The 53,191-nt window shown below is 65.2% G+C and carries 47 protein-coding genes and 1 pseudogene; 12 read left to right on the top strand and 36 right to left on the bottom strand.

The annotated features are described in order from the left end of the window. From QPK27_RS13795 to QPK27_RS13785, 3 genes are all read right to left on the bottom strand, one after another. Nucleotides 1–769 (bottom strand): porin (locus QPK27_RS13795; RefSeq protein ID WP_290418823.1); only part of this gene is annotated, 769 nt, incomplete at its 3' end. A gap of 401 nt (nucleotides 770–1,170) precedes the next feature. Further along, on the bottom strand, nucleotides 1,171–2,547 hold the full coding sequence (locus tag QPK27_RS13790) for a chemotaxis protein CheW (RefSeq protein WP_290418822.1): 1,377 nt from the start codon (nucleotides 2,545–2,547) through the stop codon (nucleotides 1,171–1,173). 3 nt (nucleotides 2,548–2,550) lie between these two features. Next, nucleotides 2,551–4,635 carry a PAS domain-containing methyl-accepting chemotaxis protein gene (locus QPK27_RS13785; RefSeq protein WP_290418821.1) on the bottom strand — a complete coding sequence of 695 codons (2,085 nt, stop codon included), beginning with the start codon at nucleotides 4,633–4,635 and terminating at the stop codon, nucleotides 2,551–2,553. Between the two features lie 341 nt (nucleotides 4,636–4,976). On the opposite strand from QPK27_RS13785, the gene QPK27_RS13780 reads away from it, so the two are divergent. Next, nucleotides 4,977–5,954, top strand: coding sequence for a bile acid:sodium symporter family protein (locus QPK27_RS13780; protein WP_290418820.1), 978 nt, complete (start codon nucleotides 4,977–4,979; stop codon nucleotides 5,952–5,954). Nucleotides 5,955–5,988: 34 nt separating this feature from the next. Here the strand turns inward: QPK27_RS13780 and QPK27_RS25490 are convergent, their stop codons facing one another. Next, on the bottom strand, nucleotides 5,989–6,189 hold the full coding sequence (locus QPK27_RS25490; RefSeq protein WP_374047067.1) for a hypothetical protein: 201 nt from the start codon (nucleotides 6,187–6,189) through the stop codon (nucleotides 5,989–5,991). A gap of 253 nt (nucleotides 6,190–6,442) precedes the next feature. Further along, a pseudogene (locus tag QPK27_RS25485) lies at nucleotides 6,443–7,534 on the bottom strand (ATP-binding protein); the annotation flags it as partial. Nucleotides 7,535–8,429: 895 nt separating this feature from the next. On the opposite strand from QPK27_RS25485, the gene QPK27_RS13770 reads away from it, so the two are divergent. Both QPK27_RS13770 and QPK27_RS13765 read left to right on the top strand, forming a co-directional pair. Further along, complete coding sequence (locus tag QPK27_RS13770) at nucleotides 8,430–8,576, top strand: hypothetical protein (RefSeq protein ID WP_290418818.1); 147 nt, start codon at nucleotides 8,430–8,432, stop codon at nucleotides 8,574–8,576. Continuing rightward, the gene (locus tag QPK27_RS13765) at nucleotides 8,539–9,489 is read left to right on the top strand and encodes a type VI immunity family protein (protein ID WP_374047065.1); all 951 of its coding nucleotides are present in this window, start codon (nucleotides 8,539–8,541) and stop codon (nucleotides 9,487–9,489) included. Before QPK27_RS13770 ends, QPK27_RS13765 begins: the two co-directional genes overlap by 38 nt. A gap of 126 nt (nucleotides 9,490–9,615) precedes the next feature. Here QPK27_RS13765 and guaA read toward each other — a convergent pair whose 3' ends face one another. Continuing rightward, on the bottom strand, nucleotides 9,616–11,226 hold the full coding sequence (gene guaA / locus QPK27_RS13760; RefSeq protein WP_290418816.1) for a glutamine-hydrolyzing GMP synthase: 1,611 nt from the start codon (nucleotides 11,224–11,226) through the stop codon (nucleotides 9,616–9,618). A 182-nt stretch (nucleotides 11,227–11,408) separates the two neighbouring features. Next, on the bottom strand, nucleotides 11,409–12,869 hold the full coding sequence (guaB, locus tag QPK27_RS13755; protein WP_290418815.1) for an IMP dehydrogenase: 1,461 nt from the start codon (nucleotides 12,867–12,869) through the stop codon (nucleotides 11,409–11,411). 151 nt (nucleotides 12,870–13,020) lie between these two features. Here guaB and QPK27_RS13750 point away from each other — a divergent pair, with 151 nt between their 5' ends. After that, entirely contained in the window at nucleotides 13,021–13,521 is a 501-nt protein-coding gene (locus QPK27_RS13750) for a DUF4124 domain-containing protein (protein ID WP_290418814.1), read from the top strand. 16 nt (nucleotides 13,522–13,537) lie between these two features. Here QPK27_RS13750 and QPK27_RS13745 read toward each other — a convergent pair whose 3' ends face one another. Together QPK27_RS13745 and QPK27_RS13740 are read right to left on the bottom strand one after the other, a co-directional pair. Then, a complete protein-coding gene (locus QPK27_RS13745; protein ID WP_290418813.1) occupies nucleotides 13,538–13,861 on the bottom strand; it encodes an RnfH family protein in 324 nt (107 codons plus the stop codon). After that, nucleotides 13,854–14,285, bottom strand: a complete 432-nt coding sequence (locus QPK27_RS13740; protein ID WP_290418812.1) for a type II toxin-antitoxin system RatA family toxin — start codon at nucleotides 14,283–14,285, stop codon at nucleotides 13,854–13,856. The genes QPK27_RS13745 and QPK27_RS13740 overlap by 8 nt, the downstream gene beginning before the upstream one ends. 96 nt (nucleotides 14,286–14,381) lie before the next feature. Between QPK27_RS13740 and smpB the strand changes: the two genes are divergently transcribed. Next, complete coding sequence (smpB, locus tag QPK27_RS13735; RefSeq protein ID WP_290418811.1) at nucleotides 14,382–14,831, top strand: SsrA-binding protein SmpB; 450 nt, start codon at nucleotides 14,382–14,384, stop codon at nucleotides 14,829–14,831. An 84-nt stretch (nucleotides 14,832–14,915) separates the two neighbouring features. Here the strand turns inward: smpB and QPK27_RS25355 are convergent, their stop codons facing one another. From QPK27_RS25355 to lepB, 3 genes are all read right to left on the bottom strand, one after another. Continuing rightward, a complete protein-coding gene (locus QPK27_RS25355) occupies nucleotides 14,916–15,410 on the bottom strand; it encodes a hypothetical protein (protein ID WP_308633488.1) in 495 nt (164 codons plus the stop codon). 21 nt (nucleotides 15,411–15,431) lie between these two features. Then, nucleotides 15,432–16,109 (bottom strand): Bcr/CflA family efflux MFS transporter, encoded by a 678-nt coding sequence (locus tag QPK27_RS25350; RefSeq protein WP_308633487.1) that lies wholly within the window; start codon nucleotides 16,107–16,109, stop codon nucleotides 15,432–15,434. A gap of 85 nt (nucleotides 16,110–16,194) precedes the next feature. After that, entirely contained in the window at nucleotides 16,195–16,878 is a 684-nt protein-coding gene (lepB, locus tag QPK27_RS13725; protein WP_290418810.1) for a signal peptidase I, read from the bottom strand. 183 nt (nucleotides 16,879–17,061) lie between these two features. On the opposite strand from lepB, the gene ppk1 reads away from it, so the two are divergent. Next, nucleotides 17,062–19,236, top strand: coding sequence for a polyphosphate kinase 1 (gene ppk1 / locus QPK27_RS13720; RefSeq protein WP_290418809.1), 2,175 nt, complete (start codon nucleotides 17,062–17,064; stop codon nucleotides 19,234–19,236). Beyond that, nucleotides 19,208–19,672, top strand: coding sequence for a histidine phosphatase family protein (locus QPK27_RS13715; RefSeq protein ID WP_290418808.1), 465 nt, complete (start codon nucleotides 19,208–19,210; stop codon nucleotides 19,670–19,672). Before ppk1 ends, QPK27_RS13715 begins: the two co-directional genes overlap by 29 nt. A gap of 191 nt (nucleotides 19,673–19,863) precedes the next feature. On the opposite strand, the gene QPK27_RS13710 is transcribed toward QPK27_RS13715, so the two are convergent. The 3 genes from QPK27_RS13710 to QPK27_RS13700 form a co-directional block, all read right to left on the bottom strand. Continuing rightward, a complete protein-coding gene (locus QPK27_RS13710) occupies nucleotides 19,864–21,312 on the bottom strand; it encodes a Ppx/GppA phosphatase family protein (RefSeq protein ID WP_290418807.1) in 1,449 nt (482 codons plus the stop codon). A gap of 140 nt (nucleotides 21,313–21,452) precedes the next feature. Beyond that, complete coding sequence (locus QPK27_RS13705) at nucleotides 21,453–21,635, bottom strand: hypothetical protein (protein WP_290418806.1); 183 nt, start codon at nucleotides 21,633–21,635, stop codon at nucleotides 21,453–21,455. Continuing rightward, the gene (locus QPK27_RS13700; RefSeq protein ID WP_290418805.1) at nucleotides 21,632–22,807 is read right to left on the bottom strand and encodes a PepSY domain-containing protein; all 1,176 of its coding nucleotides are present in this window, start codon (nucleotides 22,805–22,807) and stop codon (nucleotides 21,632–21,634) included. The genes QPK27_RS13705 and QPK27_RS13700 overlap by 4 nt, the downstream gene beginning before the upstream one ends. A gap of 119 nt (nucleotides 22,808–22,926) precedes the next feature. Here QPK27_RS13700 and QPK27_RS13695 point away from each other — a divergent pair, with 119 nt between their 5' ends. After that, nucleotides 22,927–25,116 (top strand): TonB-dependent siderophore receptor, encoded by a 2,190-nt coding sequence (locus QPK27_RS13695; RefSeq protein ID WP_290418804.1) that lies wholly within the window; start codon nucleotides 22,927–22,929, stop codon nucleotides 25,114–25,116. A 110-nt stretch (nucleotides 25,117–25,226) separates the two neighbouring features. Here the strand turns inward: QPK27_RS13695 and QPK27_RS13690 are convergent, their stop codons facing one another. The 4 genes from QPK27_RS13690 to ppsA all read right to left on the bottom strand — a co-directional run bounded on the left by QPK27_RS13690 (nucleotide 25,227) and on the right by ppsA (nucleotide 30,069). After that, complete coding sequence (locus QPK27_RS13690; protein ID WP_290418803.1) at nucleotides 25,227–26,036, bottom strand: SDR family oxidoreductase; 810 nt, start codon at nucleotides 26,034–26,036, stop codon at nucleotides 25,227–25,229. Beyond that, nucleotides 26,033–26,953, bottom strand: a complete 921-nt coding sequence (locus QPK27_RS13685; protein WP_290418802.1) for an SPFH domain-containing protein — start codon at nucleotides 26,951–26,953, stop codon at nucleotides 26,033–26,035. Before QPK27_RS13685 ends, QPK27_RS13690 begins: the two co-directional genes overlap by 4 nt. 54 nt (nucleotides 26,954–27,007) lie before the next feature. Then, nucleotides 27,008–27,430: an NfeD family protein gene (locus QPK27_RS13680; protein WP_290418801.1), complete on the bottom strand. Its 423-nt coding sequence runs from the start codon at nucleotides 27,428–27,430 to the stop codon at nucleotides 27,008–27,010. A gap of 188 nt (nucleotides 27,431–27,618) precedes the next feature. Then, a complete protein-coding gene (gene ppsA / locus QPK27_RS13675) occupies nucleotides 27,619–30,069 on the bottom strand; it encodes a phosphoenolpyruvate synthase (protein ID WP_290418800.1) in 2,451 nt (816 codons plus the stop codon). A gap of 186 nt (nucleotides 30,070–30,255) precedes the next feature. Between ppsA and QPK27_RS13670 the strand changes: the two genes are divergently transcribed. After that, nucleotides 30,256–31,116 (top strand): pyruvate, water dikinase regulatory protein, encoded by an 861-nt coding sequence (locus tag QPK27_RS13670; protein WP_290418799.1) that lies wholly within the window; start codon nucleotides 30,256–30,258, stop codon nucleotides 31,114–31,116. Between the two features lie 443 nt (nucleotides 31,117–31,559). Here the strand turns inward: QPK27_RS13670 and QPK27_RS13665 are convergent, their stop codons facing one another. From QPK27_RS13665 to rpsB, 17 genes are all read right to left on the bottom strand, one after another. Next, nucleotides 31,560–32,768, bottom strand: a complete 1,209-nt coding sequence (locus QPK27_RS13665; RefSeq protein WP_290418798.1) for an EAL domain-containing protein — start codon at nucleotides 32,766–32,768, stop codon at nucleotides 31,560–31,562. Between the two features lie 51 nt (nucleotides 32,769–32,819). Further along, nucleotides 32,820–33,605 (bottom strand): RNA methyltransferase, encoded by a 786-nt coding sequence (locus tag QPK27_RS13660; protein WP_290418797.1) that lies wholly within the window; start codon nucleotides 33,603–33,605, stop codon nucleotides 32,820–32,822. Between the two features lie 8 nt (nucleotides 33,606–33,613). After that, the gene (gene rnhB / locus QPK27_RS13655; protein ID WP_290418796.1) at nucleotides 33,614–34,309 is read right to left on the bottom strand and encodes a ribonuclease HII; all 696 of its coding nucleotides are present in this window, start codon (nucleotides 34,307–34,309) and stop codon (nucleotides 33,614–33,616) included. A 13-nt stretch (nucleotides 34,310–34,322) separates the two neighbouring features. Continuing rightward, nucleotides 34,323–35,474 (bottom strand): lipid-A-disaccharide synthase, encoded by a 1,152-nt coding sequence (gene lpxB / locus QPK27_RS13650; RefSeq protein WP_290418795.1) that lies wholly within the window; start codon nucleotides 35,472–35,474, stop codon nucleotides 34,323–34,325. A 1-nt stretch (nucleotide 35,475) separates the two neighbouring features. Beyond that, on the bottom strand, nucleotides 35,476–36,264 hold the full coding sequence (gene lpxA / locus QPK27_RS13645) for an acyl-ACP--UDP-N-acetylglucosamine O-acyltransferase (protein WP_290418794.1): 789 nt from the start codon (nucleotides 36,262–36,264) through the stop codon (nucleotides 35,476–35,478). A 9-nt stretch (nucleotides 36,265–36,273) separates the two neighbouring features. Continuing rightward, on the bottom strand, nucleotides 36,274–36,765 hold the full coding sequence (fabZ, locus tag QPK27_RS13640; RefSeq protein WP_290418793.1) for a 3-hydroxyacyl-ACP dehydratase FabZ: 492 nt from the start codon (nucleotides 36,763–36,765) through the stop codon (nucleotides 36,274–36,276). Beyond that, nucleotides 36,762–37,811: a UDP-3-O-(3-hydroxymyristoyl)glucosamine N-acyltransferase gene (lpxD, locus tag QPK27_RS13635; RefSeq protein ID WP_290418914.1), complete on the bottom strand. Its 1,050-nt coding sequence runs from the start codon at nucleotides 37,809–37,811 to the stop codon at nucleotides 36,762–36,764. Before lpxD ends, fabZ begins: the two co-directional genes overlap by 4 nt. Before the next feature lie 80 nt (nucleotides 37,812–37,891). Continuing rightward, nucleotides 37,892–38,428 (bottom strand): OmpH family outer membrane protein, encoded by a 537-nt coding sequence (locus QPK27_RS13630; RefSeq protein ID WP_290418792.1) that lies wholly within the window; start codon nucleotides 38,426–38,428, stop codon nucleotides 37,892–37,894. Between the two features lie 65 nt (nucleotides 38,429–38,493). Beyond that, nucleotides 38,494–40,830 carry an outer membrane protein assembly factor BamA gene (gene bamA / locus QPK27_RS13625; RefSeq protein ID WP_290418791.1) on the bottom strand — a complete coding sequence of 779 codons (2,337 nt, stop codon included), beginning with the start codon at nucleotides 40,828–40,830 and terminating at the stop codon, nucleotides 38,494–38,496. 95 nt (nucleotides 40,831–40,925) lie between these two features. Continuing rightward, nucleotides 40,926–42,263 carry an RIP metalloprotease RseP gene (rseP, locus tag QPK27_RS13620; protein WP_290418790.1) on the bottom strand — a complete coding sequence of 446 codons (1,338 nt, stop codon included), beginning with the start codon at nucleotides 42,261–42,263 and terminating at the stop codon, nucleotides 40,926–40,928. Between the two features lie 69 nt (nucleotides 42,264–42,332). Further along, the gene (gene ispC, locus QPK27_RS13615) at nucleotides 42,333–43,508 is read right to left on the bottom strand and encodes a 1-deoxy-D-xylulose-5-phosphate reductoisomerase (protein WP_290418789.1); all 1,176 of its coding nucleotides are present in this window, start codon (nucleotides 43,506–43,508) and stop codon (nucleotides 42,333–42,335) included. A gap of 12 nt (nucleotides 43,509–43,520) precedes the next feature. Then, nucleotides 43,521–44,351 carry a phosphatidate cytidylyltransferase gene (locus QPK27_RS13610; RefSeq protein WP_290418788.1) on the bottom strand — a complete coding sequence of 277 codons (831 nt, stop codon included), beginning with the start codon at nucleotides 44,349–44,351 and terminating at the stop codon, nucleotides 43,521–43,523. Nucleotides 44,352–44,362: 11 nt separating this feature from the next. Further along, a complete protein-coding gene (gene uppS, locus QPK27_RS13605; protein ID WP_290418787.1) occupies nucleotides 44,363–45,115 on the bottom strand; it encodes a polyprenyl diphosphate synthase in 753 nt (250 codons plus the stop codon). A 171-nt stretch (nucleotides 45,116–45,286) separates the two neighbouring features. Further along, nucleotides 45,287–45,847, bottom strand: a complete 561-nt coding sequence (gene frr, locus QPK27_RS13600; RefSeq protein ID WP_290418786.1) for a ribosome recycling factor — start codon at nucleotides 45,845–45,847, stop codon at nucleotides 45,287–45,289. 27 nt (nucleotides 45,848–45,874) lie between these two features. Next, a complete protein-coding gene (gene pyrH / locus QPK27_RS13595; RefSeq protein ID WP_290418785.1) occupies nucleotides 45,875–46,591 on the bottom strand; it encodes a UMP kinase in 717 nt (238 codons plus the stop codon). A gap of 186 nt (nucleotides 46,592–46,777) precedes the next feature. Further along, nucleotides 46,778–47,686 carry a translation elongation factor Ts gene (gene tsf, locus QPK27_RS13590; protein ID WP_290418784.1) on the bottom strand — a complete coding sequence of 303 codons (909 nt, stop codon included), beginning with the start codon at nucleotides 47,684–47,686 and terminating at the stop codon, nucleotides 46,778–46,780. A 139-nt stretch (nucleotides 47,687–47,825) separates the two neighbouring features. After that, nucleotides 47,826–48,575: a 30S ribosomal protein S2 gene (rpsB, locus tag QPK27_RS13585; protein WP_290418783.1), complete on the bottom strand. Its 750-nt coding sequence runs from the start codon at nucleotides 48,573–48,575 to the stop codon at nucleotides 47,826–47,828. 294 nt (nucleotides 48,576–48,869) lie between these two features. On the opposite strand from rpsB, the gene map reads away from it, so the two are divergent. From map to QPK27_RS13570, 3 genes are read left to right on the top strand one after another with little or no spacing between them, the layout of a single operon-like run. Then, complete coding sequence (gene map / locus QPK27_RS13580) at nucleotides 48,870–49,733, top strand: type I methionyl aminopeptidase (protein WP_290418782.1); 864 nt, start codon at nucleotides 48,870–48,872, stop codon at nucleotides 49,731–49,733. Between the two features lie 4 nt (nucleotides 49,734–49,737). Beyond that, nucleotides 49,738–52,320 carry a [protein-PII] uridylyltransferase gene (locus QPK27_RS13575; RefSeq protein WP_290418781.1) on the top strand — a complete coding sequence of 861 codons (2,583 nt, stop codon included), beginning with the start codon at nucleotides 49,738–49,740 and terminating at the stop codon, nucleotides 52,318–52,320. A 49-nt stretch (nucleotides 52,321–52,369) separates the two neighbouring features. Then, a complete protein-coding gene (locus QPK27_RS13570) occupies nucleotides 52,370–53,116 on the top strand; it encodes a pseudouridine synthase (RefSeq protein WP_290418780.1) in 747 nt (248 codons plus the stop codon). Nucleotides 53,117–53,191 lie beyond the last annotated feature (75 nt).

The raw sequence follows: 53,191 nt of genomic DNA, 5'->3' as shown, positions 1-53,191 counted from the left end.
GCCCCGCGCCGGCGCGGCGCCGGGTGTCGTCGCCGCGGCCGTTGTCGATGTCGCCTGTCAGGCCTGACACGCCGAATTCGTGCTTGCCGTCCGCTCCCAGGCGCCACACCATGCGGCCGACCACGGTGTTGCGCTCGCGGTCGGTCTGGCCGGTGCCGTAGCCCTGCTCGTCATCGTCGGCGACGATGTTGTAGGAATAGCGGTTGGAGGCATTCGCCGTGTTGCTGCCGCCGCCATAGTAGCCGCCGTCGCGCGGAAAATAAGCAAGCTGCCATTCGAACGGGCCGGGACGGCTTGCATAGGTCACGCCCAGGTCGTACTTGTCTTCCAGGCCGGCATAGAACGCGATCGACTCGTAGAAATTGTTCGACGCAAACGGCATCAGGCCGAACGGGTTCTTGTCGACGCCGACGTGCAGTTCGCTCGCATCGTCGAAACGCATACCGATCCATGCGTGCTGCAGGAAATGCTGCCAGTAGTCGCCCTGCCCTTTGGGGTAATGGTTGTAGCGGTACTGGGCCGAGCCGATCAGCTTGCCGTCGTCGTACTTGACGTCGAGCCGCGCGGTGTCCAGGCCGACGAAGCCGCTGCGGCGGTTATCGTCCCAGCTCTTGTGGCCATAATTGAAGCGGATCGCGCCGCCGACCGTGAACGGGCTTTCGGTATTTTCCGCGGCGATGGCGCCGGGAGAGGCAAGCAATGCAAGTCCGGCCAGGGTGGAAGCAAGCCCGCGGGCGGCCAGATCGTGATCGTAGAACATGGAAAACATGGTGTCTTTCAGAAAAGCGGCGCCACACCAGCACGCTGCGCGCCAAGGGCGCGGCCGGTGAGCGCAATCCGAAGCCGGCGTCGGCACGTAACGGCGTGCATGCGGGCAAGCGGCGGACGGACAGGATGTTCAGAACGGACAAGCCGCCAGCAATGTGGCGGCTCCCGAGTACGGTCTGGCGGACGGGCAGCCAGCCAACGGTGCGCGGCGCCGATGCCGGGAGCATCGGCGCTGTTCAATCCGCTATCGTCAGCGGATCACGGGCATTTTAACGCCAAATGCATATTTGCACAAATATGCATGCTGTTTTTATAACCTTTGGCGCCGCCTTCGACCACCGTTCGGCCCTTGCGCGACACCGGGTGGCGGCGCCGCGCCGGCCCCTGCCTGCCCCCGGCGGATCAGGCGGCCAGCGCCTCCAGGTCGACGATCCGGTAGCTGGCCTGCGCGCCGTCGTCGACGGTGGCGATGAACTCCCACGCGGCGCCGGGGCCGCCCATGCGGTAGATGCGTCCACTGCCGGGCGGCACCAGCAGATGCACGCGCGCGACGACATAGCCGACGTGCGCCTCACCGCGGCGCACCACCATCACGTCCCCGCCGTCGCCGCCGCCGGCGCGCAAGTCGCGCAGCCGGATCGGACGGCCCTCCCAGGCCATGGCGCCCTCGCCATCGGTGAGCGCCTCGCGCAGGCTGACGATACGCTCCACCGCCCCGATTGGCGTCGCGTACATGCCGCCGCCTTCGAACACGATGTATGGGGCGGTATTGGCCACCTGCCGTCGATCGCCGTCGGCGGCGCCGCTGCGCTCGCCGCCAGCGGCATCGCGGCTCAGCTGTGCCTCGGGAAAGCGCGCGAACAGGCGTTCCTCGTCGAGCACGCGCAGCGGCGCGCCGTCCGGCGTGAACTGCGCCGACAGCAGGTCGTCCGGCTGCGCCGGCGCGGCCGTGTCGAGCGCCTGCAGGCTCAGCACCGCATGCACCGGCAGTCCGAGCGCCAGGCCAGCCCGCTCGACCACCGCCAGCAGCGCGGGAGCGGCGTCGTCCGGCGCCGGCGCGAGGCCCAATGCGGCCTGCCCCAGCACCGGCAGATGGCGCCCGCGCCAGATGCAGCAGGCGGTGCTTGAACCGGCGCCCAGCACGTTCAGCTGCGGCATCGGCAGCACCTCGGCCAGCGCATCGGCGGCCAGCGCCAGCCGCTCCGCGCCGGCCTGCAGCACGGCATATGAACGCACCGCGCACGGCGCTGCATCCGATGCGGGGGCAGCCGCAGCGGGCGCGGCATCCTGGTGCCAGGCCGCGGACAGGCCCGCCAGCCGGTCGACGTCGAGGAGGCTCAGGATGCGGCCGCCGTGGTGATCACCACCATTGCCGCTATCGTTGCCAGGCAGGCGCGCCGCGCACTGGAAGACTTCCGCGTCGTCATCGTCATGGTGCAGGCGCGTGACGTCGTGCGCCGCGACCTGCGCCAGCGCGCCGACCCGATCGACTTTCAGCCCGACCGTGCGGCCGGCGGCGTGCAGGATCAGCACCAGCGGCGCCGGCTTTGCGCCCGCCGCGCGCGGCGCGGCGCCGACATCGACCCAGCGCGCCAGGTCGACCACCGGCACCAGCCGCCCCGCGTGTTCGACCACGCCGGCCAGCGCACCCTGGCGCCGCGGCAGCAGCGCCGGTGCGGACGGAAACGGGATCGCCTGCACCACGCTGGCGGCGGGAACCCCGATCCAGACCGCGCCGACAGCGGCCTGCGCCAGCTGCAGCAGCTTGTCCCCAAGCACTGCTCAGCGCTCCGTGGCGATCTGTTCGAGCTCGCTCAGCAGGGTCGAGGCATTGCGCGTGGCGCTGGCCTGGGCGCTGGTCGAGGCATGGATGCTGCCGATCGATTCGCTGGTGCGTTCGGCCGACTCGACGATGCGCCCGAATGCCTCCTCGACCTCGCCCGAGAGCCGCGCGCCCTCGCCGACCCGAACCACGGTCTCGTTGATCAGCTTGGCGATTTCGCGCGCCGCCAGCGCCGACTTCTCGGCCAGCTTGCGCACTTCGTTGGCGACCACCGAGAACCCCTTGCCGTGCTCGCCCGCGCGCGCCGCCTCGATCGCCGCGTTGAACGCCAGCAGATGGGTCTGGCCGGCGATGTCGCCGATGGTGTCGATAATCTCGCGCACGTCGCTGGACGCGTGCTCGACCGCCTGGATCGACTGGCGCGAGCGCGCGAGCAGCTTGCTGCCTTCGACCGCGTCCAGCTGGGTGCGCGCAGCCAGGCCGCTCGAATTCTCCGAACCCCGGGCGATCTGCGCGATCGACTGCGACAGCTCGTTCAGCACGCCGGAAATGGCGCTCACCTTGGCGCTGATCATTTCTTCGCGGTGCACCTGCTCGGTCACGTCCATGGCGAACTTGACCACCTTGTACGGCTTGCCGTCGACGTCGAAGATCGGATTGTAGGTAGCCACGATCCAGATGTCGGCATCGTGCTTGCCGCGCCGCTGGAAGCGCCCCGACTGGAACTGGCCCTGCGCCAGGTTGGCCCAGAAATGGCGGTAGGCGGCGCTCTTGACCAGCGCCGGATCGCAGAACATGCTGTGATGGACGCCGGCCACTTCGTCGGCGGTATAGCCCATGGTGCGCAGGAAGTTATCGTTGGCGCTCAGCACATTGCCGCGCAAGTCGAATTCGATCACGGCCTGGGAGCGTCCGATCGATTCCAGCTTGCCCTTGATCTCGGCATCGCGGCGTTTCTGCAGCGTGATGTCGGTGGCGAACTTGACGATCTTGAATGGCTTGCCGTCGGCGTCGAACACCGGATTGTAGGACGCCATCAGCCAGATGTCGTTGCCGGCACGGGTCACGCGGCGGTATTCGCCGGCGTTGAATTCGCCGCGTCCCAGGCGGTCCCAGAACGCCAGGTATTCGGCCGAACCGGCCAGCACCGGGTCGCAGAACAGGCGGTGATGCTGGCCCCGGATCTCGTCCAGGCTGTAGCCCATGGCGTCGAGGAAGTTGGCGTTCGCGCTCAAGACCCTGCCCTGCAGGTCGAATTCGATCACCGCCTGGACCCGGTCGATCGCCTGGCTCTTTCCTTCGTACTCGGCGTTGCGCTCGGTCTGGGCGGTAATGTCGGTGGCGTACTTGATCACCTTGCAGGGCTTGCCGTCCGCGCCGAACACCGGGTTGTACGAGGCGCTGATCCAGACGTCGCGCCCGCTCTTGTGGCGGCGCTTGAACTGGCCCGCGTGGACTTCGCCCTTGCCCAGGTGAGCCCAGAACAGCGCGTATTCGGGCGACGCGGCGTACGCAGGGTCGCAGAACAGCCGGTGGTGCTGGCCGCGCAACTCGTCGAGCGAATAGCCGAGCGTCTCCAGGAACCGTTGGTTGGCGTCGAGGATGCTCCCGTCGAGGCCGAACTCGATCACGGCCTGCACCCGGTTGATGGCATCGATCTTGGCCGCGTTCTCGGCCTGTTGCCGGCGCGACTGGGTGATGTCGGTGGCGAACTTGATCACCTTGATCGGCCGTCCCTCGCCGTCGAACACCGGATTGTAGGTCGCTTGCAGCCAGACCGGCTTGCCGTCGCGCCCCAGGCGCATGTATTCGCCCTGCCCCGGATGGCCGCTGCGCAGCGTTTCCCAGAACAGCTCGTAGGCTTGGGAGGCGACGTAGTCCGGCGCGCAGAACAGGCGGTGGTGACGGCCTACGATCTCGCTCAGCGCATAGCCCATCGCGTCGAGGAAGTTCTGGTTGGCGTGCAGGACATGGCCCTTCATGTCGAACTCGACCACGGCCTGGGTGCGCTGGATCGCGTCGAGGGCGGCGTGGGCCAGGTCGAGCCGGCTGTCGAGGGAAGCGAGAGTGGTGGTTGGCGTCATTATTACTGTGTTGGCAAGAGGCGGCGGCGCAGACTGCGACTTCCACACCGACCACTTAAATTTCCGAGGGGAACTAAGGTTACCAGTTTCGGACCATTTACCCCGTACGAATTCAATCGAAAAAACAACTGATGTCTGTTCAGTCACGGTTCGTTGCCATCGGACAACGCTTGATTTGCATATGTGGGATCTGGGCGCATGACCTTCACGCACGTTGCCGACTGGGTGCGCCGGCAGCCGGGCCGATCGACGCAGCATCTGGTTGCGGGCGCCAGCGATCGGGCTGGGTCGGCCGCTCCAGACCTGCTATCCTTTGCGCCTTTCGGATTCCGGCCCATCGCATGCAGCGTCCCCGATACTTGCCCGACAATTTCACGCTCAGCCTGCTGGCCACGGTGGCGCTGGCCAGCCTGCTGCCCTGCTCCGGTATCTGGGGCGACGTCTTCGGCGTGCTGACCAAGGTCGCGGTGGGCGCGATGTTCTTCCTGCACGGCGTCAAGCTCTCTGGAGACGCCGTCCGCCAGGGCGCCTTGCACTGGCGGCTGCATGCCTGCATCCTGGCCACCACCTTCGTCCTTTATCCGCTGCTCGGCCTGGCGCTGCAGCCGATTGCCGGTCTGATCACGACGCCCGAGCTGTACCTTGGCGTCCTGTTCCTGTGTGCGCTGCCGTCGACGATCCAGTCGTCGATCGCATTGAGCTCCCTGGCGCGCGGCAACGTGCCGGCGGCGGTGTGCAGCGCCTCGGCCTCGACGATGATCGGCATCGTCGTGACGCCGCTCATCGCCGGCATGCTGATGGCGACCCACGGCGCGCCGGCCGCCGCGCTGTCGTCGATCGGCCCGGTGGTGGCGCAGCTGTTGCTGCCCTTTATTGCCGGCCAGGTCGCGCGGCGCTGGATCGGCGCCTGGGTCGGACGTCACAAACCAATGCTGAGCCATATCGACCGCGGCACCGTCCTGCTGGTGGTGTATACCGCCTTCAGCGCGTCAGTGATCCAGGGCCTGTGGCAGCGCCTGCCACTGCCCGCCCTGGCCGGCCTGGTGGCGCTGGTCGCGTCGTTGCTGGCGCTCGCGATCATGCTTGCCCGGCTGGGCGCGCGCCGGCTTGGCATGGGCACCGGGGACGAGGCGACGATCGTGTTCTGCGGCGCGCAGAAAAGCCTTGCGAGCGGGGTGCCGATGGCCCAGGTGCTGTTCGCGGCTGATCTGGTCGGGGCGGTGGTGCTGCCAATCATGCTGTATCACCCGATGCAGCTGATGGTATGCGCGGCGATCGCGCAGCGCTATGCGCGCCGCGATGGCGAGCTCAGCCTCTGAATTGTCTGCTTCACCGAGGCCGACCGTTCCGGCGTCACACGACGTCGCGCCCCCGGCGTCCGATGGCGGAAAACGCCTCCGTCAGGTCTTGTACCTCGACAGGTTTGACGAAATAGCGCTCGAAACCCGCCGCCAGCGCCGCCTGCCGGTCGGCTTCCTGCCCGTATCCGGACATCGCCATCAACACCGCTGTCCGCGTTACCGGATCCGCGCGCAACATGCCGGCCAGCGTCAAGCCGTCGATGTCCGGCAAGCCGATGTCGAGCAGGCAGACGTCCGGCTGCAAGGCGCGCGCGCGCCATGACCTCGCGCGGCTGCGAGGTGCTCACGACGTCGTGCCCCATCGACGCCAGCAGCATTTCCAGCATCATCAAGCCGTCTTCGTTGTCGTCGACCAGCAGGATCCTCAGCCGGTGCTGGGCGGTGCGAAGATCTGTCCGGTCCAGTGCCGCCGCCGGCAGCCGATCGATGTCCAGCCTGGGCAGGCACACGGTAAAGCGCGTGCCATGCCCCACGCCGGCGCTCTCCGCGTTCACATGCCCTCCGTGCAACTGCACCAGACTGCGTACCAGCGCAAGACCGATGCCGAGGCTACCCTGGGAGCGGTCCGACGTGCGCTCGGCCTGCGAGAACAGTTCGAACGCCTGGTCGATCAGTTGCTGGCTCATGCCGATGCCATTGTCCTGGACCGCCATCCGCACATGGTGCGGGTCGATCGCCAGCTCGACCCCGATGGTACCGCCTGCGGGCGTGAACTTCGCTGCGTTGTTGAGCAGGTTGGCCAGCACCTGCACCAGCCGTTTGTGGTCGCCTTCCACGAAGGCAGGCGATGGCGGCTGGCTGACCTGCAGCGTATGCCCGCGCGATTCAAGCACCGGCCGCATTTGTTCCAGCGCCTCGGCGACGATCCGCTTCGCGTCCAGAACCGCCTTGTCCAGGGTAATCAAGCCACGCGTCACCCGCGCGACGTCGAGCAATTCGTTGACCAGGCCCGTCATGTGCTGCACCTGGCGCGTGATGACGGCGCTCGAGCGGCGGACATGATCGACATTGGCGCCGTCATGCGCCAGCAGCGATGCAGCGGCGCCGATCGGCGCCAGCGGATTGCGCAGTTCATGGGCCAGCATGGCCAGGAATTCGTCCTTGCGGCGGTCGGCCTCTTTCAGCGCATCCTCCGCGCGCACTCTCGCTTCGATATCCATCGCGACGGCCACCGCGCCGACTCTGGCGCCGCCGGCGTCGACGATCGGTGCAGCCGACACCATCAGCATGCGCTGCTCTGGCTCCACACCGAACGTCCTGACGCGCAACAGGCTTTGCTCGACCACTTCGCCAGCGCGGGCGCGCTGTAAAGACCATTCGTGCGGCTCGAGCTTGCGGCCAGCGCGCGGACCATCGATGAACCAGCCATGCCAATGGCTGAAGTCGATCTGTCTCGACGACCCCGGCAGCGTCGCGCCGAACATCGCTTCGTGCGCCGGGTTACGATGCAAGACCGATAGCGCGTTGTCGACCACCAGCACGCCCACCGGCGCGGCGCGCAGCACACCCGCCAGGTGAGCCCGTTCCGACTCGGCCATCTGCGCGTTGCGCAGCGCTTCCTCACGGCTCAGGCGCAAGGCTTGCTCGGCCAGCACCTGGGCGGTAATGTTGATCGTCGTGTGCGACACGCAGGTCAGAACGCCCTCGGCGTCGTAGACCGGCGTATTGGTGGCGCTCCAGTACATGTCTTCGAACCAGGTCTGTCCATCCTTGTGCATCTCGATCGGATAGCGCTGCACCGGCATCGACTGGGATTGCCCGGTTTCGATGGCCGTCCGGATCGACCCGCCAAGGTCGCGCACCGCAGTGACGCCGGGATCGTTCGGGTCATCGCCGAGCACCTCGAACAAGGGCATGCCCAGCAAGTCTTCGCGACGGCGCGAGACGGACCTCAGGAAAGCGTCGTTGACCGCAAGAATTTCGAGTTTCTCGGTCGGGGCCAGCAGATATTGGCCAATTGGGGAACCGTGAAAAGCCGCGTTGAAAAGGATATCGGAAACCATGATTGCTCGATCAATAAGACCATATTGTCGACTTTTCTGGATCGAGCCGGCGCACGCGTCGCCGCATGCAATCGACGCAGCGAACACGTGAGGGCGCCGTGCAGCGGGCATACTCGGGGGCCTGATGTCGTGATCGTTAATGCCCCCGCGAGACCTCCGACTCAGGGCAACATCAAGCAGGTGGTAGAAATGAAGTTTCCAGGCGCCCCATACGGATCAGGACAACGCGATGCCTGCATCCGCATTGTCCGGGATCGGTCAAAATGGTAGAGCTCGAGCTCGACGATTGTGACTGCAACCAGCGGGAGCCGGAAAAATCGATGGTTCCAGTGAAGAACTTGACCTAGCGGCGGCGCTGCTTAGTCGGCTCTACGTGGTAGCGACCAGACGTCCTCCCCCAGCCGCGTAACCCGCGTTTTAAGGATAAGAGATGACCGAGTTAACGTTTGACCCGCTTGAACTGATGCGCAATAACCCTGGTGCGATGAACATACCCGGCGGGCTGCTGACCAAAAAGGGGGCGCAACCCTATGTAGGGTGTGTGCCGGCCATTGTGGGTACGTTGTTTTTTTACTGACGCGCACCTATCCGCAGTACGTGACGCTATCGCAGCGTGCTTCGATTCCTACGAGCTTAAGGTCAAACCGGAGTTAACTTGGCTTTTTCGCGAAGATCCTCCTGAGGGTCCGAGTAAGCAGTCGGTCGCGAAAGCGAAGCGGCTTGATGCAATGCTCGCGGCCATGGACGAGGATGACGGGCTGAGCTTTCACTACACAAGCGGCCAACAGGAGCATGACGCCGGGCCGTGGGAGTTCCGAGTGACTGGCCTACCGGCTTGGCAAGCCAGTATGGGCGACTGGGGCCTATGCGGCTTGCGTTTTGCCGTACCGCTACTGTTCGTCGAGGAACAGCCTTCCACATTTGTAAACCTGTTTGTCGAATTCGCGCGACGCTTGCGCGCCGTCCACGGCTATGCCGGGCACGGCTTGGTGCTTTCGGCCTTGCGCGACATGGAGAATCAGGCATTCGAGGCGTTCCTGACGTCAAAACTACGCGGTTTCGACGCAGGAAGCTTAATTGCTGGCGCAACCAATGCACACCAAGGAATCAAGACTGTCGGATGGCTCACAGCGATCAGCCATGGCTATCTTGAGAAGATAGGTGGCGAATCGACTTTACGCTCGGAATTGCCAATGGACTGGTTCGGGCTACACGGTTATGGCGATGGCGTTGTTATCCAAGCCGGTCCACGGCCCGAGCCCGCGCCGGCAGATGCGCCACTCCCAGCATTACTCGTACTACCCAATATGCTCTTGCAGCGCATTCGCACTCCAGAGGTTGGGCTGCACTACGCGTCCGCCAACAGCGAGTCGCGGCTCATCGGCCGGGCTGCCACCGAATGGCTTCAGCGGCTCGACGTACCCGCCGAACAGATTATGGCGTTCAAGGCGAAACTGCTGGACGAACCAAGGTTGACCGCACATCGCTGATGGATACATCTTACGCCCGAGCTGCAAACCGCGCCAAGGCAGCACATGGCAGAACGCTAAAGCTTGTAAAAAAGCTCGCCGAAGCGAGCCTTTTTAAACTTCAGAAGAATAATCTCTTTATGAAACTCATTCCCACTCGATCGTCGCCGGCGGCTTACCCGATATGTCGTACACAACCCGGTTCAGGCCACGCACTTCATTGATGATCCGGTTCGACACCTTGCCCAGCAGCGAGTGCGGCAGATGCGCCCACTGCGCCGTCATGAAGTCCAGCGTCTGCACCGCGCGCAGCGCAACCACATACTCATAGGTACGGCCGTCGCCCATCACACCCACCGACTTCACCGGCAGGAACACGGCAAAGGCCTGGCTGGTCGCCTCATACCAGTTGATCGGCGCCTTGCCGGCGTCGATGCCCGGCACGTGCGGCACTTCGAACGGGGTGTTGCGCAGTTCTTCGATGAAGATGGCATCCGCTTCGCGCAGCAGGTCGGCATATTCCTTCTTCACTTCGCCCAGGATGCGCACGCCCAGGCCCGGGCCCGGGAACGGGTGACGGTAGACCATATCGTGCGGCAGCCCCAGCGCCACGCCGAGCTTGCGCACTTCGTCCTTGAACAGTTCGCGCAGCGGCTCGAGCAGTTTCAGGTTCAGGGTTTCCGGCAAGCCGCCCACGTTGTGGTGGCTCTTGATGGTCTGGCCCTTTTTACCTTTGCCGGCCGATTCGATCACGTCCGGATAGATGGTGCCCTGCGCCAGCCACTTGGCATTGGTCAGCTTGCCCGCTTCGACCTGGAACACTTCGACGAATTCACGGCCGATGATCTTGCGCTTCTGTTCCGGATCGGTGACACCGGCCAGATGGCCCATGAACTGCGCCTCGGCATCGATACGCACGACCTTGACGCCCAGGTTCTTCTCGAACATGTTCATCACCATCTTGCCCTCGTCCTTGCGCAGCAGGCCGTGGTCGACGAACACGCAGGTCAGCTGGTCGCCGATGGCGCGGTGGATCAGGGCCGCGGCCACGCTCGAGTCGACGCCGCCGGACAGGCCCAGGATGACTTCGTCGGTGCCAACCTGTTCGCGGATCTTGGCGACGGCTTCGCCGATGTAGTCAGGCATGTTCCAGTCCGACTTGCAGCCGCAGATCTCGTGCACGAAGCGGCCGATGATGGCTTCGCCCTGCGAGGTGTGGGTCACTTCCGGATGGAACTGCAGCGCGTAGAAACGGCGCTCTTCGTCGGCCATGGCGGCGATCGGGCAGCTGTCGGTCGAGCCCATCAGCTTGAAGCCTTCCGGCATCTCCAGCACCTTGTCGCCGTGGCTCATCCAGACCTTGAGCATGCCGTGGCCTTCGCCCGTGACGAAGTCGTTGATGCCGTTCAGCAGCGCCGTATGGCCGCGGGCGCGCACTTCAGCGTAGCCGAATTCACGCTTCAGGCCGTTCTCGACTTTGCCGCCCAGCTGGGCCGCCATGGTCTGCATGCCGTAGCAGATGCCCAGCACCGGGACGCCAGCTTCGAACACGGCTTGCGGCGCGCGCGGCGAGTCGCCTTCGAGCGTCGAGTTGTGGCTGCCCGAGAGGATGATGCCCGAGGCGCCGTATTCGCGGACGAACTCGTCGCTGACGTCGTAGGGGAAGACTTCGGAGAACACGCCGGCGTCGCGCACGCGGCGGGCGATCAGCTGGGTGACCTGGGAGCCGAAATCGAGGATAAGGATTTTGGAATGCATAGCGAATGTAGTGGTGTGCGTAGGGTGGACGGTTGTGCCGTCCACGCGTTCAACCGGTGCATGCGTTGATTGGACGCGTGGACGGGGAACCCGTCCACCCTACAAATTCTGGGCCAACGTGATGCCGGCGTTACGCGTCGGCGGCAGAGCCGCCAACCCTACCCGGCGTCGTCATGTGAAGCTTATTCCGAACGGTAGTTCGGCGCTTCCTTGGTGATCTGCACATCGTGCACGTGCGATTCGCGCATGCCGGCCGAGGTGATCTCGACGAACTCCGCCTTCTCGCGCAGCTCTTCGATGGTGGCGCAGCCGCAGTAGCCCATCGACTGGCGCACGCCGCCGATCAGCTGGAAGATGATCGCCAGCACGCTGCCCTTGTAGGCGACGCGGCCTTCGATGCCTTCCGGGACGAACTTGTCGGCCTTGGCCGAGGCTTCCTGGAAGTAGCGGTCGGCCGAACCGTCGGCCATCGCGCCCAGGCTACCCATGCCGCGGTAGGACTTGTAGGTGCGGCCCTGGTACAGGATGGTTTCGCCCGGCGCTTCATCGGTGCCGGCGAACATGCTGCCCATCATGACGGTGTGCGCACCGGCTGCCAGTGCTTTCGAGATGTCGCCCGAGAAGCGGATGCCGCCGTCGGCGATGCACGGCACGCCGGTGCCCGCCAAGGCCTCGGACACGTTCGAGATCGCGGTGATCTGCGGCACGCCGACGCCGGCCACGATGCGGGTGGTGCAGATCGAGCCAGGGCCGATGCCGACCTTGACTGCATCGGCGCCGGCTTCGACCAGCGCCAGCGCGGCGGCCGCGGTGGCGATGTTGCCGCCGATGACGTCCACGTGCGGGAAGCGCTCCTTGATCCATTTCACGCGGTCCAGGATGCCTTGCGAGTGGCCGTGGGCGGTGTCGACCACCAGCACGTCCACGCCGGCAGCGACCAGCAGCTCGATGCGCTCTTCGTCGCGCGGGCCGACGCCGGTGGCGGCGCCGACCAGCAGCTTGCCTTGCGAATCCTTCGAGGCCAGCGGGTGCTCGTGTGACTTCTGGATGTCCTTCACGGTGATCAGCCCGCGCAGTTCGAAATCGTCGTTGACCACCAGCACGCGCTCCAGGCGGTGCTTGTTCATCAGGCGCTTGGCTTCAGCCGTGTCCGCGTCCTCCTTCACGGTCACCAGCTTCTCGCGCGGCGTCATCTTGGCGCGCGCTTCCGCGTCCAGGTCTTCCTCGAAACGCAGGTCGCGGTTGGTGATGATGCCCACCACCTGCGTGCCCTCGACCACCGGGAAGCCGCTGATGCCGTGCTGTTGCGACAGCGCCAGCACTTCGCGGATCTTCATGGTCGGCGGGATCGTGATCGGATCGCGCAGCACGCCTGCCTCGAAACGCTTGACGCGCGCCACTTCGCGCGCCTGGTCGGCCGGGCGCAGGTTCTTGTGGATGATGCCGATGCCGCCTTCCTGCGCCATCGCGATCGCCAGACGCGATTCGGTGACGGTGTCCATCGCTGCCGACAGCAGCGGAATGTTCAGCGTGATGTTACGCGTGAGCTTGGTGCGAAGGGAGGTTTGGGCCGGAAGAACGTTGGAGTAGGCCGGGACGAGCAGCACGTCATCGAAGGTGAGTGCTTTTTGGAGGAGACGCATAGTATTTCCTATAGGCGCAAAAGCAAATTATACAGAAAGTCTCCATGGCCGTCTCCGGGGTGGCCAAAATTATTATTGCTGGGCTGCACTTTGCGGTTGACTTCAGGCCGTGCGCATGGCGAAATCGGGCGCTCGACCAGGATTGCCGATCATGCCCCTTCACCGCCCTCGCGTGGCCGCCGCCACCTTCCTCCTTTCTCTGCTCGCCGCCGCCGGCGCCCAGGCCCAGTACGTCTGGATCGAGCCGAACGGCACGCGCCAGTATTCCGACCGCCCGCCGCCGCCCGGCACGCCGGCCAGCCGCATCCTGAAGGCGCCCGGCCGCGCCGTGCTTCCGTCTGCGCCTGCCGAGGAAACCGGGTCCAACGCAAGCCCCGCCGCCAAGCCCGCGCCGACGCTGGCCGAACGCGACGCCGCCTACCGCGAACGGGTCAAGGCGCGCAGCGAGCAGGAACGCAAGGACGAGGAAGCAGCGCGCAAGGGGCGCGCACTGGCCGAGCGCTGCGAGACGGCGCGCCAGAACCAGGCGACGCTGGCGTCGGGCACGCGCATCGCGCAATACGGGGCGGACGGCGAACGCCGCTATCTGTCGGACGAAGAGCGCGCCGAGCGCATGGCGCGCGCCAGCCGCGCCCTGCAGGAGTGCCGCTGAGCCAGGCCGCTGGAAGTCAGGCGCCCTGTGCCGCTTCCTTCTTGGCCGCGCGCTTGCGGCGCGAGTCCTTGGGATCGGCCACCAGCGGCCGATAGATCTCGACGCGGTCGCGTGCGCGCAGCACGGTGTCGAGCGTCTTTTTCTTGGCGTAGATGCCGACCGGCTGGGTGCTCAGGTTAATGTCCGGAAAAGCTTGCAGCACGCCGCTCTGCTCGATCGCTTCGCCGATCGTGGTGCCGGCCGCCACCTCGAGCGCACGCAGCCACTCCTGGCGTGCGGTGGCGTAGCAGACCATCACGCCGATGCGCCCGGCCACCGGTTGAATCTCTACATCAGCCATACACCGCCTCGGCCCGCTTGCAGAACGAATCGACCATGCTGTTGGCGATCATGCCGAACACCGGCCCCACGATCTGCGCCAGGATGATGCTGGAGAATTCGTACTGCAGGTCGAAATCGATCTTGCAGGCGTCTTCACGCAGCGACTTGAAAGACCACACCCCCTCCATCATCTTGAACGGACCGTCGACCAGGTGCATCTTCATCTGGGTCGGACGCTGGTTGTGGTTGGAGGTGGTAAAGCTCTGCTTCACGCCGTGGAAGTTGATCTGCAGGGAAGCGACCAGCTTGTCATCGGTGCGTTCGATGACATTCACGCCGCCGCACCAGGGCAGGAACTTCGGATAATCTTCAACCTTGGCCACCAGATCGAACATCTGTTCTGCGCTATAGCCGAGGAAAACTGATTTGTGCACTACTGCCATTGGTCAACCGTTTGTTATGATGTTGGTCAAGTTGCATGTCACGCCACCCCGGCGCGACAGCCGTAGTTTAACCGACACGCGAATTTTCGCCTTTTCATGAGTATCGCTGACAATAAAAAAGCATTTTTCGACTACTTCATCGAGGACCGCTACGAAGCCGGCCTGGTGCTGGAGGGTTGGGAAGTCAAAGCCATCCGCGAAGGGCGGGTGCAGATCAAGGAAGCTTACGTGCTCGTCCGCAATGGCGAGCTGTACCTGTTCGGTGCACACGTGAGCGCGCTCACCACCACCTCCACCTTCAGCCATCCAGAAGCACTGCGCTCAAGGAAACTCTTGCTGCACCGCGCCGAGATCGACAAGCTGATCGGCAAGGTGGAGCGCTCCGGCTACACGCTGGTGCCGCTCAACCTGCACTTCAAGAAAGGCCGCGTCAAATGCGAGATCGGCCTGGCCAAGGGCAAGAAGCAGCACGACAAGCGCGCCACCGAGCGCGACCGCGACGCCAAGCGTGAAGTCGCGTCGGCGATGAAGCAGAACCGCCGCTGATTCCTCCGAGGCGGCCTCGCGTCGTCGCCCTTCCCGTCCCTTAAAAAAAACGCGGCGCCATTTCCGGCGCCGCGCTTTTTCGTCTTATACCTTGGTAGTCGCCGGCGCGCGTGCGCTCAGCACGCTCAGGCGCCACGCCGCGAAGCTCAGCGCCAGTCCCACCGCGACGCCCAGCGCCAGCTTGAGCGCACTGCCGAACAGCAGCGGCGCCACCAGGCCCGACACCAGCGCGAACGACATCATCTGGATGAAGCCGACCATCGAGGCCGCCAGGCCGCGGTTGTTGAGGAACAGTGCCATCGCGGTCAGCTGGATCGCCGGCATCGCCACCGCCAGGCCGAAGGTGTAGACGAACAGCGGCAGCGTCGCCCACGGCACCGCAGCCTTGAACAGCGCGTTGTAGCCGACATTGAAGGCCACGCCCGCCGCCATCACGCCATAGCCCAGCCACATCATGCGCGCCGGCGTGCTGCCGTGGGCGCGCTTGCCACCCCAGGCCGAGCCCACCACCATGCCGCCGATCAGCGGGATGAACATCCAGGCGAAGGCCGTTTCGGGCAGGCCCAGGATCTCCATCACGAAGTTGGACTCCGAGCCGATTTACAGCGACAGGCCGCCGAAGGCCAGGCCGACCGCCAGCGACAGCAGCACGAACTGCGGATTGCGCAGCACCAGCAGGTAGTTGCGGCCGATCGTGCCCGGGTGGAAGGCTTGGCGCTTCTCGCGCGGCAAGCTTTCGTCCAGCAGCTTGAAGCACAGCGCGATCATCAGCGCGCCGAACAGCGCCAGGAACAGGAAGGTCGAGCGCCAGCCGAAGCTGACGTGCAGCCAGCCGCCCAGGATCGGGGCGATCGCCGGCGCCAGGCCGAACACCATCATGATGTGCGACATCATGCGCTGCGCCTGCGGACCGGCGAAGCGGTCCTGCACGATGGCCTGGCCGATCACCGAGCCGGCGCCGGCCGACAGGCCCTGCAGCGCGCGGAACACCAGCAGCCAGCCGAAAGTCGGGGCCCAGGCCGCGCCCAGCGACGCCAGCGTGTAGACGGTCAGCGCCACCAGGATCACGGGACGGCGTCCGAAGGTGTCGGACAGGGTGCCGTAGAACAGCATCATGAAAGCAAAGCAGAACAGGAACACGCTCAGCGTCTGCTGTACCGCCACCGGGCCGACTCCGTATTCCTGGCCGATGGCCGGCATCGAAGGCAGGTAGGTGTCGATCGCCAGGGCGCCGATCATGCCGAGGCAGGCGAGGATGACTGTAAGAATTCTTTGCATGGAACGGCGCTTTCGAGGTCAGACCCGGCGCCGCACGATGCGCGCCGAGGGGGACGGGATTGTACGCCATTCCACAATTAGTTTCTCAGCCGCCTCCTTTTTCGCCCTGCAGCGACATGCCGAAACGCTCGAAGCGCGGCAGCCAGTTGCCCAGGTAGTCGGCCGACACCAGCACCCGCACTGCCCGGCCGATCAATTTCTCGCGCGGCACCAGGCCGATGTAGCGCGAATCGCGGCTGTCGTCGCGGTTGTCGCCCAACATCAGATAATGGTCGGCCGGGACGTGCAACGGGCCGAAGTCGCGCCGCGCCGGCGCCTGCGGCAGCACCTGCACCCGTTGATGGCTGCCGGCCACGTGCTCGTCGAGGCGCAGCGCCGCCAGTTCCTGGCCGCCGGCGCGTTCGCGCACGGCTTCGATATCGGTATAGGTCGCCTCGACGCCGTTGATCACCAGGCGGTCGCCACGCATCTCGACCAGGTCACCCGGCAGCGCCAGCACGCGCTTGATCAGCCGGGTGCCGTCCTCGGGCGAGGCGAAGGTCACCACGTCCCCGCGCTCGGGCTCTCCGAGGCGCGCCACGCTCACGTCCGTCAATGGTATCTTCAGGTCGAACGCCACCCGGTTGACGAACACCACGTCGCCCTCGAGCAGGTTGGGCCGCATCGAGCCGGTCGGGATCGGGTTCCAGTCGGCCACGGCGGTGCGGAACACGCCGAACAGCAGCAGGAAGGCCAGGAAGCCCTTGTTGGCGCGCAGGAAAGTTTTCACGGATGACTCCTCGATAGCGTGGTTGGGTGCAACCGTTATACGCAGGCCTGCTTTAATCTTGCTTAAAATGCACGCAGCATGATCGGGCAAGGCGGCGCGCACGGTTGCGGAACATGTAACCACGCTGTCATATTCGACAACTACACTGCCTGCGCACAGACTTAGAGGCAGACCTGCAGACCAATGGACATGAAAAACAAGGCCATCGAGGCTGAACAGAAGATGCTCCCCGACGGCGGCGCCTACCTGAACCGCGAACTGTCGCTGCTCGAATTCAACCGGCGCGTACTGGCCCAGGCCGAAGACCCGGCGATTCCCCTGCTCGAACGGCTGCGCTTTTTATGCATCGTGGCCAGCAACCTGGACGAATTCTTCGAAGTGCGCGTGGCCAGCCTGCTGGCCCAGCACCAGATCGACCGCGCCGACGGCCTGCCCGACGGCCTGGCCGCCGACCTCGAACGCGCCAGCGCCGAGTGCCGCCACCTGATCGCGCGCCAGTACAGCCTGTACAACAACGAGATCACGCCCAAACTTTCGGAACACGGCATCCACCTGCTGCACCGCAGCGAGCGCAACGCGGCCCAACGCGCCTGGGTCAAGCAGTACTTCGACCGCGAGGTGCGCCCGCTATTGACCCCGATCGGCCTCGATCCGGCCCACCCGTTCCCGCGCGTGATCAACAAGAGCCTGAACTTCATCGTCGAGCTGGCCGGCAAGGATGCGTTCGGGCGCGGTTCGGGCATCGCCATCATGAAGGCGCCGCGCGTGCTGCCGCGCGTGATCCGCCTGCCGGACGAACTGTCCGACAAAAAAGGCGCGTCGTACTGCCTGCTGTCGTCGGTGATCCAGGCCCACATGGCCGACCTGTTCACCGGGCGCGAAGTGGTGTCGTACTCGCAGTTCCGGGTCACCCGCAACAGCGACCTGTGGGTGGATGAAGAAGAGGTCAAGAACCTGCGCCAGGCGCTGCAGAGCGAGCTGCATAGCCGCCAGTACGGCTTCGCGGTGCGCCTCGAAGTCGGCCGCGCTTGTCCCCCGCACCTGGCCGACTTCTTGTTGAACCAGTTCGACATCGACCGCAGCCGCCTGTTCACGGTGGACGGCCCGGTGAACCTGGGCCGCCTGCTGGAAATCGCCAACACCCACGACCAGGCCGAACTCAAGTTCCCGCCCTACGTCGCCAACTATCCGAACAAGCTGTCCGGCCCCGACCTGTTCGCCACGCTGCGCAAGCACGACGCGCTGCTGCACCACCCGTTCGAATCGTTCCAGCCGGTGATCAACTTCATCCAGTGCGCGGCGGCCGACCCGAGCGTGGTGGCGATCAAGCAGACCATCTACCGCGCCGGCAGCAATTCGGAACTGATGGAAGCGCTGATCGCGGCCGCGCGGCGCGGCAAGGAAGTCACCGTGATCGTCGAACTGATGGCGCGCTTCGACGAGGAGGCCAACATCAACTGGGCCGAGAAGCTCGAACAGGCCGGGGCCCAGGTGGTGTACGGCGTGGTGGGCCTCAAGACCCACGCCAAGATGGCGCTGGTGCTGCGCCGCGAGCCGGGCGGCCTGCGCCGTTATGCCCACCTCGGCACCGGCAACTACAACACCACCACCGCCAGGTTCTATACCGACTTCGGCCTGCTCACTGCCGACCCGGACCTGACCGCGGACGTGAACGAGGTGTTCATCCACCTCACCAGCATGACCCGCCCCAAACAGCTCACCAGCATCTGGCTGGCGCCGTTCTCGCTACACAAGGAAATCGTGCGCGCGATCCGCAACGAGACCGAGCTGGCGCGCGCCGGCAAACCGGCGCGCATCATCGCCAAGATGAATTCCCTGACCGACGAATCGGTGATCAAGGCCTTGTACGACGCCTCGAACGCGGGCGTCAAGATCGACCTGATCATCCGCGGCGCCTGCTCGCTGCGGCCGGGCGTGGACGGCATGTCCGAGAACATCAAGGTGCGCTCGATCGTCGGGCGCTTCCTGGAGCACACCCGGATCTACTACTTCCGCAACAACCTGAAACACGATATGTATTTGAGCAGCGCGGACTGGATGAACCGCAACCTGTTCCGCCGGGTCGAAGTGGCGTTCCCGGTGCGCGCACCGGCGCTCAAGCGGCGCGTGATGCGCGAGGGCCTGCATCCCTATCTGAAGGACAACGTCAACGCCTGGGAACTCGCTTCGGACGGACGCTACCGCCGGCGCAAGGCGCGCGGCAAGGGCGCCGACTACAGCGCCCAGCAGGCGCTGATGGACATGCTCGGCGCTGCAGCAGTAGCAGCAGCCGCCGCCACCGACAACGCCAACAACAAGAAAGAAGACCATGGAGCTGATCCTGTGGCGCCACGCTGAAGCCGAGCCGCACGACCCCGAGCGCGACCTGCAGCGCGCCCTGACCCCGAAAGGCATGCGCCACGCGGCGCGCATGGGGGCCTGGCTCGATCGCAAGCTGCCGAACGACTGCCGGGTGCTGGTGAGTCCGGCCACGCGCTGCATCCAGACCGTGGATGCGCTTGGGCGGCGTTACAAGATCGTCGAGGAGCTGGGACCGGAATCGACGGCGGAAGCGATCATCGCCGCGGCCGGCTGGCCCGAGCACCGGCAGCCGGTGCTGGTCGTCGGCCACCAGCCGTTGCTGGGCCAAGTGGCGTCGCTGGTGCTGTGTGGGGGCAAACAGGACTGGCGCATCCGCAAGGCCGCGGTGTTCTGGATCGAGCACAAGGAAAGCGACGGCGTGCCCTACATCCGCCTGGTGGCGGGGCCGGATGTGATCGGCAAATTACGCTGACAGGCACCTGTCCGTTGAACGCGTGGACGGGGAACGCGACTGTGCCCCGGTCCACCCTACGTACATCCGCGTAGGGTTGGCGGCTTCGCCGCCGACGCGTCGATTGTTAACGGTTCCGATGTCGTGCCGGATGATCTTGACGCTAACAATCGCCGCATCGGCGGCATAGCGCGGGGCCGCCGAGGCCAACCCTACCGGACCTGGAATCCTATTCCGACGTCACCCCAGAAACACTCCTCCTTCTCGAACCACGGCGCCAGCGTCGGATGCCTGGCCAGCAGCTCGCGCGGCAGGTCGATCTCGATGCGGCCCTTCATGCGCAGGCGCAGGCCATCCAGGTCGTTATCCGCGCGCGCATGCATCAGCACCACCGCCAGGCGCAGCGCCAGCACCGCGCGCGCCAGGTCGGGCTCCACCAGCGCTTCGCGGATCTTGCGCAGATTGCCTTTCTGCCCCAGCACGAAGGTGGCCAGCATGCGCTGCTCGCGCGTGGTGAACCCGCCCAGGTCCGCGTGCTCGACGATGTAGGCGCCATGCTTGTGCGCCCCGCTCATCGAGATCGCCAGCCCGGTCTCGTGCAGCATCGCGCTCCAGGCCAGGTAGTGATGATGGTTGTCGGCCTGCGGCTGCAGGCGTTCGTACAGCAGCGTGGCGATGCCGGCGGTGCGCAGCGCGCGCTGGGTGTCGACCCGGAAGCGTCCCATGAACGCGCGGATCGCGGCGTCGCGCCGGTCGCGCCGGTTGGCGCGCAGTTCCAGGTCCGACAGCACGCCCAGGCGCAGTCCGGCGTTGATCGCCTGCAGGCGCTCGACCTTCAGCTCCTGCATCGCGCCGATCAACACCGTCAGCCCGCCCACCATCACCGGCACCCGCTCGCGCTTCACGCCCGGCATGTTGAAGGCCTCGACGTGGCCCAGTTCGAGCAGGATGTCGCGCAGCGCGTGCAGGCTGGCCTGCGACACGGCGCCGTCGCCGATCGCGTTGCGCGCGATGACTTCGGAGATCGCGCGCATGGTGCCGGAAGAGCCATAAGCCGCGTCCCAGCCCTGCGCCTGGTAGGCCGCAGCGGCGTCTTCGAAACGGGCGCGCGCGGCGGTGACGGCGGCGTCGAAATTGCGCGCCGTGATGCGACCGTCGGCGAAATAGGCGCGCGTCTGCGGCTGGGTGCCGATGCCGAACGACTCCACCAGCTGGATCTCTGCGCCCGTCCCGGCGATCACCTCGGTCGAACCGCCGCCGATGTCGACCACCAGACGCCGCTCGTCGGGGCGCTCGATGGCGCGCGCCACGCCCATGTAGATCAGGCGCCCTTCTTCCTCGCCCGAGATGATCTCGATCGGATGGCCGATCGCCTGCTCGGTCAGCGGCAGCAGCACGTCGGCGTTCTTCGCCACGCGCATGGTGTTGGTCGCAACGACACGCACGGCGTCGAGGCGGTATTCGTCGAGGATGCGGCGGAAGTCTTCCAGGCAGCGGATCGCGCTGCGCATGGCGGCGTCGCTGAGCATGTTGTCGCTGTCGAGCCCCGCCGCCAGGCGGATCGGGTCGCGCGCGGTGCGCACGATGTGCATGCGCCCGCCCGCGGGTTCGCCGATGTGCAGGCGGAAGCTGTTGGACCCGAGGTCGACTGCTGCAAACATGTGGCCCTTTCGAAGATGTTCAGGCGCACGCGACGGCGCCGATGTCGAGGCGCCAAGTATACAGCCTGGACCGGGTGGGGCCAACTGCGGCGCGTGGCGAACGCGCCGGCGTGAAAGGAAATGTGGTGTACAGGCCCCGCTCAACGCCGCGCGGGCTGGCGCCGCAAACCGTACCAGAAGCACAGCAGCGCCGGAATGCCGAGCGTCACGGCCGACACCAGGTCCCAGACGCCGTCGCCCAGCAGCGCCGAGATCAGGCCGATGGTGGTGAGGATGGCGAGCACGATCGGCGCGCCCCAGATCTGCATCGGGGTCTTGCTCATGACGCCTCCTGTCCGCGCGCCAGCGCCGGCACGTCGCCGGCCGTCATGGTCTTGGCCGCTTCGGCCTTGGCAGCCGCCTTGGCCGCCTTGCCGCGCTTGAGCCACAGGTACAGCCCGGTCGCCAGGATCACGATGGTGGCGATGTCGAGCAGCGCCCACAGCAGCTTCAGCGGCTGGCCGCCGTAGTCGCCGAAGTGCAGCGGCTGCGACACCAGCAGCGCGGTCAGGTACCACGGCAGCTCCGGCGCGTCGGTCAATTCGCCGGTGTGGGCGTCGACCAGCACCGGACGGTACAGGCGCGAGCTGAAGGCTTCGCTGCCGTTCATGAAGATGCCGTAGTGGTGTTCGCTGCTGAAGTCGGTGCCGGGGAAGGCGACGAAGGCCACGCGCATGCCGGGCAGCGCCTTCTTCGCGGTCTCGATCGCGTCGTGCACCGAGGCCGTATGCGGCAGCGGCGCCTGGCCTTCGTACTTGTGCAGGATCTGCGCCAGCTCGTTGTTCTGGTAATACTTGAGCAGCAGGTCGCCCCAGGTGTTGATCACGCCGGTGGCGCCGACCACCAACAGCCAGACCATGGTCACGATGCCGAGCATATTGTGCATGTCGAGCCACTTGAGGCGGCTGGAACGCTCGCGCCGCACGGTGCCGAAGTCGAGTTTGCGCATGAAGGGCGCGTACAGCACCACGCCGCTGACGATCGCCACCAGCAGCAGCAGGCCCATGAAGCCGAGGAACAGCATGCCCGGCAGGCCCATGAACAGGTCGACGTGCAGCGCCAGCATGGTCGACATGAAGGCCCCGCCCTCGAACGCCGGCTCGGTGATCACCTTGGTAGTGCGGGCGTCGACCGCGATCGGCTTGTAGTCGTGGTCGTGCATGTGGTCGGCCAGCGTCACGTTCCAGATCTCGGGCACGTCGGCTTCCTGCGAGATGAACATCGGCTTCTTGCTCGGATACAGCTCCTTGGCCGAGGCGATCACGGCGTCGACGTTCCCAGGCGGCATCGGCGTGGACAGCGCCGGCGGCTCGACTTCATTGCCGAGCAGGTGGGCGATTTCGTGGCTGTAGATCAGCGGCAGACCGGTCAGGCACAGCAGCAGCATGAAGACGGTGCAAACCAGGCTGCTCCACTTGTGGATCCAGCCCCAGCGGCGCAGGGAGACGGGCGACATGGCGATAGAGAGAAATACGGACCACGAATAATAATCGTTCTCATTTACATAATCAAGCATGAGGTCTAGAATGCGCGTTTGCAGCATCACTATTCACGTCGCATAAGAAGAGCAACCTCATGAAACCGCAACGCTTTGCCCGCACTCCCCTCGCCCTGGCCGCCGGCCTGCTGGTTGCCAGCACCGCCCTCGCCCAGAACACGACTTCCGAACCCATGTCGACCGTGGTGGTCAGCGCCTCGGCCGACGCCTCGGCGCAGGGCCTGCCGGCGGTCTACGCCGGCGGCCAGGTGGCGCGCGGCGGACGTCTGGGCTTGCTGGGCAACGTCGACATCATGGACACACCGTTCAACAGCACCAACTACACCAGCGCCCTGATCCAGGACCAGCAGGCGCGCAGCGTGGCCGACGTGGTGCAGAACGATCCCTCGGTGCGGGTGGCGCGCGGCTTCGGCAACTACCAGGAGCTGTACATGATCCGCGGCTTCCCGGTCGGCTCGGACGATACCGCGTACAACGGCCTGTACGGCCTGCTGCCGCGCCAGTTCGTGGCGACCGAACTGGTCGAGCGCGTGGAAGTGCTGCGCGGCGCGCACAGCTTCATCAACGGCGCCGCCCCGGCCGGCGGCAGCATCGGCGGTTCGATCAACCTGCTGCCCAAGCGCGCCCCGAACACGGAACTGAGCGAAGTCACGCTCGGCGTCGAGAGCGGCGGCCAGGGCTACGGCGCGCTGGACCTGGGCCGCCGCTTCGGCGAAGAAGGCCGCGCCGGCGTGCGCGTCAACGTCGTCCACCGCGAAGGCGACACCGCGGTCGACCGCGAACGCCGCGAACTGAGCGTCTATTCGCTGGGCCTGGACTACCGCGGCCGCGGCTACCGCCTGTCGGCCGACGTCGGCCACCAGGACCACCAGCTGGACAACGCCCGTCCGAGCGTGACGCTGGGCGCCGGCGTGCCGATGATCGCGGCGCCGAAGGCCGACCGCAACTTCGCCCAGCCGTGGACCGTCTCGGAAGAACGCCACACCTTCGGCACCGTACGCGCCGAAGTCGACCTGGCCAGCGGCGCCGTCGCCTGGGCGGCGGCGGGCGCGCGCAACGGCCAGGAGTACAACGAGCTGGCCTCGATCACGGTCAACAACGCCAACGGCGACGGCACCATGAGCCGCTTCGACAACATCCGCGAAGACCAGGTGCGCACCGGCGAAGTGGGCGTGCGCGGCGAACTGCGCACCGGCGCCGTCAAGCACATGCTCAGCGCCTCGGCCTCGGGCTTTCATTCCGAGTCGCGCAACGCCTACGGCATGAGCGACTTCGCCGGCTTCGCCTCGAATGTCTACGCGCCGCGCGACGTGGCCGCGCCGTCATCCGCCTTCTTCACCGGCGGCGACATGATGAATCCGCTGGTGACCGGCAAGACCATCCTGTCCAGCCTGGCCATTGCCGATACGCTGTCGTTCATGGACGACAAGGTGCTGGTCAACGTCGGGGTGCGCCACCAGCGCCTGAAGGACTTCAGCTACGACTACAACACCGGGCTGGAAAACGCCGGCTACGAAGCCAGCGAGAACACCCCGTTCGCTGCGGTGGTGTTCAAGCCGCGCAAGGACCTGTCGCTGTACGCCAACTACAGCGAAGGCCTGCAGCGCGGCCAGGAAGCGCCGGGCCGCGATCCGAACAACCCGGGCGCCGTGCTCAACCCGGGCATCAAGACCGCGCCGTACGTGTCGCGCCAGCGCGAGATCGGCGCCAAGTACGACAGCGGCCGCTATGGCGTGAGCGCCGCGCTGTTCACCACCAGCCAGCCGAGCGCCTACCTCGAGAACCGCGTGTTTGGCGTCTTCGGCGAGCAGCGCAACCGCGGCCTGGAACTGTCGGTGTTCGGCAATCCTGTGCGCGGCCTGCGCCTGCTGGGCGGCCTGACCCTGCTCGACGCCGAGCAGCGCCGCACCCTGAACGGCACCTACAACGGCAACGACGCCATCGGCGTGCCGGAGACGCAGCTGAACATCGGCGCCGACTGGGACGTGCCGAACGTCGAAGGCCTGTCGCTCAACGCGCGCACCGTGTACACGGCGAAGCAGTACGCCGATGCCGCCAACACCCAGCAACTGCCGTCGTGGACCCGCGTCGACCTGGGCGCCACCTACCGCACCCGCTTCATGGAGCGCGAACTGACCGTGCGCGCACGCGTCGACAACGTCGCCGACCGCGACTACTGGGCGTCGGCCGGCGGCTACCCGGGCTCGGGCTACCTGGTGCTGGCCGCGCCGCGCACCTTCACGCTGTCGGCGACCGTCGGCTTCTAAGCCGGCACGCGATACGCGTCGGCAGCGAAGCTGCCAACCCTGCAGTCTGGCGTAGGGTTGGCAGCTCCGCTGCCGACGCGTTGCGACGCTCGCACGCAGCAACGCATGACTTACTGCGCCTGCAAATCGTCCTTCACGGCATTGCGCGCCATGCGATCGACCACGCCGGGCGCGATCAGCTTGAGCCAGCGTCCCAGCTTTCCGGGCGCCGTCATCACCACTTCACGCTGGCGCCGCGCCAGTGCCGCCAGGATCAGGCGCGCGCACTCCTCCACCGGCATCGCCTTCTCTTCCTTCAGCGCGCTGACGCCCGCCTCTTCGCCGCGCGCTTTGAAACCGCGCTGGCGGATGCGCGTCGCCACCACGCCCGGATAGGCGACCGTCACGCTCACCCCGCTCGGGGCCAGCTCCACCCGCAGCGCCTCGAAGAAGCCGCTCAGCGCGAACTTGGTGGCGCAGTAGGCGGTGCGGCCCGGCACGCCGACCAGACCGGCCAGCGACGACACCGCGACGATGCTGCCGCGTGAGTCCTTCAAATGAGGCAGCGCGGCCTGGGTGCACCAGACGCTACCCCACAGGTTCACCCGCATCAGCTCCTCGTACCAGCCCAGATCGTCGACCTCTTCGAACAGCGCGTGCGCCGAGCGCCCGGCGTTGTTGATCAGGACGTCGATGCGCCCGAAGCGCGTCATTGCGGCGCGGATCAGGCGCCGGCAGTCTTCCTGGATGGCGGCGTCAAACGCCACGCTCAGCGTCTGCGCGCCCAGCGCCTGGCACTGGCCGGCCACGGTGTCGAGCAGCGGCGCGCCGCGCGCGCCCAGCACCAGCGCCACCTGCGCGCCTTCGCGCGCGGCCAGCTGGCGCGCCATCTCGGCGCCGATGCCGTCCGATGCGCCGGTGATGACCACAACGCGTGTCATCGCTGCGCCTTCACGATCTGCAGCGCGCTCGCGATCACGGTGCTCATGTCGCCCAGGTTGGCCGGCACGATCAGGGTATTGTTGGTCTTGGCCAGGTTGGCGAAGGCGTCGACGTAGTGCTCGGCCACGCGCAGACTGACCGCATCCAGTCCGCCCGGCGCGCTGATGGCGTCGCCGACCTGGCGCAGCGCGGTGGCGCTGGCTTCGGCCAGGGCCACGATGGCGGTGGCCTCGCCGTGGGCGCGGTTGATCGCCGCCTGCTGCTCGCCTTCCGAGCGCGCGATCGCCGCTTCGCGTTCGCCGCTGGCGATGTTGATCTGTTCCTGGCGCCGGCCCTCGGAGGCCGCGATCAGCGCGCGCTTGCCGCGTTCGGCCGTGATCTGGGCCTGCATCGCCTGCAGGATCTCGGCCGGCGGGGTCAGGTCCTTGATCTCGTAGCGCAGCACCTTGACGCCCCAGTTGGCGGCCGACTCGTCGATCGCGTTGACGATGGTGGTATTGATGTGGTCGCGTTCCTCGAAGGTCTTGTCCAGCTCCATGCGCCCGATCACCGAGCGCAGCGTGGTCTGGGCCAGCTGGGTGATGGCCTGGATGTAGTTCGACGAACCGTACGAGGCGCGCATGGCGTCGGTGACCTGGAAGTACAGGATGCCGTCCACCTGCAGCTGGGTGTTGTCCTTGGTGATGCAGACCTGCGGCGGGACGTCGAGCGGGATCTCCTTCAGGCTGTGGCGGTAGGCGACGCGGTCGACGAACGGCACCACGATGTTCAGGCCCGGCGCCAGCGTGGCGTGGTACTTGCCGAGGCGCTCGACCACCCACGCGTTCTGCTGCGGTACCACGTTGATGGTCTTGAAGACGAAGACCAGCGCGATGACGAAGATCACCAGCGCGACGGTGCTGAAGGACAGTTCCATGTACATCCCTTTCTTGTTGTGTGCGTTGTTGCGATTGCGGTTGCTGCTTCCGGTTCAGTGCCGGGCCACGATCAGGACGTTGCCACGCACTTCGACGACGCGGTAGTCGCCCGGCGCGGGTTCCGGCCCGTCCTGCAGCTCGACGTCCCACAGCGCGCCGCGGTACATCACGCGCGCGCGCCGCTCGTGCCATTGCGACACGCTGATGCGCGCGCCGATGTCGAGATTGACGTTGGGGTCGTTGGCCGCATCGCCGCGGCGCGTGCGCGCGAAGCGGCTGCGCCGTAGCGGCACGGTGGCCAGCACGCCGACCAGGGCCGCGGCCAGGGTCTGCAGCGGGCCACTGGCCCCGATCCAGGCGGCGAGCGCCCCGGCCAGCAGGCCGAGCGCGATCATCAACAGATAGAAGGTGCCGATGAACAGCTCGGCCACCACCAGGATGCCGGCGCCAATCAGCCAGTAGCTCCAGTCGGACATGCGATACGTCTCCTTGTTGTCGTGATGTTGTCGTTGCGGTGAAATGAAAAAACCCCCGCTACCCGGGATGGGTAGCGAGGGTTTTGCAGCACCGGACGGTCGGTGAAAAGTCGGTTTGTCCGGTATGCGCGTCATTGCCGCCAGTGTAGCACCGGCGGCGCGCAGTGTGCGGCTTGTGCAGGGTCCGGTTACGAGGCCTGGTTCGCCGCCAGCTTCTGCCAGGTCTCGATCACCGAGTCCGGATTGAGCGACATCGACTCGATGCCCTGCTCCACCAGCCACTCGGCGAAGTCGGGATTGTCCGACGGCCCCTGGCCGCAGATGCCGACGTACTTGCCCTTTGCCTGGCAAGCCTTGATCGCCAGCGACAGCATGGCTTTCACGGCCGGGTCGCGCTCGTCGAAGTCCTTGGCCAGCAACTCCATGCCGGAGTCGCGGTCCAGGCCCAGCGTCAGCTGGGTCAGGTCGTTGGAGCCGATCGAGAAGCCGTCGAAGTACTCCAGGAACTGCTCGGCCAGGATCGCGTTGGACGGCACTTCGCACATCATGATGACGCGCAGCCCGTTTTCACCGCGCTTCAGGCCATACTTGGCCAGCAGGCCGATCACCTTCTCGGCCTGGCCCAGGGTGCGCACGAACGGGATCATGAGCTCGACGTTCGTCAGGCCCATCTCTTCGCGCACGCGCTTCATCGCCAGGCATTCCATCTCGAACGCTTCGGCGAAGTCCTCGGCCAGGTAGCGCGCCGCGCCGCGGAAGCCCAGCATCGGGTTTTCTTCGTCCGGCTCGTAGCGCGAACCGCCGATCAGCTTCTTGTACTCGTTCGACTTGAAGTCCGACAGGCGCACGATCACCGGCTTCGGCCAGAAGGCGGCGGCAATGGTCGCCACGCCTTCGGCCAGCTTGTCGACGTAGAACGCGCGCGGCGAGGCGTGGCCGCGGGCCACCGATTCCACCGCCTTTTTCAGGTCGGCGTCGATGTTCGGGTACTCGAGGATCGCCTTCGGGTGCACGCCGATGTTGTTGTTGATGATGAACTCGAGGCGTGCCAGGCCGACGCCGCCGTTCGGCACCGACTGGAAGTCGAAGGCCAGCTGCGGGTTGCCGACGTTGAGCATGATCTTGGTGGGGATCGGCGGCAGTTCGCCGCGCGAGACTTCGGTCACCTCGGTTTCCAGCAGGCCGTCGTAGATGCGGCCTTCGTCGCCTTCGGCGCACGAGACGGTCACAAAAGTGCCGTCCTTCAGCACGTCAGTGGCGTCGCCGCAGCCGACCACCGCCGGCACGCCCAGTTCACGCGCGATGATCGCCGCGTGGCAGGTGCGGCCGCCGCGGTTGGTGACGATCGCCGAAGCGCGCTTCATGACCGGCTCCCAGTTCGGGTCGGTCATGTCGGCCACCAGCACGTCGCCCGGCTGCACGCGCTCCATCTCCGACGGGTCGGTGATCACGCGCACCGGACCGGCGCCGATCTTCTGACCGATCGCGCGGCCGTGGGTCAGCACGGTGCCGGTGCCCCTCAAGTGGAAGCGCTGCTGGGCGTCGGTCGCCTTCTGCTGCGATTTGACGGTTTCCGGGCGCGCCTGCAGGATGTACAGCTTGCCGTCGCGGCCGTCCTTGCCCCACTCGATGTCCATCGGACGGCCGTAGTGGTTCTCGATGATGACGGCGTACTTGGCCAGTTCGACCACTTCCTCGTCCTTGAGCGAGTAGCGGTTGCGCAGTTCGATCGGCACGTCGACGGTCTTGACCGAGCGGCCGGCCTTGGCTTCGCTGGTGAACTCCATCTTGATCAGCTTGGAGCCGATGTTGCGGCGGATGACCGGCGACTTGCCTTGCGCGAGCATCGGCTTGTGCACGTAGAATTCGTCGGGATTGACGGCGCCCTGCACCACGGTCTCGCCCAGGCCATAGCTCGACGTGATGAACACCACATCCTTGAAGCCCGACTCGGTATCGATGGTGAACATCACGCCCGAGGCGCCGGTGTCGGAACGCACCATGCGCTGCACGCCGGCCGACAGCGCGACTTCGGCGTGGGTGAAGCCCTTGTGGACGCGGTACGAGATCGCGCGGTCGTTGTAGAGCGACGCGAACACGTGCTTCATCGCTTCCAGCACGTTGTCGATGCCGACCACGTTCAGGAACGATTCCTGCTGGCCGGCGAACGAGGCGTCCGGCAAGTCTTCGGCGGTCGCCGAGGAGCGCACGGCGAACGAGACTTCGGTCTCGGAGCCGGCCACCAGCTGCTCGTAGAAGGCGCGGATTTCCTGTTCCAGGCGCGGCTGGAACGGGGTCGCGACGATCCATTCGCGGATTTCAAGGCCGGCGGCGGCCAGCGAGCGCACGTCGTCGACGTCCAGTCCTTCGAGACGGGTCGCGATGCGCTGGCCGAGCGACGGACCGGCGTCCGCGCTGTGGTCCAGGAAGTCGCGGAAGGCGTCGGCGGTGGTGGCGAAGCCGGTCGGCACGCGCACGCCGGCGCCGGCCAGTTGGCTGATCATTTCGCCGAGCGACGCGTTCTTGCCGCCGACCGACTCGACGTCGGTCATGCGCAGGTTCTCGAACGAGGCCACGTAGGTCCGTTCGGCGCCGGTCTGACCGTCGGGGGTCAATGCTGGAGTAGCGAGGTTAGTCATGGTAAAACACCCTTACTTGATGATGGAAATTTGTTGGGGCATCGGCTGGGTGCGGGGACTGTTCTTGTTATTCTGGCCCGCGTGCAGCACAATGCCAAACCCGTTGCAGAGCATTTTACCCCGCGACAGGGTGATGTGCAGCGCACTTTTGATGTTACTTTGTCAGCATTCAGTTATCCATATCACATGACCGACGATCTCCTGAGCGATCCCACCCCGCCTTCCGCCCCCACGCCGCGCACGGTATTTTTCGTCTCCGACGGCACCGGCATCACGGCGGAGACCTTCGGCCATGCGGTGCTGAGCCAGTTCGAGATGCGCTTTCGCCAGATCCGGCTGCCGTTCATCGACTCGGTCGAGAAGGCGCACGACGCGGCGCGCCGCATCAACGAAAGCTTCGCGCGCGACGGCCAGCGTCCGATCGTGTTCTCGACGCTGGTCAAGCACGAGCTGTCGAGCGTCCTGCGCGCGGCCAAGGGCATGCACATGGACCTGTTCCAGACCTTCGTCGCGCCGCTCGAGCAGGAACTCGAGGTCAAGTCGACCCACACGATCGGGCGCATCCACAACGCGGTGGACAGCGAGGAATACAAGAACCGCATCGAAGCCATCAACTTCTCGCTGGCGCACGACGACGGCCAGTCGCACAAGAACTTGGCCGAGGCAGACGTGATCCTGGTCGGCGTCTCGCGCTCCGGTAAAACGCCAACGAGCCTCTACCTGGCGATGCAATACGGCCTGAAGGCGGCGAACTACCCCTTGATCCCCGACGACTTCGAGCGCGGCAAGCTCCCGTCTTCGCTGCCCCCGTTCAAGGCCAAGCTGTTCGGCCTGACGATCACCCCCGAGCGCCTGTCCCAGATCCGCAACGAGCGCCGCGCCGGCAGCAAATACGCTTCGCTGGAAAACTGCCGCTACGAAGTCAACGAAGCCGAGCACCTGATGCGCCGCGAGGGCATCCGTTGGCTCTCGTCGACGACAAAGTCAATCGAAGAAATCGCCACCACCATCCTCCAGGAAATCAAACCTGACCGCCGCGAATACTGACCGCCTTTCAAATAGGGTCAGAGTAAAATTGTTGAGCAATATCTCCAGAATACGGCGCATAAGCACTGTACGACGCTTAACTTTCCTAATGGCTCTTGCAAAATAATTAGGGTCAGAGTCGAATCAAATGGCAACTCTTAAAGTTGTCAAACAATTCGACTCTGACCCTATTTGTTTGGGGTGGGCTTTAGTGGCCATTCTGATGGGTGCTGGCAATAGCGTGTGAAGGTGCAATTGTTTTTGAATTGATAGCGCTAACTCGACCGTGAAACAATGAGGGTCAGTGTCAAATTATTGACCAATATCCTTAAGACACGGAACCGGAGAATTTATCGCTGCGCAGCTTAACTTACGACTATTGCAAAATAATTAGGGTCAGAGTTGAATTAAATGACAACTTCAAAAGTTGTCAAACAATTCGACTCTGACCCTAATTGGAGCGGTTAGAAGAATTGGCGCCAGTCGGCGAGCCAGGCGGGGAAGGCGGCGGCTTCCATGGGGTTGGCAATGTGGTAGCCCTGGGCGTAGGTGCAGCCGAGGCTTTGCAGGAAGTCCCAGTCCTGGCGGGTTTCGACGCCGACGGCGACTGACATGCGGTCGAGGCTGTGCGCGAGACCCAGGCAGGATTTCAGGACCGTGCCCAAGGGGCGGCGTTTCGAGGCGCCGTCGACGAAGCTGCGATCGATCTTCAGTTCGGTGAAGGGAATGCGTGCCAGCAGCTGCAGGTTGGATCTTCCTGTGCCGTAGTCGTCGATGGCCAGGCCGAAGCCCATCATGCGCAGGCGCACCAGGCGTTCGATGAAGTCGGGGTCGGTGTTCAGCACCGAGGATTCGGGGATCTCGAAGGTGACGTAGTCGGGCAGGATCTGGTGGCGGGTCAGGCACGCTTCGATCTGGCGCATGAATGCGGGATGGGCCAGCGTCTCGGGGGCGGTGTTCAGCGAGATCGGGACCGGGATGCCGCGCTCCGCGAACCAGCGGCAGCGCTCGACCGACAGCTCGATCATGCTCCAGTCGAGGAAGTCGATGCGGCCCTGCTCTTCCAGGGCGTCGATGAAGGACGATGGGCCCAGCACGCCGTGCTCGGGGTGGCGCCAGCGGGCGAAGGCTTCCAGGCCCTTGACCTGGCCGGTCGCCAGTTCGATCTTGGGCTGGAAAAACGGTTCGAACTGGCGCTTCTGCAGGCCGATGCCGATTTCCTGGAACGTGAAGCGTGGGCCGCCTGGAGGACGCGCGGGACGCGACAGCGGCGTGTAGTGTTCCAGCAGCGGCTTGAGCTTGGCGGCGGTGACCGGACGCGCGATGGTGCCGAGCAGGTCGACGCCGTGGGCCTGGGCCAGGGTCTCAACCGAGAACAGCAGCCCCGCGCTCTGGCCGCCGGTGACGATCAGGCGCGCGCTCGCGCCATGCTGGCCGAGATGGCGGATCAGGTCCAGCGCGTCCATCCCCGGCAACTCGAGGTCGACGATGGCCACGTTGATAGCCAAGCTCGCGGCAGGGTGCAGGCCCGATTCCAGTGCCTGCAGGGCGGTCGGCCCGTCCGGTACGTCGGTGACGCGGCTGGCGCCGAGCTGGCCCAGCATGTCGGCCAGCGCCCTGCGGCCGGCCGGATCGGCTTGCGCCACCAAGAAATGCAAATGCGCGATATCCATCGATGCTCCAGGTTCCCAGCCGCTAGCCTACCGCGAAGGCGGGGGCGTCGTCTATGCCTGTCGCTGGCGCAGCGCTTCGAAGAAGCACACGGCGGCGCAGGCGGCGACGTTCAGCGACTCGACCTGGCCCGCGTGCGGCACCACCACCCGTTCGGTCGCCAGGTGCAGCAGTTCGTCCGACACGCCCTGCCCTTCGTGGCCCAGCACCCAGGCAACGGGCCCACGCAGGTCGAGCGCGTACAGCTGGCGCGCGGCGTAGCCGCTGGTAGCCAGCACCGGGATCGTCGCTTCACGCACCAGCGGCGCCAGCTCGACGTGCTCGAAGATGTCGAGCACGAAGTGGGCGCCCATCGCGGCGCGCAGCACCTTGGGCGACCAGCAAAAGGCGGTGCCGGGGCTGCAGTACACCTGCTTGACGCCGCTGGCAGCGGCGCTGCGCAGGATCGAGCCGACGTTGCCGGGGTCCTGCACGCCGTCGAGCAGCACGGCTGCTTCGACCAGCGCCGGTGCACGCGAAGGCTGCGGCGTGGCGATCACGAACAGCAGGTGCACGCCGTGTTCGACCTGGCTGACGGCGTTGAACAGCGCGTCGGGCAGCGCGGTCACCGGCGCGTTCAATGCGTCGCAGCGCGCGACGATGGCCTGCACCTCGGCGTTGCCGAGCGCCCCTTCCGACACCACGCAGTGCACCGGCGCGCCGCGCAGGTCGAGCCAGGTCTGGCACAGGTGCACGCCGTCGAGCAGGCTGCGGCCGGCCTTGCGCCGCGCCTGCGAGCTGGTCGCCAGCGCTTTCAGGTCTTTATAGAACGCGTTGTCGCGCGAGCTGATTATTTTCATCGTTGTCTTCATGCTGCCACGGGCAGGTCGGTGCTGGTGGCAACGCTGGTGGTGACGCTTGCATCCCCGAACAGGTCGACCTGCAGCAGCCCGCGCACCGGCGCGAACGAGCGGCGGTGCGCGGGTGACGGACCGTGCAGGCGCAGGCGTTCCAGGTGCAGCGCGGTACCGTAGCCCTTGTGCTGGTCGAAGCCGTATTGCGGATAGAGGCCGTGCAGGCGCACCAGCGCGGCGTCGCGCGCGGTCTTGGCCAGGATCGAGGCCGCCGAAATCGCGTTGACCTTGTCGTCGCCCTCCACGATCGCATGCGCGCGCACGCTCATCTCGGGGCAGCGGTTGCCGTCGATCAGGGCGACCGTCGGCAACGTCGACAGCGCCTCGACCGCGCGCCGCATGGCCAGCATGGTCGCCTGCAGGATGTTGATGCTGTCGATCTCTTCGCACGAGCATTCGGCGATGGCCCAGGCCACCGCGTGCTCGCGGATTAGAGGCGCCAGCTGGTCGCGTTTCGCTTCGCTCAGTTTCTTGGAGTCGCGCAGGCCGTCGATCGGGCGGCGCGGATCGAGGATCACCGCCGCGGCGAACACCGGGCCGGCCAGCGGACCGCGTCCGGCCTCGTCGACGCCGCAGACGATATCGTCCACGGTGAACGGCCGGCCACGCGTCGGCAGGCCGGGATACAGATTGGCTTTCTTGTTTCTCATGTCAGTACCAGTTTCAGCGCCCGATCACGCGCAGCACGGCGTCGGCGCTCTCCTGCGCGCTGTTGCGCAGCAGGCTGTGGTGCATGTCGGTGAAGCGCTGCGCCAGGCGCTCGCGCCCGGCCGTGTCCTGCAGCTGCCGCCACACGGCGTCGGCCAGCGCCTGCGGCGTGGCCGCGTGCTGCAGCAGTTCCGGCACCACGAATTCGCGTGCCAGGATGTTGGGCAGGCCGATCCATGGCTGGTAGCCCATGTGGCGCATGATCTCCCATGAGGCGCGCATCACTTTATAGGCAATCACCATCGGCTTCTTGAACAGCGCCACTTCGAGGGTCGCGGTGCCGGAAGCGACCAGCACCGCGTCGGCGGCGGCGATCGCGGTGTGCGAACCGCCGTCGACGATCTGTAGCGCGACATCGGCAAGGCCGGCCTGCCTCACGATGTCATCGAAGTAGGCACGCTGACGCTCGCCCGCCATAGGCACCACGAAGCGCAGGCCCGGATCGCGCGCAGCCAGCAGCTTCACCGCGCGCACGAACGGCTCGGCCAGGTATTTCAGCTCGCCCATGCGGCTGCCCGGCATCACGGTGACCACGCGCGCATCGGCAGCAAGGCCAAGCGCACGGCGCGCCGCGGCCACGTCAGGTTGCAGGGGAATGGTCTCGGCCAGTGGATGCCCGATATACGTCACAGGCACGCCGGCGTCGCGGTAGATCGCTTCTTCGAACGGAAAGATCACCAGCATGTGCGACACGGCGCGCTGGATCTTCTTGATGCGGCCACCGCGCCAGGCCCAGATCTGCGGCCCGATGAAGTGCACGGTCGGAATGCCGGCATTGCGCAGCTGTTCTTCCAGCCCGAGATTAAAGCCCGGATAGTCGGCGCCGATGAAGGCGGCCGGACGTTCGGCCAGCAGCCGGTCGCGCAGCCGGTTCTGGATGCCCTTCAGTTCGCGGTAACGGGGAATGACTTCGAACAAGCCGCGCACGGTGAGCGTGTCCATCGGGACGTCGCTCTCCATGCCCTGCTCGATCATGCGCGGACCGCCGATGCCATGGAAACGCGCGCCCGGCAGTTGCGGGCGCAATCCGGCCAGCAGGCGCGCGGCAAGCATGTCGCCCGACGCCTCGCCGGCGACCAGGGCCAGCGAAACATCGGCCTGGGACATATCAGCGGACGATGCCACGGGAAGCCGTGCCCAGGAAGTCGCGCAGCAGTCGGATGTCGGCAGCGGCCGCCGGCAGGCGCTCTTCCTCGGCCTGCAGCGCTGCCTTGGCTTCTTCCAGCGTCAGGTTGGAGCGGTACAGCAGTTTATAGGCACTGCGGATCCCGTCCAGCTGCTCGCGCGTAAACCCGCGGCGCTTGAGACCTTCGAGATTCACGCCGCGCGCGCCGGCCGGATTGCCCGACACCAGCACGTACGGCGGCACGTCCTGCGTCAGGCTGGTGTACATGCCGACGAAAGCGTGGGCGCCGATCTTGCAGAACTGGTGCACGCCGGCGTAGCCGGACAGGATCGCCCAGTCGCCCACGTGCACGTGCCCGGCCAGCTGGGCGTTGTTCGAGAAGATCGTGTTGCTGCCGACCTGGCAGTCGTGCGCCAGGTGGACGTAGGCCGAGATCCAGTTGTCGTTGCCGAGGCGCGTGACGCCTTCGTCCTGGACGGTGCCCAGGTTGAAGGTGACGAATTCGCGCACGGTGTTGCGGTCGCCCACTTCGAGGCGGGTCGGCTCGCCCTTCCACTTCTTGTCCTGCGGCGCGGCGCCGATCGAACAGAACTGGAAGAACTTGTTGTCCTTGCCGATCGTGGTGTGGCCTTCGATGACCACGTGCGGGCCGACGACCGTGCCGGCGTCGATGCGCACGTTCGGCCCGACGATCGAGTACGGTCCCACCTCGACCGAGCTGTCCAGCTCCGCCTTGGGATCGACGATCGCGCTCGGATGGATCTTGCTCATGGCGTTTCCTTACTGCGCGGCTGCAGGCGCGGCGGCGGTGCCTTCGTTGGCGCGAATGGTGCACATCAGTTCACCCTCGACCGCGACCTTGCCGTCGACGCTGGCCACCGCCTTGTACTTCCAGATGCCGCGCGAGACGCGCAGGATCTCGACTTCCATTTTCAGCTGGTCGCCCGGTTCGACCGGACGCTTGAAACGCGCGTTGTCGATGCCCACAAAATACACCACCGAATTCTCGTCCGGCTTCACGTCCATGGTCATGAACGACAGGATGGCCGCGGTCTGCGCCATCGCTTCGATCATCAGGACGCCCGGCATCACCGGCTTGTGCGGGAAGTGGCCGTTGAAGAATTCTTCGTTGACGGTGACGTTCTTGATGGCGGTGATGCGCTTGCCGATCTCGACGTCCAGCACGCGGTCGACCAGCAGCAGCGGATAGCGGTGCGGCAGGTATTCCTTGATCTGGTTGATGTCGAGGGTCTTCAGTTCTGGAGTGGTCATTTTTCTTCTGTGAGAGTCTTGATGGTTTTCTCGAGATTGCGGATCTTGGCCCGCATGGCGTCGAGGTTGCGCACGATGGCGGCGCTGCGTTCCCATTCGGCGTTCTTGGCCAGCGGGTAGAAGCCCGTGTACTGGCCCGGCTCGAGCACCGAGCGCGAGACCATGCTGCCCGAGGAGATGTGGACGTTGTCGGCGATTTCCAGGTGGCCCAGCACCATGGCGGCGCCGCCGAAGGTGCAGCGGCTGCCGATCTTGGCGCTGCCGGCCACGCCGACGCAGCCGGCCATCGCGGTGTGCGCGCCGATCTGGCAGTTGTGGCCGATCTGGATCTGGTTGTCGAGCTTGACGCCGTCGGCGATCACGGTGTCGTCCAGCGCGCCGCGGTCGATGGTGGTGTTGGCGCCGATGTCGACGTCGTCGCCGATCAGCACGCGGCCGGTCTGCGGAATCTTGATGTACACGCCGCCTTCGACCGCGAAGCCGAAGCCGTCGGTGCCGATCACCGCGCCCGAATGCAGGATGCCGCGCTTGCCGATGCGGCAGCGCGCGTGGAAGGTGACGTTCGCGAACAGGTGGGTGCCGTCGCCGATCGCCGCTTCACGGCCGACGAAGCAGCCGTGGTCGATCACCACGTGGGCGCCGATGATGGCGCCGGCTTCGATGGTCACGTGCGGGCCGACGTGGGCGGTTGGATCGACCGTCGCCGATGGGTCGACCACGGCGCTCGGGTGGATGCCCGGCGCCGGCACGTGCTCGGTAAACGAGGCGAAGTACTGGGCCACGCGCGCGAAGTAGGCGTAGGGATTGGTGGTGACGATGCGCACGCCGGCATAGGTCGCGGCCACGGTCGGATCGTCCAGCGGCGACAGGATCAGCGCCGCCGCCTGGCTCTGCGCGGCCAGTGCGCGCAGTTTGCTGTTGCTGAGGAAGCTGATGTGCGAAGCGCCGGCGCTGTCCAGCGGGGCGATCGCCTGGACCTCGAGGTCCGCATCGCCTATTAGCTGGCCGCCGAAGCGCTCGACCAAATCGCCCAGTCGAATGCCCATCATGGTGTTTCCTGTGTGCGTCAAAATATGAGTCAAAACGTGGTGTCGCGCGCCATGCGCTACTTTCACTGATGCGCCGCTTACTTGTCGAGCAGCTTGAGGATCTTGTCGGTGATGTCGACGCGCGGGCTGACCCACGCCGCCTCGACCAGCACGGCGTCGAGCTTTTCCTGTTCGGCGACCTGCTCCACCAATTTATAGGCTTTCTGCGCAATCGCGGCGCGCTCTTCGTTCTTGCGCTGCTGCAGGTCTTCCTGGAACTCGCGCTGCATGCGCTCGACGTCCTTCTGCATGTTGTACAGCTCGCGCGCGCGGCGGGTGCGATCGAGTTCGCCCAGGCCGGCCGCCTCGGCGTCGAACTTTTCCGAGGTCTGCTTGAACTTGGCGACCATCTCTTCGACCGCCTTCTGGCGCTTGGAGAATTCGGCCGTCAGCTTGGCGTCGGCATTCTTCGCCATCTTGGAGTCGGTCATCAGGCGCTCGGTGTACACGAAGCCGATGCGGCTGGTGGTCACCTGTGCCTGGGCCGCCGGGGCGGCCAGCGTGGCGGCCAGCGCCGCCAGCGCCAGTGCGCCGGACAATGCATTGGGCAGCGAGCTAAGTGGATTTTTCAACATAAGTCTCTCGCAATCGTTCATGGTGACGCCGGATGCCGCGTTCGAATGTGCTCGACCTGCGGCGATCAGAAGCCGGTACCCATCTGGAACTGGAAGCGTTCCAGGCGGTCGCCCGGCAGCGCGTTCAACGGCTTAGCATAACTCAACTTGAGCGGACCCACCGGCGAAATCCAGGACAGGCCGATACCGGCCGAATAGCGGAATTCGCTCAGGCGCATCTTGGCGTCTTCCTGGAACACCTGGCCGCCGTCGGCGAAGGTGAACCAGCGCAGGCTGCGGTCGGTGCCGCTGCCCGGGAACGGGAAGTGCAGCTCGGCGTTGACGATCACGCGCTTGGAGCCGCCGATCGCATCGTAGTAGTTGGGATCGACCACGCCCAGCGACGAGCTTTCGTAGCCGCGCACCGAGCCGATGCCGCCGGCGTAGAAATTCTTGAAGACCGGGTAGGCGCTGTCGCCGATGCCCTTGCCGTAATCGAGTTCGCCGCGCAGGGCCAGCGTCATCCAGCGCGTGACCGGACGCCACCACTGGTGCTCGTAGACCATCCGGTAGTACTTGGCGTCGCCGATCGCGTCGACCTCGAGGTTGGCACGCTGGTAGCGGCCGCGGGTCGGGGTCACCGAGCTGTCGCGGGTGTCGCGACCCCAGGCCGCGGTCAGCGGGATGGCGTTGGTGGTGGCGGTGCCGACGCCGCTGGCCGGGCCGCCGTTCTGGCGCACGAACTGCTGGTAGATCGCCGGCGACGTGGCGTCGGTTTCCAGCTCGGTGCGTTCCAGGCCGGCGCCGAAGTAGACGGTGTCGGTTTCCGAGAACGGCACGCCGAAGGTCATGTTGCCGCCCACCTGGCGCACCGTGTACGAACCGATGTTCAGCGCCGGCGGACGCGAGGTGCGCAGGTACAGCTGGAAGGCGCGCGAGACGCCGTCGTCGGTGAAGTACGGATTGGTGTTCGAGAACGCGATCGTGCGGTTGTACTTGCTGGTGTTCAGTTCGATGCCGACCGTGTTGCCGCTGCCGGCGAAGTTGGCCTGCGAGATCGACGCGGTGAAGGTGAACTTCTCGGACTGCGAGAACGCGCCGCCGATCATGAAGTTGCCGGTCGGGCGCTCTTCGACCACCACGTTGACGTCGACCTGGTCAGAGGTGCCCGGCGACTCCGGGGTCTCGATCTTGACGTCCTTGAAGTAGCCGAGGCGGTCGACGCGGTCGCGCGAGAGCTTGACGCGGTTGGCGTCGTACCACGAGCTTTCGAACTGGCGGAATTCGCGGCGGATCACTTCGTCGCGGGTCACGGTATTGCCCGAGATGTTCATGTGGCGCACGTAGGCGCGCTTGCCCGGATCGACGAAGAAGGTAAACGCGACTTCGCGCTTCTCGCGATTGAGTTCGGGATTGGCCGTCACGTTGGCGAAGGCGTAGCCGAAGGTGCCGAGGCGGTCCGAGATCAGCTTGTTGGTCTGTTCCTGCAGGTCGCCGACGTAGGTTTTACCGGGCTGCAGCAGAATTAATTGCTTAAGCTCGTCCTCGCGGCCGAACATCTCGCCTTCGAGCTTGACGCTGCTGACGGTGTACTTCTCGCCCTCGGTGATGTTCAGGGTCAGGTAGATGTCGCGCTTGTCCGGGGTGATCGAGACCTGGGTCGATTCGACGTTGGCTTCCAGGTAGCCGTGATTCAGGTACCAGGACTTGATGGTTTCCAGGTCGCCGGTCAGCTTCTGCTTGGAATACTGGTCGGCCTTCGAATACCAGGTGAACCAGCCCGAGGTCGACAGCTGCAGCAGTTCGCGCAGCTGCTTGTCGCTGAAGGCCTTGTTGCCGATGATGTTGATGCCCTTGATCTTGGCGACTTCGCCTTCGTCGACGTTGAACATGACCGTCACGCGGTTACGTTCGATCGGGGTCACGGTGGTGGTGATCTTGACGCCATACAGGCCATGCGACAGATACTGGCGCTTCAGCTCTTGCTCGGCGCGGTCGACCGACGCCTTGTCGAAGATGCGGGTCTCGGCCACGCCGATTTCGCGCAGCGCCTTGACCAGCATGTCCTTTTCGAATTCCTTGGTGCCGGTGAAGTCCACCGAGCTGATGGCAGGACGCTCTTCGACCAGCACCACCAGCACGCCGTTTTCTTCTTCCAGGCGGATGTCCTTGAAGAAGCCGGTCGCGTACAGGGCCTTGATCGCGGTGGTCGCCTTGGCGTCGTCGAAGGTCTCGCCCACGCGCACCGGCAGATAGCTGAACACCGTGCCCGCTTCGGTGCGCTGGATGCCCTCGACCCGGATGTCCTTGACGACGAACGGGTTGACGGCAAGCGCATTACCGGCGCACAGGGCCAGGACGGCCGCGCCGATCATGCTGCGACGAATGAACGGCAGTGCAAAACGAGCTGGTTGTGATTTCATTGGCTGGATCAAAGGGTCAGTCATTTGGACAACGAATACATATTGTTTTTTGCCGGTGCATCGGGCTGGTTTATCGGACCGCTATTCGGTCTTTATTAGAACAGCCGCACCAGGTCATTGAAGACAGCGAGCGCCATCAGCATGAACAACAGGCCGACTCCGGCGCGCTGTGCGATCTCGCCGACGCGCGCTGGAAGAGGACGACCGGTCAAAACTTCCAGCGAATAATACAGTAAATGGCCACCATCCAGAACTGGAATTGGTAACAAATTCATTACGCCTAAGCTAATACTAATAAAGGCGATGAACTGTAAATAGCTCACCAGGCCGATGCGCGCGGTCTGTCCGGCATAGTCGGCGATGGTGATCGGACCGGTCACGTTCTTCCACGACGCTTCTCCGGTGAGCATCTTGCCGATCATCTTGAGCGTCATGATGCTGGTGTCCCAGGTGCGTTCGGCGCCGCGCGCGATGGCCTCGAACGGGCCGGAAGTCACGGTCACCATTTCCGGCGCCTGCGCCACCATCACGCGGATCACGCCCGTGCCCTTGCCGTCGTTCTCCGGGGTCAAAGGCAGCGTCACCGTGCGGCCGCCACGGTCGACGTCCAGCTGCAGGGTCTTGCCGGGCGCGCCGCGCACTGCCTCGATGAAGGCGATGCCGTCGACCACCGGGCGGCCGTCGACGCGCAGCACCAGGTCGTCCTTTTGCAGGCCGGCGCGCTGCCCTGCCCCGCCGGCCAGCACGTCCTGCACGCGCGGCGCCGGACGCCACGGGCTCATGCCGAGCGCGTCCATCACATCGCCTTCGACGTCCAGCGCGCCGACGGTGGCGGCGGGAATCGTGGCCGAATAGGTGCCGCCGTGGTCGCCGCGCAGTTCCAGGCGGGCATCAAGCTTGTCGACCGCCGCATGCATCACCTGCCAGCGCAGTTCGGACCACGAGCGCACCGGATTGCCGTTGACGGCGGTGACGGTGTCGCCACCGCGCATGCCGGCCTGGTGCGCAAGCGAGGTTTCCGGCAGCGCGCGCAGGCGCGCCGACGGTTCGTCGACGCCATGCATATACAGCGCCGCCATCAGCCCAATCGCCACCAGGAAGTTCGCCATCGGACCGGCGGCGACGATGGCGATGCGTTTCCACACGCTCTGACGTGTGAATTCGCGCTCCAGGTCGGCGTCGTCCTTGGGCGCGGTTTCGGGATCGCGGCTGTCGAGCATCTTGACGTAGCCGCCCAGCGGCAAGGCCGAGACCGCCCATTCGGTCTGGTCGCGGCCGAAGCGGCGCGACCAGACGACGCGGCCCATGCCGACCGAGAAGCGCAGCACCCGAACGCCGCACAGGCGCGCGACCAGGTAATGACCCAGTTCGTGGATCACGATCAGGGGACCGAGCGCCAGCACGAAAGCCAGCACGGTAGTAAAGAAGTTCATGGCAGCTTGGAAGACAGGTCGAGGCCGGGTTCAGTTCCGTATTTCAGTGACAAAGCTCAGTGACAAAGCTCAGTGACGCAGGCGCGCGATCTCGGCCTGGGCAGCCTCGCGTGCGCGTGCATCCTGCGCCATGACTGCCTCGATCGAGGATGCCGGGCCATGCGCGACCGCATCCATCACGCGCCGGATCACGCGGTCGATGTCGCGGAAACCGATCTGGCGTTCGAGGAAGGCCTGCACCGCCACTTCATTGGCGGCATTGAGCAATGCCGGCGCCGTGCCGCCGGCGCGCAGGGCGTCGAACGCCAGGGCCAGGCACGGGAAGCGTTCGAAGTCGGGCTGGTAGAACTGCAGCGCCGCCATTTGCGTCAGGTCGAGCTGGGCCACGCCGGAAGCGATGCGCTCGGGATAGGCCAGCGCGTGCGCGATCGGGGTGCGCATGTCCGGGTTGCCGAGCTGGGCCAGCACGGAACCGTCGACGTACGACACCATCGAGTGGATCACGCTTTGCGGGTGGATCACCACTTCGATCAGGTCGGCCGGGGCGCCGAACAGCCAGTGGGCCTCGATCACTTCCAGGCCCTTGTTCATCATGGTGGCCGAGTCGACCGAGATCTTGCGGCCCATCGACCAGTTCGGATGCTTGCAGGCTTCTTCCGGCGTGACCTGTTCCAGCGTCTCGACGGCGCGATTGAGGAACGGGCCGCCCGAGGCGGTCAGCAGGACCTTGGCCACGCCGGCGGCGTTCGGGTCACGCGCGTAATTGCCCGGCAGCGATTGGAAGATCGCGTTGTGCTCACTGTCGATCGGCAGGAGCGTGGCGCGGTGCTCGCGTACGGCGTCCATGAACAGCTGACCGGACATCACCAGCGCTTCCTTGTTCGCCAGCAGCACTTTCTTGCCGGCGCGGGCGGCGGCCAGGGTCGGGGCCAGGCCGGCGGCGCCGACGATGGCGGCCATCACGGTATCGGTGTCGGGCGACGCGGCGATGTCGCACAGCGCCTGTTCGCCGTATTCGATGTCGATGGCGAGGTCCTGCAGCAGCGCCTGCAGGCGCGCTGCCGCATCCGCCGTGCCGACCACCGCGCGCTGCGGGCGGTGGATGCGGCAGGCGGCGGCCAGTTCCTCGACGCGGCTGTGGGCGCTCAGCGCGTATACCTGATAGCGCTCGGGATGACGCGCCAGCACGTCGAGGGTCGAGGCGCCGATCGAACCGGTGGCGCCCAGGATGGTGATGCGTTGCATGTGAACTTCCTTCTAGAGCCAGGTGGCGGCGAGCGCCGCCAGTGGCAGGACCGGCACCAGTGCGTCGATCCGGTCCAGCACGCCGCCGTGGCCAGGCAGCAGGTTGCTGCTGTCCTTCATGCCGGCGCGGCGCTTGAGCTGGGATTCGAACAGGTCGCCGACGATGCTGGCGGCGACGATGAGGATCAGGATGGCGAACAGGCCGAGCCAGCCGAAACTGGCCTGGACCTGCACCGCGAAGGTATTGGCCAGCGCTTCGCCGCCGAACAGCACGGTAAGCGTGGCCAGGATCAGCGTGACGATGCCGCCGCCGATCGCGCCTTCCCACGACTTGCCCGGCGAAATGGTCGGGGCCAATTTGTTCTTGCCAAAGGTCTTGCCGCACACATAGGCAAAGATGTCGGCCGACCACACGATGGCCAGCACCGACAGCAGGAACAGCGCCGAATACTGGTACAGGGTGACGATGGCGGCGAAACACGCCACCAGGCCGAGCGCGTACAGGACGCTGAGCAGCGTGTTGCCGGTGCTGTTCAGCGGCGGCAGGCCGAACTTGAGGGTTGGCGTGAAGCGCAGCACCCACAGCAGCACCCCGATCGCGAACCAGAACGTGGGGTTGGCCTGGCCGGCACCGAAGAAAGTATAGGCGAACACGGCGGTCCAGACGACCGCGATCAGCACCGCGCGCTTGTTGCCCGGATTGAAGAGGCGGAAACACTCCCAGATCGCGGCGCCGAAGAACACCGACGCGACAACCGCGAACGCCATGTAGTTATTGGAATACAGGACTGGCAGCAATACTGCCAGCAGGACGAGCGCGGTAATGATCCGGGTTTTGAGCATGCGGTGGTCTGTTAGTTGGTCTTGTTCGCTACCTGGGCGCCGGTCTGTCCGAAGCGCCGTTCGCGTTCCTGGTAGGAGCGGATCGCTGCGTCCAGCGCTTCGGGCGTGAAATCGGGCCAGAAGGTATCGGTGAAATACAGTTCCGAATAGGCCAGCTGCCACAGCAGGAAATTCGAGATCCGTTCTTCGCCGCCGGTACGGATGAACAGGTCGGGCTCGGGCGCGTACGCCATCGCCAGGTGCGGCGCCAGCATCTCTTCGGTAAATTCCGTTGCGCCCGGATTGGCCTGCACCATCTTCCCGGTTGCCTGCATGATATCCCAGCGTCCGCCGTAGTTGGCGCACACGCTGACCGTCAGGCGGCTGTTACCGGCGGTACGGCGCTCGGCGTTGGCGATCATTTCCTGCAGCTTGGGGTCGAAGCGGCTGAGGTCTCCCACCACTTTCAGGCGGATGTTATTCGCGTGCATCTTCGACACTTCGCGCTCGAGCGCGGTGACGAACAGGCGCATCAGTAGCGAGACTTCCTCGGCCGGGCGGCGCCAGTTCTCGGACGAGAAGGCGAACAGGGTCAGGTACTCGACCCCGCGTTCGACGCAGGCCTCGACCACGCCGCGCACGGCTTCCACACCCTTGACGTGGCCGGCGACGCGCGGCAGCAGGCGTTTAGTGGCCCAACGGCCATTGCCATCCATAATGATGGCGACATGGCGCGGCACACGGGGCGCGTCGGGAACAGCGGCGGTCGAACTTTTGAATATCATAAATCCACGAGACTACGGCAGGAATCCTGCGTCAGGGCAGCGGCTCAAGGCACGGCCGCGCGGCAGGTATTGCTAGATGGCTAATCAGTAAAGCGCCCATCATAAGGCAGCGGACCGGCCGCGGCAAGTTGCCGGGGCCGGTCCGCGGGGTGCCGGATGGCTGGACGGGATTTACACCGTCAGGATTTCTTTTTCTTTCTCGCCCAGCAGCTTGTCGATGTCGGCCACGGCCTTGTCGGTCAGCTTCTGGATTTCGTCCGATGCGCGGCGCTCGTCGTCTTCCGACGCGGTCTTGTCTTTGACCATTTTCTTCAGCGCTTCGTTGGCATCGCGACGGATATTGCGCACGGCAATCTTCGCATCTTCGCCTTCCGACTTGGTCAGCTTGACCATTTCCTTGCGGCGCTCTTCGGTCAGCGGCGGGGTCGGCACGCGGATCATGTCGCCCTGCGACGACGGGTTCAGGCCCAGGTCGGCGTCACGGATGGCTTTTTCGATGGTGCTCAGCATTTTCTTTTCAAATGGCTGGACACCGATGGTGCGTGCATCGACCAGGGTCAGGTTGGCGACCATCGGCAGCGCGGTCGGCGAACCGTAGTATTCGACCATCACGTGGTCGAGGATGCCGGTGTGGGCGCGGCCGGTGCGGACCTTGGCCAGGTCGGCCTTCAGGGTCTCGATGGACTTGGCCATGCGATCCTGGGCATTTTTCTTTACGTCAGCTAAGGACATGCTGCTCTCCTGTTATTTCAGTGTTGATCAAACGTGGACCAGTGTACCTTCGTCTTCGCCCATCACGACACGGGTCAGTGCGCCCGGCTTGACGATGGAGAAGACCTTGATCGGCAGCTTCTGGTCGCGGCACAGGGCGAACGCGGTGGCGTCCATCACCTGCAGGTGCTTGGCGATCGCTTCGTCGAAGGTGATCGATTCGTAGCGGGTCGCGTTCGGGTCTTTCTTGGGGTCGGCGGTGTACACGCCATCGACCTTGGTTGCCTTCAGGACAATCTCGGCCGAGATCTCGGCGCCGCGCAGGGCGGCGGCGGTGTCGGTGGTGAAGAACGGGTTGCCGGTGCCGGCGGCGAACACGACGACCTTGCCCTCTTCCAGGTATTGCAGGGCTTTCGGGCGCACGTAGGGCTCGACCACCTGCTCGATGCCGATCGCCGACATCACGCGCGCGGTGATGCCGACGTGGCGCATGGCGTCGGCCAGGGCCAGCGCGTTCATGACCGTGGCCAGCATGCCCATGTAGTCGGCGGTGGCACGGTCCATGCCCTGGGCGCCGGGAGCGACGCCGCGGAAGATGTTGCCGCCGCCAATCACCACCGCCACCTGCACGCCCAGCTTCGCCACTTCCGCCACGTCGGCCACCATGCGCTCGATGGTCGCGCGGTTGATGCCGAACTGGTCGTCACCCATCAGCGCTTCGCCAGACAGTTTCAGGAGGACTCGTTGGTAGGCTGGTTTTGTCATGATGAAGCGGCTCCTAATAAATTGTTTCGAATTCGGGTCTGACCGGGCCCGGGGCCGCTGGTCTCATCTGTCGGGGACGGATGGCATTCTAAGGCGGACGCTGCGACGAAGGCGCAGCGCAGGAGCATGGCCACGCACGCAAGGTGTCCACCTTAAAAAAACGGGCCTCACGGCCCGCTTTTGCGATTACTGCTTGTTGGCAGCCATCTGTGCCGCGACTTCGGCTGCGAAGTCGTCGACCTTCTTCTCGATGCCCTCGCCCACCACATACATGGTGAAGCCCTTGACGGTCGTGTTCGATGCCTTCAGGTACTGTTCGATCGACTGCTTGTCGTTCTTCACGAATGCCTGGTTCAGCAGCGAGACTTCTTTCAGGTACTTCTGGATCGAGCCTTCGATGCGCTTGGCAACGATCTCGTCCGACTGCACTGGCTTGCCGGCGGCGACAGCGGCGTCCGCGTCTTCCTTGGCCTTCAGTTGTGCAACCGAACGCTCTTTTTCGATCATTTCAGCAGGCACTTGCTCCGACGACAGCGAGACTGGCTTCATGGCAGCGATGTGCATGGCCAGGTCCTTGCCGACTTGCTCGTCCGAACCCTCGAAATCGACGATGACGCCGATACGGGTGCCGTGCAGGTACGACGCCAGCTTGCCGGTGGTTTCGAAACGCTGGAAGCGGCGCACGGTCATATTCTCACCGATTTTGCCGATCAGCGCAGTGCGCACGTCGTCGAAGGTCTTGCCGTCGTGCGGCAGGGCTGCCAGGGCGGCGACATCAAGCGGGTTGTTTTCGGCGACCAGCTTGGCGGCCAGGTTGACCATGGCCAGGAACTCATCGTTCTTGGCGACGAAGTCGGTTTCGCTGTTGACTTCGACGATCGCGCCGACGTTGCCCGAAATGTAGGTGGCGACCACGCCTTCGGCGGTCACGCGTGCCGATGCCTTCGATGCCTTGCCGCCCAGCTTGACGCGCAGGATCTCTTCAGCACGACCCATGTCGCCGTCGGCTTCGGTCAGTGCCTTCTTGCATTCCATCATTGGCGCGTCGGTCTTCGCGCGCAGTTCGCCCACCATTGCTGCAGTAATCGCTGCCATGTTCTGTTCTCCTAAATGGTTATCCAGGGTGCCGGCCGCCATGCAAGGCGACCCGCGTAAATTCTTCAGCTTAAAAAAAGGGGGTGCTCGTGTGCGGCGCCCCCTTCGATTCCCGTGCGGGCGTCACGCCCGCAAGGAATTATGCCTGCTCGGAGACTTCGACGAAGTCGTCGCCGCCGGCCTTGACCATCTCAACGACTTCGTTGGTGGCGTTGGCGCGGCCTTCCAGGATCGCATCGGCGACGCCGCGTGCGTACAGGGTGATTGCCTTCGACGAGTCGTCGTTGCCTGGGATGACGTGGGTCACGCCTTCTGGCGAGTGGTTGGTGTCGACGATGCCGATGACCGGGATGCCCAGCTTGCCGGCTTCGGTGATCGCGCCCTTGTGGTAGCCGACGTCGACGACGAAGATCGCGTCAGGCACGCCGCCCAGGTCCTTGATGCCGCCGATCGACTTCTGCAGCTTTTCCATTTCGCGCGAGAACATCAGCGCTTCTTTCTTCGACATCTTCTCGACCGAACCGTCTTCGATCTGGGCTTCCATGTCTTTCAGGCGCTTGATCGAGGTCTTGATGGTCTTGAAGTTGGTCAGCATGCCGCCCAGCCAGCGCTGGTCGACGTATGGCACGCCGGCGCGCTGCGCTTCAGCAGCGATGATGTCGCGTGCTTGACGCTTGGTGCCGACCATCAGGATGGTGCCGCGGTTGGCCGAGATCTGCTTGATGGTCTTCATCGCATCCTGGTACATCGCCATGGTTTTTTCCAGGTTGATGATGTGGATCTTGTTGCGATGACCGAAGATGAACGGTGCCATCTTTGGGTTCCAGAAACGGGTCTGGTGGCCGAAGTGGATACCGGCTTCCAGCATTTCACGCATAGTAACGGACATGTAATTCTCCAGGGTTGGGTCTTGAATGTGGCCAGTCACCAAATAGGCACCCTTGTAGGGCCACACTCGCGATTTCACTAAAAATAAAAGACTGTTTTTACAACATTGCCCGATGCGAATCGGAGCAACCCGAGATTCTAGCGGGATTTGTCCATTTTTTCAAGCGTGCAAAGACCGGCAAAAAGCGACCCGCTCCTCGGGGCAGTCGACTTCCCTTATAATGAACCGATATCGTCCGGGCAAGCTTCGACGTCAAGCGCCCGGCTCAACCGTTTTTGCAGGATACGACACCCCATGGTCTCCCCCATCAAGACTCCGGAAGAAATCGAAGGCATGCGCGTGGCGTGCCGCCTCGGCTCGGAAGTGCTCGACTACATCACCCCCTTCATCAAGCCCGGCGTCACCACGCTCGAGCTCGACCGCCTGGCGCACGACTACATGGTCAACGTCCAGGGCACGGTCCCGGCCACGCTGAACTATGCGCCGCCGGGCTATCCGCCGTTCCCGGGCTCGATCTGCACATCGCTCAACGACGTGATCTGCCACGGCATCCCGGGCGAGCGCGTGTTGAAATCGGGCGACGCCCTGAACATCGACATCACCCCGATCACCAAGGACGGCTTCCACGGCGACAACAGCCGCATGTTCCTGGTCGGCGAACCGTCGATCATGGCGCGCCGCCTGTCCGAGATCACCTTCGAGTGCATGTGGCTCGGCATCGCCGCGGTCAAGCCGGGCGCCCACCTGGGCGACATCGGCCATGCGATCCAGAAGCACGCGGAAAAGAACGGCTACAGCGTGGTGCGCGAATTCTGCGGCCACGGCGTCGGCCGCGTGTTCCACGAAGAGCCGCAGGTGCTGCACTACGGCCGTCCGGGCACGCTGGAAGAGCTCAAGCCCGGCATGATCTTCACCATCGAGCCGATGATCAACGCCGGCCGCCGCGACATCAAGGAAATGCCGGACGGCTGGACCATCAAGACCAAGGACCGCAGCCTGTCGGCGCAATGGGAGCACACGGTGCTGGTCACCGAAACCGGGGTCGAAGTCCTGACCATGTCGGCCGGCAGCCCGCCGCCGCCCGCGATCGTGCTGCCGCTGCTGGGCGAAGCGGCGATCCCGCAAGCCGCTGCCGCAGCTTCCACAGTCGCGGCGTAACACCATGGGACAGGCCGCCGTCCTCGAAGCCGCGCGCACTACCTTGCGCGCCCGCCTGAAATCCGAACGCCAGCTGATCTTCCAGGCGTTCCAGGAGGACGGCAAGCCCGAGAAGCTGCTGCGCAACCTGCGCCAGTGCGTGGACGGCGTGCTCACCGACGCCTGGCGCGCGGCCGGCTTGCCCGAACACACCGCGCTGGTCGGCGTGGGCGGCTACGGACGCGGCGAACTGTTTCCCTATTCCGACGTCGACCTCCTGATCCTGCTCGGCCGTCCGGCTGACGCGATCACGCAAGCGCGCCTGGAAAGCCTGGTCCAGCTGCTGTGGGACCTGGGGCTGGAGATCGGCCACAGCATCCGCACCGTGGACGAGTGCATGGTCGAATCGAACGCCGACATCACCGTGCAAACCAGCCTGCTGGAAGCGCGGCAGGTAGCCGGCGACGGCGCGCTGTTCGAAGAACTGCAGCGGCGCTACCGCGACCAGCTCGATCCGCAAGCCTTCTTCCAGGCCAAGACCGCCGAGATGCGGCTGCGCCACGCCAAGTACGAATACACGGCCTTTGCGCTGGAACCGAATTGCAAGGAAAGCCCGGGCGCGCTGCGCGACCTGCAGGTGATCCTGTGGGTGGCCAAGGCCGCCGGCCTGGCCGACAGCTGGGGCCAGCTCGCCACGCGCGGGCTGATCACGCGCATGGAAGCGCGCCAGCTGATGGAAAAGGAGCGCGCCTTCAAGGACATCCGCATCCGCCTGCACCTGCACACCAAACGCCGCGAAGACCGGCTGGTGTTCGACGTCCAGACCGCGATCGCGAAAACGCTCGGGCTGGAGGACGCCGGCGAAGGCCCGGACGCGCGCCGCGCCAGCGAATTCCTGATGCAGCGCTACTACTGGGCCGCCAAGACCGTCACCCAGCTGAACACCATCCTGCTGCAGGACATCGAGGCCCAGCTGTTCCCGCAGCCGGCGGTGCCGTTCCCGATCGGCCCTTATTTCAACCAGGTGGGCAGCCTGATCGACGTGGTGCACGACGAGACCTTCGAGCGCCATCCGCCGGCGATCCTGGAACTGTTCGTGGCCATGACCGAGCGGCGCGAACTGAAGGGCCTGAGCGCGCGCGCCACGCGCGCCCTGTGGCATGCGCGCACGCGCATCGACGACGCCTTCCGCGCCGACCCGGGCAACCGCGCGCTGTTCCTGCGCATCCTGCAAGCGCCGCGCGGCCTGGTGCACGCGCTGCGCCGCATGAACGAATTCGGCATCCTGGGACGCTACCTGCCGGCCTTCCGCAAGATCGTCGGCCAGATGCAGCACGACCTGTTCCACGTCTACACCGTGGACCAGCACATCCTGATGGTGGTGCGCAACCTGCGCCGCTTCACGATGCCCGAGCACGCGCACGAATACCCGTTCTGCAGCCAGCTCATCGCGGACTTCCACGACCGCTGGGTGCTGTACGTGGCGGCCCTGTTCCACGACATCGCCAAGGGCCGTGGCGGCGACCACTCGAAGCTGGGCATGGAAGATGCCGAGCAGTTTTGCCGTGCCCACGGATTGAGCGAGGAAGACACCGAACTGGTGGTGTTCCTGGTCGAGCAGCACCTGACCATGTCCACGGTGGCGCAGAAGCAGGACCTGTCCGATCCGGACGTGATCTCCTCGTTTGCCGCCGTGGTGAAGGACGAGCGGCACCTGACCGCGCTCTACCTCCTGACCGTGGCCGACATCCGCGGCACCAGTCCCAAGGTCTGGAACGCGTGGAAGGCCAAGCTGCTGGAAGACCTGTACAAGGTCACGCTGCGCGTGCTGGGCGGTGAACCGCACAGCGCCGACCGCGAACTGCGCACGCGGCAAAAGGAAGCGCTGGCCACGCTGCGCCTGTTCGGCCTGGACGCCAACGCCCACGAAGCGCTGTGGAAGCAGCTCGACGTCGCCTACTTCCTGCGCCACGACGCCTCCGACATCGCTTGGCAGACGCGCGCCCTGATCGAGAAGGTGGACAGCGACAAGCCGACCGTCAAGGCGCGCCTGGCGCCGATCGGCGAAGGCCTGCAGGTGGCGGTGTACGTCAAGGACCAGCCCGACCTGTTCGCGCGCATCTGCAGCTACTTCGACCGCAAGAACTTCAGCATCCTGGACGCCAAGATCCACACCACGCGCCACGGCTATGCGCTCGACAGCTTCCTGGTGGCGGACGAGAACTTCGCCGGCAGCTACCGCGACATCATCAGCCTGATCGAGCACGAACTGTGCGCGCTGCTGGTGTCGCAGGAAGCGCTGCCGCCGGCGGTACGCGGCCGGCTGTCGCGCATGTCGCGTACCTTCCCGATCACGCCGACGGTGGAACTGCGGCCGGACGAACGCGGCCAGTTCCACGTGCTGTCGATCGCCGCCAACGACCGCATGGGACTGCTGTACGCGATCGCCAGCGTGCTGACGCGCTATCGCATCAACCTGCACACCGCCAAGATCCTGACCCTGGGCGAACGCGTCGAGGACGTGTTCCTGATCGACGGCCCGGCGCTGAACAACGCGCGCACCCAGGTACAGCTCGAGACCGACCTGCTCGACGCGCTCAAGGTCTGATCTTTCCTTTCCCGTATTTCGATCCACTTATTTTTGCAAAGCTTCACCGATGACCGAACCGCTCCGCCTCTCCAAACGTATGTCCGAACTCGGCCTGTGCTCGCGCCGCGAAGCCGATGACTGGATCGCCCGCGGCTGGGTGCGGGTGGACGGCAAGGTGGTGTCGGAACTGGGCAGCAAGGTGCTGCCGACGCAGCGCATCACGGTCGAGCGCCAGGCCGCGGCCGAGCAGTCCAAGCGCGTCACGGTGCTGATCAACAAGCCGGTCGGTTTCGTCAGCGGCCAGGCCGAGGACGGCTATACGCCGGCGGTGGCGCTGATCAAGCCCGAGAACCGCTGGCTTGATGATCCATCGAACGAGCAGTTCCACCCGACCCAGTTGCGCAGCCTGGTGCCGTGCGGCCGTCTGGACATCGACTCGGTCGGCCTGCTGGTGCTGTCGCAGGACGGCCGCATCGCCAAGCAGTTGATCGGCGAGAACACCTCGGTCGACAAGGAATACCTGGTGCGGGTGCGCTACACCAAGCCGGGCAAGCTGCCGGACGCCGACCTCAAGAAACTGAACCACGGCCTGTGGATGGACGGCAAACCGCTGCTGCCGGCCAAGGTGCGCTGGCAGAACGACGACCAGCTGAGCTTTACGCTGAAGGAAGGCAAGAAGCGCCAGATCCGCCGCATGTGCGATATGGTGGGCCTGAAGGTGATCGGCCTGAAGCGCGTGCGCATCGGCCGCGTCAAGCTGGGAAATCTGCCGGAAGGCCAGTGGCGTTATCTGCTGCCGGAAGAGCAGTTCTAACACCCGCACAAATGCATCGTAGGGTTGGCGGCGCAGCCGCCAACCCTTGTATCTTGCTCATATTGGTGGTTAGCT

Source organism: Massilia sp. YIM B02443 (assembly GCF_030411955.1).
GTDB lineage: Bacteria > Pseudomonadota > Gammaproteobacteria > Burkholderiales > Burkholderiaceae_D > Telluria.
The sequence above is the reverse complement of the archived record's forward strand: the minus strand, read 5'-3'. Positions and strand labels throughout refer to the sequence as shown.

Coding starts and splice junctions, on each gene's coding strand:
- QPK27_RS13785 (WP_290418821.1), bottom strand. CDS start 4,635: ATGACGCCAACCACCACTCTCGCTTCCCTCGACAGCCGGCTCGACCTG.
- QPK27_RS13780 (WP_290418820.1), top strand. CDS start 4,977: ATGCAGCGTCCCCGATACTTGCCCGACAATTTCACGCTCAGCCTGCTG.
- QPK27_RS13770 (WP_290418818.1), top strand. CDS start 8,430: ATGACCGAGTTAACGTTTGACCCGCTTGAACTGATGCGCAATAACCCT.
- guaA (WP_290418816.1), bottom strand. CDS start 11,226: ATGCATTCCAAAATCCTTATCCTCGATTTCGGCTCCCAGGTCACCCAG.
- guaB (WP_290418815.1), bottom strand. CDS start 12,869: ATGCGTCTCCTCCAAAAAGCACTCACCTTCGATGACGTGCTGCTCGTC.
- QPK27_RS13750 (WP_290418814.1), top strand. CDS start 13,021: ATGCCCCTTCACCGCCCTCGCGTGGCCGCCGCCACCTTCCTCCTTTCT.
- QPK27_RS13745 (WP_290418813.1), bottom strand. CDS start 13,861: ATGGCTGATGTAGAGATTCAACCGGTGGCCGGGCGCATCGGCGTGATG.
- QPK27_RS13740 (WP_290418812.1), bottom strand. CDS start 14,285: ATGGCAGTAGTGCACAAATCAGTTTTCCTCGGCTATAGCGCAGAACAG.
- smpB (WP_290418811.1), top strand. CDS start 14,382: ATGAGTATCGCTGACAATAAAAAAGCATTTTTCGACTACTTCATCGAG.
- QPK27_RS25350 (WP_308633487.1), bottom strand. CDS start 16,109: ATGCAAAGAATTCTTACAGTCATCCTCGCCTGCCTCGGCATGATCGGC.
- ppk1 (WP_290418809.1), top strand. CDS start 17,062: ATGGACATGAAAAACAAGGCCATCGAGGCTGAACAGAAGATGCTCCCC.
- QPK27_RS13715 (WP_290418808.1), top strand. CDS start 19,208: ATGGAGCTGATCCTGTGGCGCCACGCTGAAGCCGAGCCGCACGACCCC.
- QPK27_RS13710 (WP_290418807.1), bottom strand. CDS start 21,312: ATGTTTGCAGCAGTCGACCTCGGGTCCAACAGCTTCCGCCTGCACATC.
- QPK27_RS13705 (WP_290418806.1), bottom strand. CDS start 21,635: ATGAGCAAGACCCCGATGCAGATCTGGGGCGCGCCGATCGTGCTCGCC.
- QPK27_RS13700 (WP_290418805.1), bottom strand. CDS start 22,807: ATGTCGCCCGTCTCCCTGCGCCGCTGGGGCTGGATCCACAAGTGGAGC.
- QPK27_RS13695 (WP_290418804.1), top strand. CDS start 22,927: ATGAAACCGCAACGCTTTGCCCGCACTCCCCTCGCCCTGGCCGCCGGC.
- QPK27_RS13690 (WP_290418803.1), bottom strand. CDS start 26,036: ATGACACGCGTTGTGGTCATCACCGGCGCATCGGACGGCATCGGCGCC.
- QPK27_RS13685 (WP_290418802.1), bottom strand. CDS start 26,953: ATGGAACTGTCCTTCAGCACCGTCGCGCTGGTGATCTTCGTCATCGCG.
- QPK27_RS13680 (WP_290418801.1), bottom strand. CDS start 27,430: ATGTCCGACTGGAGCTACTGGCTGATTGGCGCCGGCATCCTGGTGGTG.
- ppsA (WP_290418800.1), bottom strand. CDS start 30,069: ATGACTAACCTCGCTACTCCAGCATTGACCCCCGACGGTCAGACCGGC.
- QPK27_RS13670 (WP_290418799.1), top strand. CDS start 30,256: ATGACCGACGATCTCCTGAGCGATCCCACCCCGCCTTCCGCCCCCACG.
- QPK27_RS13665 (WP_290418798.1), bottom strand. CDS start 32,768: ATGGATATCGCGCATTTGCATTTCTTGGTGGCGCAAGCCGATCCGGCC.
- QPK27_RS13660 (WP_290418797.1), bottom strand. CDS start 33,605: ATGAAAATAATCAGCTCGCGCGACAACGCGTTCTATAAAGACCTGAAA.
- rnhB (WP_290418796.1), bottom strand. CDS start 34,309: ATGAGAAACAAGAAAGCCAATCTGTATCCCGGCCTGCCGACGCGTGGC.
- lpxB (WP_290418795.1), bottom strand. CDS start 35,474: ATGTCCCAGGCCGATGTTTCGCTGGCCCTGGTCGCCGGCGAGGCGTCG.
- lpxA (WP_290418794.1), bottom strand. CDS start 36,264: ATGAGCAAGATCCATCCGAGCGCGATCGTCGATCCCAAGGCGGAGCTG.
- fabZ (WP_290418793.1), bottom strand. CDS start 36,765: ATGACCACTCCAGAACTGAAGACCCTCGACATCAACCAGATCAAGGAA.
- lpxD (WP_290418914.1), bottom strand. CDS start 37,811: ATGGGCATTCGACTGGGCGATTTGGTCGAGCGCTTCGGCGGCCAGCTA.
- QPK27_RS13630 (WP_290418792.1), bottom strand. CDS start 38,428: ATGTTGAAAAATCCACTTAGCTCGCTGCCCAATGCATTGTCCGGCGCA.
- bamA (WP_290418791.1), bottom strand. CDS start 40,830: ATGAAATCACAACCAGCTCGTTTTGCACTGCCGTTCATTCGTCGCAGC.
- rseP (WP_290418790.1), bottom strand. CDS start 42,263: ATGAACTTCTTTACTACCGTGCTGGCTTTCGTGCTGGCGCTCGGTCCC.
- ispC (WP_290418789.1), bottom strand. CDS start 43,508: ATGCAACGCATCACCATCCTGGGCGCCACCGGTTCGATCGGCGCCTCG.
- QPK27_RS13610 (WP_290418788.1), bottom strand. CDS start 44,351: ATGCTCAAAACCCGGATCATTACCGCGCTCGTCCTGCTGGCAGTATTG.
- uppS (WP_290418787.1), bottom strand. CDS start 45,115: ATGATATTCAAAAGTTCGACCGCCGCTGTTCCCGACGCGCCCCGTGTG.
- frr (WP_290418786.1), bottom strand. CDS start 45,847: ATGTCCTTAGCTGACGTAAAGAAAAATGCCCAGGATCGCATGGCCAAG.
- pyrH (WP_290418785.1), bottom strand. CDS start 46,591: ATGACAAAACCAGCCTACCAACGAGTCCTCCTGAAACTGTCTGGCGAA.
- tsf (WP_290418784.1), bottom strand. CDS start 47,686: ATGGCAGCGATTACTGCAGCAATGGTGGGCGAACTGCGCGCGAAGACC.
- rpsB (WP_290418783.1), bottom strand. CDS start 48,575: ATGTCCGTTACTATGCGTGAAATGCTGGAAGCCGGTATCCACTTCGGC.
- map (WP_290418782.1), top strand. CDS start 48,870: ATGGTCTCCCCCATCAAGACTCCGGAAGAAATCGAAGGCATGCGCGTG.
- QPK27_RS13575 (WP_290418781.1), top strand. CDS start 49,738: ATGGGACAGGCCGCCGTCCTCGAAGCCGCGCGCACTACCTTGCGCGCC.
- QPK27_RS13570 (WP_290418780.1), top strand. CDS start 52,370: ATGACCGAACCGCTCCGCCTCTCCAAACGTATGTCCGAACTCGGCCTG.